Source organism: Actinoplanes sp. NPDC020271 (assembly GCF_044388125.1).
Lineage (GTDB): Bacteria > Actinomycetota > Actinomycetes > Mycobacteriales > Micromonosporaceae > Actinoplanes.
In genome coordinates this window covers 1-56,526 of record NZ_JBIRWQ010000033.1, presented here as the reverse complement: position 1 = coordinate 56,526, position 56,526 = coordinate 1, and the positions used below count along the sequence as shown (strand labels likewise).

At 70.8% G+C, this 56,526-nt stretch carries 53 protein-coding genes (1 of these 53 only partly in view); 19 read left to right on the top strand and 34 right to left on the bottom strand.

Features of this window, described 5'->3' with window-relative positions:
• Positions 1-270 carry the end of a ribonucleotide-diphosphate reductase subunit beta gene (locus tag ACH442_RS42090; RefSeq protein WP_396343752.1) on the top strand. 726 nt of this gene lie to the left of the window's left edge, so 270 of the gene's 996 nt are visible here — the last part of the coding sequence; the start codon falls outside the window, past its left edge; the stop codon is at positions 268-270.
• 291 nt (positions 271-561) lie between these two features.
• Here ACH442_RS42090 and ACH442_RS42085 read toward each other — a convergent pair whose 3' ends face one another.
• The 3 genes from ACH442_RS42085 to deoC form a co-directional block, all read right to left on the bottom strand.
• Positions 562-1,338, bottom strand: a complete 777-nt coding sequence (locus ACH442_RS42085; protein WP_396343751.1) for a peptidase — start codon at positions 1,336-1,338, stop codon at positions 562-564.
• A complete protein-coding gene (locus tag ACH442_RS42080) occupies positions 1,338-2,633 on the bottom strand; it encodes a VWA domain-containing protein (RefSeq protein ID WP_396343750.1) in 1,296 nt (431 codons plus the stop codon). Before ACH442_RS42080 ends, ACH442_RS42085 begins: the two co-directional genes overlap by 1 nt.
• 287 nt (positions 2,634-2,920) lie before the next feature.
• Positions 2,921-3,616 (bottom strand): deoxyribose-phosphate aldolase, encoded by a 696-nt coding sequence (deoC, locus tag ACH442_RS42075; RefSeq protein ID WP_396343749.1) that lies wholly within the window; start codon positions 3,614-3,616, stop codon positions 2,921-2,923.
• 70 nt (positions 3,617-3,686) lie between these two features.
• On the opposite strand from deoC, the gene ACH442_RS42070 reads away from it, so the two are divergent.
• Positions 3,687-4,406 (top strand): GntR family transcriptional regulator, encoded by a 720-nt coding sequence (locus tag ACH442_RS42070; protein WP_396343748.1) that lies wholly within the window; start codon positions 3,687-3,689, stop codon positions 4,404-4,406.
• 282 nt (positions 4,407-4,688) lie between these two features.
• Here the strand turns inward: ACH442_RS42070 and ACH442_RS42065 are convergent, their stop codons facing one another.
• Positions 4,689-5,054 (bottom strand): DoxX family protein, encoded by a 366-nt coding sequence (locus tag ACH442_RS42065; RefSeq protein ID WP_396343747.1) that lies wholly within the window; start codon positions 5,052-5,054, stop codon positions 4,689-4,691.
• A gap of 100 nt (positions 5,055-5,154) precedes the next feature.
• On the opposite strand from ACH442_RS42065, the gene ACH442_RS42060 reads away from it, so the two are divergent.
• Positions 5,155-5,526, top strand: coding sequence for a winged helix-turn-helix transcriptional regulator (locus tag ACH442_RS42060; RefSeq protein WP_396343746.1), 372 nt, complete (start codon positions 5,155-5,157; stop codon positions 5,524-5,526).
• Here the strand turns inward: ACH442_RS42060 and ACH442_RS42055 are convergent.
• Together ACH442_RS42055 and ACH442_RS42050 are read right to left on the bottom strand one after the other, a co-directional pair.
• The gene (locus tag ACH442_RS42055) at positions 5,511-7,406 is read right to left on the bottom strand and encodes a sensor histidine kinase (protein WP_396343745.1); all 1,896 of its coding nucleotides are present in this window, start codon (positions 7,404-7,406) and stop codon (positions 5,511-5,513) included. The genes ACH442_RS42060 and ACH442_RS42055 overlap by 16 nt on opposite strands.
• Complete coding sequence (locus tag ACH442_RS42050; protein WP_396343744.1) at positions 7,399-8,085, bottom strand: response regulator transcription factor; 687 nt, start codon at positions 8,083-8,085, stop codon at positions 7,399-7,401. The genes ACH442_RS42055 and ACH442_RS42050 overlap by 8 nt, the downstream gene beginning before the upstream one ends.
• Positions 8,086-8,187: 102 nt before the next feature.
• On the opposite strand from ACH442_RS42050, the gene ACH442_RS42045 reads away from it, so the two are divergent.
• The 6 genes from ACH442_RS42045 to ACH442_RS42020 all read left to right on the top strand — a co-directional run bounded on the left by ACH442_RS42045 (position 8,188) and on the right by ACH442_RS42020 (position 15,375).
• Entirely contained in the window at positions 8,188-8,736 is a 549-nt protein-coding gene (locus ACH442_RS42045) for a hypothetical protein (protein WP_396343743.1), read from the top strand.
• Positions 8,726-9,760, top strand: coding sequence for a hypothetical protein (locus tag ACH442_RS42040; protein WP_396343742.1), 1,035 nt, complete (start codon positions 8,726-8,728; stop codon positions 9,758-9,760). The genes ACH442_RS42045 and ACH442_RS42040 overlap by 11 nt, the downstream gene beginning before the upstream one ends.
• A gap of 80 nt (positions 9,761-9,840) precedes the next feature.
• Positions 9,841-10,512 (top strand): ABC transporter ATP-binding protein, encoded by a 672-nt coding sequence (locus tag ACH442_RS42035; RefSeq protein ID WP_396343741.1) that lies wholly within the window; start codon positions 9,841-9,843, stop codon positions 10,510-10,512.
• The gene (locus ACH442_RS42030; RefSeq protein WP_396343740.1) at positions 10,499-11,674 is read left to right on the top strand and encodes an ABC transporter permease; all 1,176 of its coding nucleotides are present in this window, start codon (positions 10,499-10,501) and stop codon (positions 11,672-11,674) included. The genes ACH442_RS42035 and ACH442_RS42030 overlap by 14 nt, the downstream gene beginning before the upstream one ends.
• A 316-nt stretch (positions 11,675-11,990) precedes the next feature.
• The gene (locus ACH442_RS42025) at positions 11,991-12,404 is read left to right on the top strand and encodes a MarR family winged helix-turn-helix transcriptional regulator (protein WP_396343739.1); all 414 of its coding nucleotides are present in this window, start codon (positions 11,991-11,993) and stop codon (positions 12,402-12,404) included.
• Between the two features lie 118 nt (positions 12,405-12,522).
• A complete protein-coding gene (locus ACH442_RS42020) occupies positions 12,523-15,375 on the top strand; it encodes a BTAD domain-containing putative transcriptional regulator (protein ID WP_396343738.1) in 2,853 nt (950 codons plus the stop codon).
• Positions 15,376-15,576: 201 nt separating this feature from the next.
• On the opposite strand, the gene ACH442_RS42015 is transcribed toward ACH442_RS42020, so the two are convergent.
• The 3 genes from ACH442_RS42015 to ACH442_RS42005 form a co-directional block, all read right to left on the bottom strand.
• The gene (locus tag ACH442_RS42015) at positions 15,577-16,191 is read right to left on the bottom strand and encodes a hypothetical protein (protein ID WP_396343737.1); all 615 of its coding nucleotides are present in this window, start codon (positions 16,189-16,191) and stop codon (positions 15,577-15,579) included.
• 185 nt (positions 16,192-16,376) lie between these two features.
• On the bottom strand, positions 16,377-18,152 hold the full coding sequence (locus ACH442_RS42010; protein WP_396343736.1) for a sensor histidine kinase: 1,776 nt from the start codon (positions 18,150-18,152) through the stop codon (positions 16,377-16,379).
• Complete coding sequence (locus ACH442_RS42005; protein ID WP_396343735.1) at positions 18,139-18,855, bottom strand: response regulator transcription factor; 717 nt, start codon at positions 18,853-18,855, stop codon at positions 18,139-18,141. The genes ACH442_RS42010 and ACH442_RS42005 overlap by 14 nt, the downstream gene beginning before the upstream one ends.
• A gap of 184 nt (positions 18,856-19,039) precedes the next feature.
• On the opposite strand from ACH442_RS42005, the gene ACH442_RS42000 reads away from it, so the two are divergent.
• Genes ACH442_RS42000 through ACH442_RS41990 form a run of 3 tightly spaced genes read left to right on the top strand, consistent with a single transcriptional unit; the run spans position 19,040 to position 22,154 of the window.
• A complete protein-coding gene (locus ACH442_RS42000) occupies positions 19,040-20,287 on the top strand; it encodes a hypothetical protein (protein WP_396343734.1) in 1,248 nt (415 codons plus the stop codon).
• Positions 20,284-20,973 (top strand): ABC transporter ATP-binding protein, encoded by a 690-nt coding sequence (locus ACH442_RS41995; RefSeq protein WP_396343733.1) that lies wholly within the window; start codon positions 20,284-20,286, stop codon positions 20,971-20,973. Before ACH442_RS42000 ends, ACH442_RS41995 begins: the two co-directional genes overlap by 4 nt.
• Positions 20,970-22,154, top strand: a complete 1,185-nt coding sequence (locus tag ACH442_RS41990; protein ID WP_396343732.1) for an ABC transporter permease — start codon at positions 20,970-20,972, stop codon at positions 22,152-22,154. Before ACH442_RS41995 ends, ACH442_RS41990 begins: the two co-directional genes overlap by 4 nt.
• A 139-nt stretch (positions 22,155-22,293) precedes the next feature.
• On the opposite strand, the gene ACH442_RS41985 is transcribed toward ACH442_RS41990, so the two are convergent.
• From ACH442_RS41985 to ACH442_RS41970, 4 genes are all read right to left on the bottom strand, one after another.
• Positions 22,294-22,668, bottom strand: coding sequence for a putative quinol monooxygenase (locus ACH442_RS41985; protein WP_396343731.1), 375 nt, complete (start codon positions 22,666-22,668; stop codon positions 22,294-22,296).
• Complete coding sequence (locus ACH442_RS41980) at positions 22,665-23,420, bottom strand: MBL fold metallo-hydrolase (RefSeq protein WP_396343730.1); 756 nt, start codon at positions 23,418-23,420, stop codon at positions 22,665-22,667. Before ACH442_RS41980 ends, ACH442_RS41985 begins: the two co-directional genes overlap by 4 nt.
• A 29-nt stretch (positions 23,421-23,449) precedes the next feature.
• Positions 23,450-24,238 (bottom strand): alpha/beta fold hydrolase, encoded by a 789-nt coding sequence (locus ACH442_RS41975; RefSeq protein ID WP_396343729.1) that lies wholly within the window; start codon positions 24,236-24,238, stop codon positions 23,450-23,452.
• A 356-nt stretch (positions 24,239-24,594) separates the two neighbouring features.
• A complete protein-coding gene (locus tag ACH442_RS41970) occupies positions 24,595-25,488 on the bottom strand; it encodes a cyclase family protein (protein WP_396343728.1) in 894 nt (297 codons plus the stop codon).
• Positions 25,489-25,612: 124 nt separating this feature from the next.
• On the opposite strand from ACH442_RS41970, the gene ACH442_RS41965 reads away from it, so the two are divergent.
• A complete protein-coding gene (locus ACH442_RS41965) occupies positions 25,613-27,601 on the top strand; it encodes an ATP-binding protein (RefSeq protein ID WP_396343727.1) in 1,989 nt (662 codons plus the stop codon).
• Positions 27,602-27,824: 223 nt separating this feature from the next.
• Here the strand turns inward: ACH442_RS41965 and ACH442_RS41960 are convergent, their stop codons facing one another.
• A complete protein-coding gene (locus ACH442_RS41960) occupies positions 27,825-28,133 on the bottom strand; it encodes an ArsR/SmtB family transcription factor (protein WP_396343726.1) in 309 nt (102 codons plus the stop codon).
• A 206-nt stretch (positions 28,134-28,339) separates the two neighbouring features.
• Here ACH442_RS41960 and ACH442_RS41955 point away from each other — a divergent pair, with 206 nt between their 5' ends.
• Complete coding sequence (locus ACH442_RS41955; RefSeq protein WP_396343725.1) at positions 28,340-29,473, top strand: MFS transporter; 1,134 nt, start codon at positions 28,340-28,342, stop codon at positions 29,471-29,473.
• Between the two features lie 127 nt (positions 29,474-29,600).
• On the opposite strand, the gene ACH442_RS41950 is transcribed toward ACH442_RS41955, so the two are convergent.
• The 8 genes from ACH442_RS41950 to ACH442_RS41915 are packed head-to-tail and all read right to left on the bottom strand — an operon-like array spanning position 29,601 to position 39,783.
• Positions 29,601-30,908, bottom strand: a complete 1,308-nt coding sequence (locus ACH442_RS41950; protein WP_396343724.1) for a hypothetical protein — start codon at positions 30,906-30,908, stop codon at positions 29,601-29,603.
• Position 30,909: 1 nt separating this feature from the next.
• On the bottom strand, positions 30,910-32,469 hold the full coding sequence (locus tag ACH442_RS41945) for an RICIN domain-containing protein (protein ID WP_396343723.1): 1,560 nt from the start codon (positions 32,467-32,469) through the stop codon (positions 30,910-30,912).
• Between the two features lie 26 nt (positions 32,470-32,495).
• Complete coding sequence (locus ACH442_RS41940; RefSeq protein ID WP_396343722.1) at positions 32,496-33,128, bottom strand: hypothetical protein; 633 nt, start codon at positions 33,126-33,128, stop codon at positions 32,496-32,498.
• Positions 33,125-33,691: a hypothetical protein gene (locus ACH442_RS41935; protein ID WP_396343721.1), complete on the bottom strand. Its 567-nt coding sequence runs from the start codon at positions 33,689-33,691 to the stop codon at positions 33,125-33,127. The genes ACH442_RS41940 and ACH442_RS41935 overlap by 4 nt, the downstream gene beginning before the upstream one ends.
• Positions 33,691-34,812, bottom strand: coding sequence for a WXG100 family type VII secretion target (locus ACH442_RS41930; RefSeq protein ID WP_396343720.1), 1,122 nt, complete (start codon positions 34,810-34,812; stop codon positions 33,691-33,693). The genes ACH442_RS41935 and ACH442_RS41930 overlap by 1 nt, the downstream gene beginning before the upstream one ends.
• Entirely contained in the window at positions 34,809-35,087 is a 279-nt protein-coding gene (locus tag ACH442_RS41925) for a hypothetical protein (protein ID WP_396343719.1), read from the bottom strand. The genes ACH442_RS41930 and ACH442_RS41925 overlap by 4 nt, the downstream gene beginning before the upstream one ends.
• Complete coding sequence (locus ACH442_RS41920; RefSeq protein WP_396343718.1) at positions 35,087-39,466, bottom strand: FtsK/SpoIIIE domain-containing protein; 4,380 nt, start codon at positions 39,464-39,466, stop codon at positions 35,087-35,089. Before ACH442_RS41920 ends, ACH442_RS41925 begins: the two co-directional genes overlap by 1 nt.
• A gap of 20 nt (positions 39,467-39,486) precedes the next feature.
• The gene (locus ACH442_RS41915) at positions 39,487-39,783 is read right to left on the bottom strand and encodes a WXG100 family type VII secretion target (protein ID WP_396343717.1); all 297 of its coding nucleotides are present in this window, start codon (positions 39,781-39,783) and stop codon (positions 39,487-39,489) included.
• Positions 39,784-39,952: 169 nt separating this feature from the next.
• Here ACH442_RS41915 and ACH442_RS41910 point away from each other — a divergent pair, with 169 nt between their 5' ends.
• Positions 39,953-40,687: a hypothetical protein gene (locus ACH442_RS41910; protein WP_396343716.1), complete on the top strand. Its 735-nt coding sequence runs from the start codon at positions 39,953-39,955 to the stop codon at positions 40,685-40,687.
• A gap of 59 nt (positions 40,688-40,746) precedes the next feature.
• A complete protein-coding gene (locus ACH442_RS41905) occupies positions 40,747-41,247 on the top strand; it encodes a response regulator transcription factor (RefSeq protein ID WP_396343715.1) in 501 nt (166 codons plus the stop codon).
• Here the strand turns inward: ACH442_RS41905 and ACH442_RS41900 are convergent.
• The 7 genes from ACH442_RS41900 to ACH442_RS41870 all read right to left on the bottom strand — a co-directional run bounded on the left by ACH442_RS41900 (position 41,244) and on the right by ACH442_RS41870 (position 50,415).
• Positions 41,244-42,473 carry a BTAD domain-containing putative transcriptional regulator gene (locus tag ACH442_RS41900; RefSeq protein WP_396343714.1) on the bottom strand — a complete coding sequence of 410 codons (1,230 nt, stop codon included), beginning with the start codon at positions 42,471-42,473 and terminating at the stop codon, positions 41,244-41,246. The genes ACH442_RS41905 and ACH442_RS41900 overlap by 4 nt on opposite strands.
• 292 nt (positions 42,474-42,765) lie before the next feature.
• A complete protein-coding gene (locus tag ACH442_RS41895) occupies positions 42,766-43,587 on the bottom strand; it encodes an alpha/beta fold hydrolase (protein WP_396343713.1) in 822 nt (273 codons plus the stop codon).
• A gap of 30 nt (positions 43,588-43,617) precedes the next feature.
• Positions 43,618-44,301 (bottom strand): type 1 glutamine amidotransferase domain-containing protein, encoded by a 684-nt coding sequence (locus tag ACH442_RS41890; RefSeq protein ID WP_396343712.1) that lies wholly within the window; start codon positions 44,299-44,301, stop codon positions 43,618-43,620.
• Positions 44,302-44,388: 87 nt separating this feature from the next.
• Positions 44,389-45,486 (bottom strand): cobalamin-independent methionine synthase II family protein, encoded by a 1,098-nt coding sequence (locus ACH442_RS41885; RefSeq protein WP_396343711.1) that lies wholly within the window; start codon positions 45,484-45,486, stop codon positions 44,389-44,391.
• A gap of 200 nt (positions 45,487-45,686) precedes the next feature.
• On the bottom strand, positions 45,687-46,406 hold the full coding sequence (locus ACH442_RS41880) for a GNAT family N-acetyltransferase (RefSeq protein WP_396343710.1): 720 nt from the start codon (positions 46,404-46,406) through the stop codon (positions 45,687-45,689).
• Positions 46,407-46,672: 266 nt separating this feature from the next.
• Complete coding sequence (locus tag ACH442_RS41875) at positions 46,673-49,462, bottom strand: BTAD domain-containing putative transcriptional regulator (protein WP_396343709.1); 2,790 nt, start codon at positions 49,460-49,462, stop codon at positions 46,673-46,675.
• A 134-nt stretch (positions 49,463-49,596) separates the two neighbouring features.
• Positions 49,597-50,415: an alpha/beta fold hydrolase gene (locus ACH442_RS41870; RefSeq protein ID WP_396343708.1), complete on the bottom strand. Its 819-nt coding sequence runs from the start codon at positions 50,413-50,415 to the stop codon at positions 49,597-49,599.
• Positions 50,416-50,590: 175 nt separating this feature from the next.
• Between ACH442_RS41870 and ACH442_RS41865 the strand changes: the two genes are divergently transcribed.
• Complete coding sequence (locus ACH442_RS41865) at positions 50,591-51,184, top strand: TetR/AcrR family transcriptional regulator (protein ID WP_396343707.1); 594 nt, start codon at positions 50,591-50,593, stop codon at positions 51,182-51,184.
• A 311-nt stretch (positions 51,185-51,495) separates the two neighbouring features.
• On the opposite strand, the gene ACH442_RS41860 is transcribed toward ACH442_RS41865, so the two are convergent.
• Complete coding sequence (locus ACH442_RS41860; protein ID WP_396343706.1) at positions 51,496-52,467, bottom strand: alpha/beta hydrolase; 972 nt, start codon at positions 52,465-52,467, stop codon at positions 51,496-51,498.
• Positions 52,464-52,955 (bottom strand): nuclear transport factor 2 family protein, encoded by a 492-nt coding sequence (locus tag ACH442_RS41855; protein ID WP_396343705.1) that lies wholly within the window; start codon positions 52,953-52,955, stop codon positions 52,464-52,466. Before ACH442_RS41855 ends, ACH442_RS41860 begins: the two co-directional genes overlap by 4 nt.
• A 101-nt stretch (positions 52,956-53,056) precedes the next feature.
• Here ACH442_RS41855 and ACH442_RS41850 point away from each other — a divergent pair, with 101 nt between their 5' ends.
• The gene (locus ACH442_RS41850) at positions 53,057-53,920 is read left to right on the top strand and encodes a helix-turn-helix transcriptional regulator (protein WP_396343704.1); all 864 of its coding nucleotides are present in this window, start codon (positions 53,057-53,059) and stop codon (positions 53,918-53,920) included.
• A gap of 415 nt (positions 53,921-54,335) precedes the next feature.
• Here ACH442_RS41850 and ACH442_RS41845 read toward each other — a convergent pair whose 3' ends face one another.
• Entirely contained in the window at positions 54,336-54,851 is a 516-nt protein-coding gene (locus ACH442_RS41845) for a GNAT family N-acetyltransferase (RefSeq protein WP_396343703.1), read from the bottom strand.
• Positions 54,852-55,085: 234 nt separating this feature from the next.
• On the opposite strand from ACH442_RS41845, the gene ACH442_RS41840 reads away from it, so the two are divergent.
• Positions 55,086-55,526: a contact-dependent growth inhibition system immunity protein gene (locus tag ACH442_RS41840; RefSeq protein WP_396343702.1), complete on the top strand. Its 441-nt coding sequence runs from the start codon at positions 55,086-55,088 to the stop codon at positions 55,524-55,526.
• Positions 55,527-55,892: 366 nt separating this feature from the next.
• Here the strand turns inward: ACH442_RS41840 and ACH442_RS41835 are convergent, their stop codons facing one another.
• Positions 55,893-56,153, bottom strand: a complete 261-nt coding sequence (locus tag ACH442_RS41835; RefSeq protein WP_396343701.1) for a hypothetical protein — start codon at positions 56,151-56,153, stop codon at positions 55,893-55,895.
• Positions 56,150-56,419: a DUF4157 domain-containing protein gene (locus ACH442_RS41830; protein WP_396343700.1), complete on the bottom strand. Its 270-nt coding sequence runs from the start codon at positions 56,417-56,419 to the stop codon at positions 56,150-56,152. Before ACH442_RS41830 ends, ACH442_RS41835 begins: the two co-directional genes overlap by 4 nt.
• Positions 56,420-56,526 lie beyond the last annotated feature (107 nt).

Genomic DNA, 56,526 nt, shown 5'->3' with positions numbered 1-56,526 from the left:
GAAGCCGTCGAGTGTGAGGTCCAGTTCGCCGAGGATCTGCTCGCCCAGGGCGTCTCCGGGATGTCCCTCGGTGACATGCGCGAGTACCTGCAGCACGTCGCGGACCGGCGGTTGCAGGTCCTCGGGATCGCCCCGATGTACGGCAGCAAGAACCCGTTCGCGTTCATGGAACTGCAGGACGTGCAGGAGCTGTCGAACTTCTTCGAGCGCCGCGTCTCCGCCTACCAGGTCGGCGTCACCGGCACCGTCACCTTCGACGACGACTTCTGACCGGCCCCGCAACCCCGCGACGTCCGCGCGGGGTTGCGGCCGCGACGCGCGGTTCCGGCTGCGCGCTGTCTCCGCAGCGACCCGCCCACTTCGCGCGGGATCCGGCGGGCGGCCCTGCCGCGGGCGTGGCCCGTGGGCGGGTTTGTTGCTCTGACCGTGCCCACCCACGGAGACCGCCCTTGCGGGCTGAGCGTTCTGGGCGCCCCGCGCCCTGCTCAGCCCGGAAGGGTCCCCGCGGGAGCGACGGTCTGTACCCCGGCGGAGACAGGCAATGAATCCCTTGAAGTCGAGCTAAGCCCGGCGGCGGCGCCGGGTGAGGGAGAAGCCGAACAGGCCGGTCAGGGCGGCCAGGATGCCGCCGCCGGCGGTCCAGAACCAGCGGCCGGAGAAGTCCGGCAGCCAGTCCGCACTGAAGGTGCTTTTGTCGGTTTCCGCGGAGGGGGAAACCTTCGGGGCCGGGGTGGTCAGCACCGTGCCGGGCTGGTTGTCAGGAACCAGCGGCTTGGCGAGTTCGCCCTGGTCAGCATCGAGGTCACCCTTCGGGGTGGCGAGCGACAGGCTGACCTTGAGCGGCAGACCGAGGTCACCCTCCGGCAGTTTCGTGCTGGAGAGCCGGACGTAGTACGTGCCCGGCAACGGATCGCCGTCCTGCGGCTCGGCCCACGAGCGGACCTGACGCAGCCGGCAACCGAGCGTGACCTGTGCGGCGTCCTTGGCGGCGACCGGGCTCTGCTCGCCGGCCACGCACGCCTGCCGCCGGCGCAGCCCGTCGAAGACCTCGACGATCCACGACTCGTCGCCGGAGCGGCCCTTGTCGGGCAGGGCGACCGTGGCGGTGAGGTCCGGGCGCTGGCCCGCCTCCGCGTTGAACTGCCAGTACAGGTAGTCGCCGGTGACCGCGCCGACCTGCACCGGCTGGTTCGCGGTGATCGACACCGCGGTCAGGAACGACGTGCCGGCGGTGTTGACCGCGGGCGCCGGGGACGGGTCGTCGGCGAACGCCGGAGCCGGGACGGCCGCGACGCCGAAGATCACGGCGCCGACGGCGGCGAGCTGCTTGATCCGCATCAGTTCTCCCTCCAGGTGGCCACCCAGTAACGGGTGATCCAACCGGCGAGCACGCCGGCGATCAGCCCGGCGATCGCCAGGACCAGCAGGAACAGGAAGCCGCGGCCGAGGCCTGGCGCGTCCGGGGCGTGCGAGGCGTCGACCAGGTCGATGCTGAGCTCGACCGGCATGCCCTTGTCGGTGACCACCTTGGACGCGAACGAGTTGCTGACGATCAGGCAGACCTCGGTCGTCGTGGCCTCCTCGTCGGTGTCCGTGTCGGCGTCGGCCGCCTCGGCCGAGGCCTTGGCGTCGGCTTTCTGCTCGTCGGCCGACCAGCGCAGACCGGAGGAGAGCACGTCGGTCCGGCCGCTGCCGGCGTCGAGGCCGCGGACCAGCTCACGGCCGTCCGGGGTGGAGGCTTTCAGCAGTACGCCGTAGTCGGGCTGGACCGCCCGGTCGAGCGCGACGCTCACCGAGGCCCGCAGCTCCTGGTCCGGTTGCACGGCGACCCGGTAGTAGCGGTGCTCGCTGATCTTCTCCCGGTCGGTGTAGACGCCCGGGGCCAGCAGCGGCGCGTTCGCGCAGTCGGCGGTGCCGGTGACGGTGGCCGGCTGTACCGGCGGCGGGGTCGCGGCCCGGTCGACGAGCTGCTGGACCCGGTCGGTCAGCTGCTCCTCGCTGTTGGCCGCGGCGAACGTGCCGCCGGTCGCGGTGGAGATGCAGACCAGCTGTTTGCGGGTCTTCTCGTCGGGGGTCAGGCCGAGCGTGTCGATGACCAGGTGGGTGCCCTGGGCGGCCAGGTCCCGGGCGACCTCGCACGGGTCCGGCGGTGTGCAGGTGTCCTCGCCGTCGGTGATCAGGACGATGCGCCGGGTGGCTCCGGTGTCGCCGAGGTCGGCGGCGGCCTCCTTCAGCGCCAGGCCGATCGGGGTGTATCCGGTCGGCTTGAGCGTGGCGATCGCATTCTTGGCCTGGACCTGGTTGACCTGGCCGATCGGGATGATCTGCTGGGTGTCCTGGCAGGCGACCTTCTTGTCCTTGCCGCCGTAGGTCGCGCCGAGCACACGGATGCCGAGCTGGGTGCTCCCCGGCAGCGCGTCGACGACCTTGCCGAACGCCCGCTTGGCCACCGCGATCCGGGTCTCGCCGTCGATGTCGGCGGCAGCCATCGAGCCGCTGACGTCGAGGACCAGTTCGACCCTGGGTGGTTCGGAGGCTCCGGGCTCGCGGGCGTTCGCCGGGGCGGCGCCGAGGAGGGTGGCAGCGCCGATCAATCCAGTCGCTACCACTATGGACAGACGTTTGTGGATCACGCGCCAAGATCATAAACATAGGCGTACGCCATGATTGCGGGCGGGGTTCCCGGCCCGCCCGTCTCTTGTGGAAACGTGGCGTGCCGGGTCGCTATGCGGCTCGAGCGGATTCGGCGCCCGGGACGCGTACCCCTTCCGGCTGGGGCGACGGTGGCGCACCCGTCAGCCGGCGAGCCCGGTGGTGGCGTCCTTCCCGCCACCGGGACAGAGCTTTGGTGGCCTTCCGCCGGCGTTCCTCCGGCCTGTGCCGGTCCGATTCCTGCCCGGCGGCGGTTGCCGGGTGGCGGTCAGGCGCGGCGGGCATAGGTCGTCACCTGGCGGCGGGCCAGGTCCTCCAGGATCTCGGCGGTCGCCGACGAGCCGAAGCGGGTCACGCCGACCGAGGCCATCGCCAGCAGCGTGTCCAGGCTGCGGATCCCGCCGGACGCCTTGACCTGCACCTTCGGCGAGACGGCGGAACGCATCAGGGCCAGGTCGTCCAGCGTCGCCCCGGTCGGCGCGAAGCCGGTCGAGGTCTTCACGAACGCCGCGCCAGCCCGCTCGGCCGCCCAGCACGCGGCGAGCTTCTCCTCGTCGGTGAGGTAGGCCGTCTCCAGGATGACCTTGACGTGCGCCTCCCCGGCGACCCGGACGATCTCCTTGATCTCGGTCTCCACCGCGGCGATGTCACCCGACCGCAGCCAGCCGATGTTGATCACCATGTCGATCTCGGTGGCGCCGCGGGCCACCGCCTGCTCGGTCTCGGCGACCTTCACCTCGGTGCTGGTGTCGCCGTGCGGGAAGCCGATCACGGTGCCGACCTGGACGCCGGTGCCGCGCAACAGCTCGACCGCGAGCGGCACGTCGGACGGGCGCACACAGACGGACGCCACCTGGTACTTGGCGGCGACGGCACAACCCTGACGAACGTCCTCGCTGGTGAACTGGGGCTGGAGGATGGAGTGGTCGATCATGCGGGCGATCTGCTGCACCGTGAAATCCATGGCTTCACAAGCTACCTGTCTAGACAACCGCCTGTCTAGACAGGTTGTGCCTCTCGGTAGGGTGTCCCTCATGTCCGCCGGACCAGACTTCGCGCCGCGCTACTTCCGTATCGAGCAGGAGCTCCGAGCGCGGATCGCCAACGCGCGGCCCCACGACCCGCTGCCCTCCGAGCCGGAGCTGGCCCGCGAGTTCGGGGTCAGCCGGATGACCGCCCGGGCGGCGGTGACGCAGCTGGTCAACGACGGTTTGGCGTACCGGGCGCCCGGCCGCGGCACGTTCGTCGCGGTGCCCACCGGCCCGCGCCGCGCCGACAACCTGATCCGCCTCAGCGAGGAGATCCGCAAGCAGGGCAAGAAGCCGTCGTCCCGGGTGGTCAGCGCCGAACTGCGCCCGGCCACCGTGATCGAGGCGACCCGGCTGCGGCAGCGGGCCGGTGACGTGGTCGCGATCTACCGTGTGCGACAGGCCGACGGTGACCCCTTCGCCTTCGAGCACGCCTGCTACCCCGGGGTGCTGAACGCGCTGCTCGACTTCGACCTCTCCGGCTCGGTGCACGAGGCGCTGGTCGCGCTCGGCCGCATCCCGACCCGGGGCACCTCGACGATCACCGCCCAGCCGGCGAACGAGGAGGACGCCAAGGAACTGGGCGTCCCGGCCGGCACCGCGCTGCTCGTCGAGGAACGGCTCATCCTGGACCAGGAGGGGCGTCCGCTGGAGCTGAGCGAGTCGCGCTACACCGGAACGAAGTACCGCCTCGACGTCGCTTTTGGTGTGGAGCCGCATCAGTAAGGCCGGTAGCCGCAGGCGCGTGCCGTACCAGTTCCACCTCTGAGCTGCCCTGAGCAGGCCCGCCGTGCGCGTCGCTCGCCGCTGTCCGTCAACGGCCCTCTCGCTCAGACGAAGAAATCGGCATGCCTCAACTGTTTGCTGCCGGCATCCGCGCCGATCGCGGTCGACCGTGTCGCCGCGGAGTCCGGGTTCGGGACGGCGGCCTCCCTCCGGCATCACCTGACCGAGACGTCGGGGGTGGCGCCGAGCGCCTACCGGCAGGCATTCCGGGGGAGGACCGTGTCATAGCCAGGTGGTGGCGAGCCAGGCGCTGATCGCGGCGGCGACGAGCAGGGCGAGGTTGAGGCCGATCACCTTCGTCTCGCCGCGGGAGACGTGCGTGACGATGCCGCCGATCTGGACCAGGACCAGACCGATCGCGGCGGCGAGAGCGAGAGCGGGGGCGATGCCGGTGAGCGGCGGCAGGATCAGGCCGAGGGCGCCGAGCACCTCCAGCGCACCGATCACCCGGACCAGCGGCATCGGGATCCGGTCGACCCAGCCCATCATCGGCCGCAGCTGATCCTGGCTCCGGACCACCTTGATCCCGCCGCTGTAAAGGTAGAAAAGGGCGAGCAAGCCGCCCAGGATCCAGTACGCGATCTCCATGCTGACCCCAATGGTTACTTGTCGTAAGTGACCACATCATGCGTCAGTATCGGAGGGCTTACAAAAGGCACACGCGTGTGCCTGAGGCACAGGGGGAGAAGTGTCGGAGTACGAGCACACCTGCATGATCCGGGGCGACGGCGGCAAGACGCTGCGGGCGATCCTCGACCAGATCTGCAACAAGTGGACACTGCTGATCGTGGCGACGCTCGACCAGGGCACGCTGCGATTCGGCGACCTGGTCCAGCAGATCCCCGGCATCTCCCAGCGGATGCTGACCCTGACCCTGCGCAACCTGGAACGCGACGGGCTGGTCTCCCGCACGGTGTTCGCCGAGGTCCCGCCGCGGGTGGAGTACACGCTGACCGCCGTCGGCAAGAGTCTCATCCCGCCCGCACTGGCCCTCGCCGGCTGGGCGATCGAGCACGTTCCGCACATCGAGGCGAGCCGGGAGGCCTACCAGTCGCGCTGATCCAGCGGCAGCTCGATGGTGAACCTGGCGCCGCGCCCGGGCGGGCTGGTCACGGAAACCGTGCCGCCGTGCGCCTCGGCCAGCTTGCGGACGATTGACAGGCCCAGACCGCTGCCACCGGTCTGCCGGCTGCGCGACTTGTCGGCGCGCCAGAACCGCTCGAACACCAGGGACTGCTGCTCGGCCGGGATGCCCGGGCCGGTGTCGCTGACCTCGATGCGAAGCTTCTCCGGAGTGGTACGCGCCGAAACGTTGATCTTCCCGCCGGTCGGCGTGTGCCGGATGGCGTTGGTGATCAGATTGCCGATCGCCTGCCGCAACCGGATCGGATCCGCGGTGATCAGCGCGGGCGATGCCGAGGTCGTCATCGAGACGCCCGCCCGGTCCGCCGCGGCCGCGAACGCGTCCGCGACCGCCGGCAGCAGGTCGGCGACCTCCACGAGCTGCGGATGCAGCCGCAACTCGCCGGCGTCAGCGGCGGACAGGTCCTGCAGGTCGTCGATCACGTGCTGGAGCAGCAGAGCCTCCTCCAGCAGCGACGCCATCAACTCCCGGTCGAGCGGGACGACACCGTCGGCGGCGGCCTCCAGCCAGCCGCGGATGTTCGTCACCGGAGTGCGCATCTCGTGCGCGATGTCACCGACCATCGCGTGCCGCAACTGTTCGACGTGCCGCCGCCGCTCGGCCATGTCGTTGAACGCCGTCGCCAGGCGCGCGACCTCGTCACGCCCGGTCACCTTCACCGCGGCGGCCGCGTCGCCGTCACGCATCCGGCCAGCCGCCGCCGTCAGCGCCCGCAGCGGACGGACCAGACGCACACCGACCAGGGCGGTCACGCCGACCGCGGCCAGCAGCACCAGCCCGGTCACGGCGACGATCCGGATCTGATTCGGTCCGGACAGGTCGAGAGTGGACGCGGGAACCTCGCCGGGAGTGGTCACGAAGAGCAGCGCGGCCGGCGCGACCCAGCTCGCCAGTTGCTCACGGCGGCCGGCGGCAAGACAGTCCGCGACCGGCCGGTTGTGGCGCTGCCCGGTGCGGGCCGACTGCGGATCGGCCCAGGTCCACGTGTCACCCAAGCCGACCTTGACGGCCGGGATGTCCTGCCGGGTCAGGCAGGCGTTGACCAACCTGTCGAGCTGGGCGAGTGCCCGCTTCTCGGTGGCGGTCGGAGCGGCCAGCGCGGCGCGGCCCTCCTCGCAGGTCACGGAGTCGGCGCTCAGATCACTGCCCGGAGTGTCGATCCGGAGGCGGCCGGTAGCCTCCTCGACGATCTCCGCGTTGTGCGGGAAGACCCGTGGTTGATCCGGCCCGGCCGGAGCGCTCGGGGGGTCGCGCAGGCAGCTCTGCACGCGGGTGGCGATGGCGCGCTGCTCCGAACGCTCCGCGGCGGGCAGCCGGAACGGGCCGATCACCCGCGGGTCGATGTGATCATCCGAACCGGTCGTGTCCGTGTTGAGCGGGTCGACGGTGACCGAGGCCTGATCGGGGAGTGCGCCGGCGGCCTCGGGCTGGGGCTCGGCGTTGCCGGTCCCGGGCTGGTTGCCGGTCCCGGTGCCGGCCTCGGTCCGGGCTGAGTCGGCGATCAGCTCGCGGGCCTGGCCGGTCAGCACGATGCGGTGACCGGTCTGCTGGGCCAGCTCCGCGATCACCGGGGTGACCTCGGACCAGCCGCGATGGGTCGCCGCATAGCCGAGCAGCGTGTCGTAGATCTTGGCGTCGTCGGAGAGCGCCTGACCCTGTTCCTGCTGGATGGCGCGGGTGGTGGTGCGGACCGCCAGCCAGGCGGTCGCGCCGATCGACAGCAGCGAGACCACCGCGGACAGGACGAGCAGCCGGCGCAACAAGCTGCCGCGCCGTCTGAGCCGTCGGTCAGCCATCGGCCAGCTTGTAGCCGACACCGTAGACGGTGAGCAGCCGCGCCGGGCGGCGCGGATCCGGCTCGATCTTGCGGCGCAGGTTCATCACGTGGACGTCGACGGTGCGGGCGGTGACATACGAGTCGAACCCGTGCAGGTGCCGCAGCAGCATCTCGCGCGTGAAGACCCGGCCCGGTTCCGCCGCCATCGTCCGCAACAGGTGGAACTCGCCCGGCGTGCAGATCACCGGGCGTCCATCGGCGCGCACCTCGCGACGTACCGGATCGACCTGCAGATTGCCGACCCGCAACACCGGATCCGTCGCCGGGGCCGCCGGCCGATTGCGTCGCAGCAGAGTGCGGACCCGGGCCGCCAGCTCGCGCGGACTGTACGGCTTCGTCATGTAGTCGTCGGCGCCCAGATCCAGCCCCAGCAGCAGATCGTCCTCGCCGGTGCGCGCGGTCAACATCAGCACCGGCAACTCCGAGTCACGGCGCAGGATCCGGCACACGTCCAAGCCGTCGACGCGGGGCATCATCACGTCCAGGACGACCAGGTCCGGCGGGTTGTGCCGGATCTCCTCCAACGCGGCCCGGCCGTCACCGACCACCACGACGGCGTGACCCTCGTGCTCCAAGTAGCGCTGCACGAGTTCGGCCTGCTTCGGGTCGTCCTCGGCGACCAGCACGTATGCGCACACGGCGGCGAGTCTAGGCCGGACCCGTACGGCGCAACGGGTCGAGAACGGGACCACTACCGGACCACAACAGGTTTCTGACAAGTCGCGCCCAGAGTGCCTCCCATGCCGAAGATCCTCTATCTGACCGCGTTGCTGTTACTGGGTGCCTGCAGTGCTCCGGCTCCCGCTGCCGATGCCGGCAACGGCGGTGTCGCCACACTGGAAAGCGCCGCGCCCACCGCCGCCACCGCGTCGACGCCGTCGGACTCCCGCCCGCAGCTGCGACTCGACACCAGCGACGAAGAGGCGCACCGGTTCTGGACCGCCTACGACGACTGCCTGGTCGCCAACGGGGTCAAGACCAACGTGGTCGATCAGCCCGGACCGGCCGGGCCGGGCCGTCGGCTCGACCAGAGCGGAGAACCCGAGTCCGCCTACCTCGCCTGCGCCGGGAAACTGCCGCGGCAGCCACCGGAACTGGACGAGGACATCAACCCGAACTTCGCCGCGCAGTGGAACGACCACGTGAAATGCCTGCGTGCGCACGGTCTCAAGGTGCACGTGACCAAGCCCGGCGAGTGGACCTACGACTCGGCGGACACCGTGATCCCGCCCAACGACGATCAGATCGAGCACGACTGCCTGCTCGAAGCGTTCGGTCATGGCTCCTGAGTCGCTGCTGCGTGCGGCGGGTGCGGTCGCCGCTGTCACGTTGGTCGCGGCGGGCGCGACGCTCGCGGTGCGCGGTCACCGCCCGGCGCCGCCGGCTCCGCAGGCCGATCCGACCATGACCACGATTGAGGTACGGACAATGGATCTCACCGACGAGCGCACCGTGAACGGGACACTCGGCTTCGGCCCCGCCCGCGTCGTCAAGAGCACCGGCACCGGCGTGATCACCCAACTTCCCGGAGTCGGCCGGAAGACCAGCCGTGGCAAGGAGTTGTACCGGGTCGACGACCAGCCGGTAGTCGTCCTCTACGGCGACACGCCCCTCTTCCGGCCACTGGACAAAGCCGGACTGACCGGGCGCGACGTGCTGGAGGTGCGGCAGAACCTGACCGCGCTCGGATATCCCGCGCGGTCGTTGCACCCCGAGGTCTCGGACACCGGACTGCTCGCCGCACTCGAACAATGGCGGAAGGATCATGATCTGTCCGGCCCGGGCCTGACCCCGGGCGCGGCCGTGGTGCTGCCCGGGCCGAGCCGGGTCAGCCAGGTGACCGCGCAGGTCGGCGACCCGGCAGAAGGGCCGCTGCTGTCGGTCACCGCCACCGAGGCTGCCGTCACCGTGTCGATGAGTCCCGCCGACGCCGCCTCCGTCCACACCGGAACCAAGGTCGCCGTGATCGCGCCCTCCGGCACCTCCGCGCCTGCCAAGATCACGGCGGTCGGCCGGGCGGCCACCACCGGCGACAGCGGCGAGCCCGCCAAGGTCGACGTGACCATCACCCCCGACAAACCGATTTCCGCGTACGACGCGGCCGCCGTCCAGGTGCGCATCACCACGCTCGCCCGCAAAGGTGTGCTGGCCGTCCCGGTCGGTGCACTGGTCGCGCTGGCCGAAGGCGGGTACGCCCTGCAGCGCCCCGACGGAACGTTGGTCGCCGTGAAAACCGGAGTCTTCGCCGGTGGAATGGTGCAGGTCAGCGGCCCCGGAGTCACCGATGGTCTGACCGTGGTGAGCACCCCGTGACCTCGCCGTTCGCGCGGCCCGGCAGTGGTGAGCAGGCCGTGGCCTCGTCGGTTGTGCGGTCCGATCGTGGTGAGCAACCCGTGACCGCGCCGGTCCTCTCGATCCGGAACGTCTCCCGGGTCTACGGCGGCGGAGTGACCGCGCTCGACGGGGTCTCGCTCGAACTGGCCCGTGGCGAGCTGGTCGCGATCGTCGGGCCGTCCGGCTCCGGAAAGTCCACGCTGCTGCACATCATGGGCACGCTCGACCTGCCGACCAGCGGAACCGTGACGATCGAAGGCCGGGACGTCACCGCCCTCTCCGACCGTCGCCTCGCCGAACTGCGGGGCCGCCGGATCGGGTTCGTCTTCCAGCAGTTCCACCTGATCGACGGGGTCAGCGCCGTGGAGAACGTCGCGACCGGCCTCCTGCACGCCGGAGTGCCTCCCCGGCGGCGTCGGGCGTTCGCCGAGGAGGCGCTCGACCGGGTCGGGCTCAGCCACCGCCGCTCGCACCGGCCGGGGCAGCTCTCCGGTGGCGAGAAGCAGCGCGTGGCGATCGCCCGGGCGGTGGTCAACGCACCGGCGCTGGTACTGGCCGACGAGCCGACCGGCGCGCTGGACTCGGCGAACGGCGAGGCCGTCCTGGGTCTGCTGCACCGCCTCAACGCCGAGGGCGCGACAATCGCCGTGATCACCCACGACCGCGAGATCGCAGCGCGGTTGCCCCGCCGCATCACCATTCGCGACGGGCGGATCGATGCTGCCCAGTGACGTGTTCCGGCTCGGAGTGGTCGGTCTGCGGACCCGGAAACTGCGGGCCGCACTCTCCGCCCTCGGCATCGCGATCGGCATCGCCACCATGCTCGTGGTGACCGGGATCCCCGCGTCGAGCCGGCAGGCCGTGGCGGACCGGCTCGCCGCGCTCGGCACGAACCTGCTGCGCGTCCAGCCGCAGAGCGCCGGTGACCAGCCGGCGCCGCTGCCGGCCGAGTCGGTGGCGATGGCCGCACGGATCGGACCGGTGACCGGCGTCAGCGCGGTGGCCAACGTCCACGCGGTGGTGCGCCGGTCGGACCTGATCGACCCGTACGACGGATCCGGCCTGACCGTGCTCGCCACCCGCACCGACCTGCTCGCCGCGGTGAACGGCACGATCCGGTCCGGGCAGTTCCTCACCACGGCGACCTCCCGCTTCCCGGCGGTGGTGCTCGGCTCCGAGGCGGCGGCCCGGCTCGGACTGCGCGAGATCCGCCCGGACCGCCCCGCCGCACAGGTCAGCATCGGCAACCGCTGGTTCACCGTGACCGGCATCCTGGCACCGGTCCCGCTCGCCCCGGACCTGGACCAGTCGGCGCTGGTCGGCTGGGACGTGGCCGGAAGCCTGCTGGGCTTCGACGGGCACCCGACCGTCATCTACGTCCGATGCCGGGAGGCGGCCATCGAAAAGGTCCGGGCGGTGCTGCCGGCCACGGTCAGCCCGCAACTGCCCGGCCTGGTCCGGGTGTCCCGCCCGTCCGACGCGCTGGCCGCGAAACGCGCCACGGACAGCGCCTTCGGTGCCCTGCTGCTCGGCCTGGCCGGTGTATCACTGCTGGTCGGCGGTGTGGGCGTAGCCAACACGATGGTTATCTCGGTACTCGAACGCCGTCGCGAGATCGGCCTCCGCCGCGCGCTCGGTGCTCCTCGTGGTCACATCCGCCTCCAGTTCCTGGCCGAATCGGTACTGCTCTCCGCGCTCGGCGGTGCGGCCGGCACCGCGATCGGCGTGGCCGCCACCCTCGGATACGCCACCTGGCAACGCTGGCCACCGGTCATCCCGCCGATGACCGTCGCCGCCGGCCTCGGTGGCGCCCTGCTGGTCGGCGTGATCGCCGGCGTCTACCCGGCGATGCGCGCGGCCCGGCTCACCCCGACCTCGGCCCTGGCCGCCTGATCCCGGGGAGGGCCGTGGGTCCCGCCCGCCCCTCCCCGCGATCAGCGTCATCGCACGAGTCGACCTGATCATCAGGCCGCCGGCCGCGACAGCGGCGACCGTCAGCGTGACCGCCCCGGCATACGTGGCGCTCCGGAGCTGACAGCGCGCCGCACCCGCCGAGCGTCGGATCGCCGGACGAGGGCCAACGGGCGATCTTCGCCCCGCCTGACATTCCCAGATCCTGGTACGAGATCTCCAGGTCGGCGGAGCCGGACCCGTTCAGAATATCTTGATTCAGGTTCCTTATATACGTACCTTGCGATAGCCTCCGGAGATGAGCGCCTCTCTGCAGCAGGTCGGTCTTGCCGTCAAACGCCTCCAGTGGCAGCACCACCGCGAGGCAAACCGGCGCTTGGCCCCGCTCGGTCTGTCCCTGGTGCAGTGGGACACCCTGCGCCACCTGCATGCCAACCCCGGCGCCTCGCTGCACCGGCTGGCCGAGTTGACCTTCCAGACCGACCAGTCCATGGGTGAGCTCGCCCGGCGCATGGTCGACCGCGGTCTCATCCAGCGGGTCGAGGGACCCGGCCGCAAGGTTCAGCACCAGCTCACCACGGCCGGCGACGACCTGCGGGAAGCCGGTGGCGAGGCGGTCGACAGCGTGCTGGCCGACACCCTCGGACGCCTCGGCGCCGACGAACGCGAAACCCTCCACCACCTGCTGCTCAAAGCGGCCGCGTCACGCTGAATCGTGCGGCGTGGCCGCAAACGGCACATCACGGCCGCCAGCCGGTCGCGATCGCGGCGATGACCTGCGGCCGGCGCGCACCACACGTTTGAACTTTCACCGGAATGGGGGGGCGGGCATGTCAGCAGGCGTGTCGTTCGGCGTTCTCGGGCCGGTCGAAGCCTGGGCGGAGGGCCGCCGTCTGCTACTCGGGCCGCCGCAGCAACGCATCGTCCTCGCCGCGATCCTGCTGAACGAGGGCGCCGTCACGTCGACCGGTGAGCTGGTCGAGGCGCTGTGGGCGCAGGAGCCTCCGGCCGGGGCGGTCAAGACGATTCGCACCTACGTCTCCCGGCTGCGCGCCGTGCTGACTCCCGCCGGCGCGATCGTCGAATCGCTGGCCGGCGGCTACCGCCTACGGGTGGGTCCGGAGAACTTCGACCTGGCCCGATTCCGCGCCTTGACCGCTGCGTCACTCGCGCTGACCACCGCCGAGGACCGGGCGACGCGGATCCGGCAGGCCCTGGACGTCTTCCGCGGCGAGCCACTGGCCGGGCTGCACGGGGTGTGGGCCGAGTCCCATCGCGCTCAGCTCTCCTACCGCCAGGCCGAAGCCTACGAGTTGCTGTACGCCGCGGAGCTCGAAGCCGGCCACCACGTCCGAGCGATCGCCGAGTTTCCCGTCCTGATCCAGCGGTTGCCGTTCCGGGAACGACTGCGTGAACTGCAGATCCTCGCCCTGTACCAGGCCGGTCTGCGGGCTGAGGCCTTCGCCGCCTACCGCGATGTGCGGGACTTCCTCCGGGACGAGCTGGGTGTCGAACCCAGGTCCGCGCTGCGGGACCTGCACGGCCGCATGCTGCGAGGTGACCCCACCCTCGATCCGTCGCGTCAGGCATCGGACCCGCCGACCGCTCCGGCCGGGCAGCCCATGGCCGACGATCCCGAGCCCCTCGAGGATGCGCCCGGCCCGGAAGCCGGCGTGCCGCGGCCGGCGCAGTTGCCCGCCGCTCCGGCCGAGTTCACCGGCCGGGACAACGAACTGCGCCGTGCCGACGAGTTCCTGGCCACCGCGAGGCCCGGCCCGTCGATCGTGGTGATCGCGGGACTGGGTGGCGTCGGCAAGACCTCGCTGGCGTTGCACTGGGCGCACCGGCTGGCTCCGCGCTACGGCGACGGGCAGCTCTACGTGGATCTGCGTGGGTACGGGCCGCAGCGCGATCCGCTGTCGGCGGCGGATGTGCTCGACGGTTTCCTGCAGGCCCTCGGGCTCGCACCGGAACACGCGCCGGAGGGGCTCGCGGCCCGCGCGGGGATGTTCCGCAGCCTGACGAGCACCCGGCGAATGCTGATCCTGTTGGACAACGCGGTCGCGGCCGACCAGGTGCTGGATCTGCTGCCCGGCACCGGCGACTCACTGGTGATCGTGACGAGCCGTGGCACACTGCCGGACCTGCTGATCCGGACCGGCGCGTCCCTGCTGACGCTGCTGCCCCCGGCGTACGAGGACGCGCTCGCTCTGTTCGCCTCCCGCGCCGGCCGCGACCGGGTGCGGGCCGAACCCCGCGCGGCACGCGACATCGTCGAGCTCAGCGGCCGTCATCCGCTGGCGCTGGCCGTCGTCGCCGCCCGGGTCGCCGCCCGGGCGCACCTGCCGCTCTCCGCGACCGCCGCCGAGGTCAGCGCCGCCCACGGGACGCTGGACGCCTTCCGGATGCCGGAGGCGACCGTGGACGTGAGCGCCGTGCTCTCCTGGTCCTACCGGACGCTGGCCGACGGCACGGCACACATGTTCCGGCTGCTCTGCCTGCACCCCGGCCCCGATCTGAACGCCGAGGTCGCCGCGAGCATGCTGGCTCAGCCGGTGACTCGGGCGCGTGGGTTGCTGGCCGAGTTGGTCGCGTCCGCACTCCTGATGGAACACCAGCCGGGGCGGTGGACCGTCCATGACCTCGTCCGGGCGTACGGGAATGATCTGGCCCTGGCCCTTGATCCTCCGGACGAACGCCGGGCGGCCCTGCACCGCATGTTCGACTACTACGTGTACGCCGGCCGCGACGCGGTCGCCGAGCTCGGCAAGAACCGGCTGCCCATCGAGCCGGACCGGCCGATGCCCGGGGTGGTGGGCCGTGCCGCTGAGGCGGGCGCGTGGTTCGGCAGTGAGCACCCCGCCATGCTGGCCGCGCTGGAGCTGGCCGCCCGCGAAGGTTTCCACCGTCACGCCTGGCAGCTGTCCTGGGTGGTGCGGGCTTATCTCAGCCGCCAAGGGCTGTGGCATCAACTGCGGACGTCCCAGAAGACCGGGTACGCCGCCGCGGTGCAGGCCGGCAACCCGGCGGCCGAGGCCCGGGCACTCTGGGGCCTGGCGGAGACCGATGCCCTCATGGGCCGGTACCCGGAAGCGCTCACCCGGCTCCGCGACGCCCGGCAGATCTTCGCGCGGATCGGCGACACCACGTCGGCCGAGATGACCATGATCTGGATGACCGGGGTGTACGACCAGCAGGGCGACTGGAACGCGATCCTGGAGGTGACCGGGCCACTGCTCGCGACGTATCCGCCCGGACGTGACGTCACGCTGCGGGCCCGTCTGCTGATCGCCGCGAGTTGGGCTGAAGCACACCTGGGCCGGTACGCCGAGGCGATCACCGACGCCCGTGAGGTGATCGCCTCGGCCGCCGACCTGAACCCGTACTGGGTGGCCGACACCTGGGACACTCTCGGCCTCGCCTGGGCCGGCCTCGGCGAGATCGGCCGAGCCGTCGACAGCTACCACCAGGCCGTCGACATCTACCGCCGGCACGACGCGCCGGTCAGCGCGGCCGAGTCCCTGCGCCGCCTCGGGGACGCGCACACCCGGGCCGGCCGCGCCGTCGACGCCGAGGAGTCCTACCGGCAGGCGCTGGCCCTCATCGCCGAGGTGGACGGGCCGCGCGCGGCCCTGCTCGCCGCGTCTCTCCGCCACATCCTCTCGCCGGTCCCCGAGTATTGATCGGGCTCCGGTCGGGCGAGCCGTCCGGGTTGCTGCGGCGGGACGTGACCGGGCCGCACATCCCGGAGGCGGACCGCGTGCCGGGTCGCCGCGTCATCGACGCTCTCTCACCAACCGCCGCGCCCGAACCCACCTGACCGGTGGATTGTGGGGCCGGGCACGAAGTGCGGCCCCACAATCATGCCAACGTCGAGTACCGAATCACTTGAGCGTCGAGTAATAGCCGGCGAAACCTTCCTGTTCACAGTCCTGCATCCAATGAGCCTTGCCACCGGTGGGCATTTCGTCGATCGAGGACAACTCGCCGTCCTTGAGGACAGCCTTTATGTCGTGATCCTTCAGGCACTTGACGAATGCCTCCATGTGGTCGGCGTACGCCGGGTCGAGCCGCCGGGCACGGTCGCGCGCGAACTCGGGTTGCTTCGACGCGCAGTTCTTCTTGAGGTCGGCTCGCACCTTGTCGGACAACGGGCCCCAGACGTCCGAGATGTCGGCGGGATCGATCGTGGTCCCGCCTTTCATGACCGCTGCCTTGGGGAGGCCGTTCGTGAGCAGACAGTCGGCGAAGACATCCGACACGCGTTTGATCTCCTCCTCGGAGGTGTCGAGCCGGATGAGGGGACGCTCCGTTGCGACTGTCTCAGCCGAGGCGGCGGCGGACGGCTTCTGGATGCTGGCGACACCCGCGGTGCCCTGGACGCCGGGCGAGGAGTCGGTCTTGGCAGCGCCACTACAGCCGGCGGCGAGAGTCAGGGTGGCGGCGGCGGTGACAACCGCTGCCGCGCTACGCGAACGGGAGAAGTCGATGATGGACATGCCGGGATTCTCACCGGGCAATGTCAGCGAACTGTCGGGATCCCGAGGCCGGCTTCTTCGATGATTTCGTGGCCGTGGCCGGTCTCGCGATCTCCTGATCGAGTCACTTGCCGGGCGTCATGCGGCGCTCGTCGGTCCAGGCCCACCGGCGGCGAACGACGCGACCGCTCCATCCGGCGACCGGGTCACTTCGGGGCTTGGCGGGCTCGGGGCAGGGTGATGGTGAAGGTGCTGCCGACGCCGAGTCGACTCGTCGCGGTTATGCGGCCGTCGTGGGCCTCGACGAGTTTGCGGGCGATCGCCAGGCCCAGGCCGCTGCCGCCGGTGGCTCGGCTGCGGGACGAGTCGGCGCGCCAGAAGCGATCGAAGACTCGTTGCAGGTCGGCGGGTGCGATGCCGGTTCCGGTGTCAGCGACCTCGATGGTGAACTGTTCGGGGATCGCGGCGGTCCGCAGGGTGACCACACCGCCTTTGTCGGTGTGCCGGATGGCGTTGGAGACCAGATTGCCGACGATCTGGCGCAGCCGGACAGGGTCCACCGACAGCTGCGGGTCGACGGTGAAATCGGTCGAGAGGCTGACGTGCTGAGACTCGGCGATCCCGCGATGCGCGTCGGCGACCTGCGTCAGGACGTCATTGAGGTACACGTACTCGGGGTGGAGCCGCAGGTCTCCGGTGTCCGCGGCGGCCAGGTCGCGCAGGTCGTCCACCACGCGCTGCAACAGCGACGTCTCCTCTAACAGCACCTCCAGCAGTTGGGCGTCGGTCGGTGTCATACCGTCCTGGGCGGCCTCGATGGAGCCGCGGATGTTGGTCAGTGGCGTGCGAAGCTCGTGAGCCAGGTCGCTCACCAGCGCTTTACGCTGCGCCTCCAGGGTCTCGCGCCGGTCGAACAGGTCGTTGAGGGCCATCGCCAGGTAACCGATCTCGTCGCGGGCGCCGACCGGGACCCGGCTCTGCTGCTCGACCGGACGGCGGACGGACGCGGTGAGCCGCCGCAGCGGCCGGACCAGACGGGTGCCGACCAGGAGGGTGACCGCGACCGCGATCAACAGCACGAGTCCGGTGCTGCCGGCGATCCGGAGCACGTTCGAACGGGTCAGGCTGATCGAGGTGGCCGGGGTGTCGGCCTCGGCGTCGGTGATGAAAAGCAGGGCGGACGGCGCTACGTAGGGGGTCAGCTGCACTTGGCGAGCGGATTGCAGGCATCGCTGGATTTTTTCCAGGCTGACGCCGTGCGGCAAAGGCTCACCGCCGGTCCCCACGGTGAAAAGCGGATCGATACTGAACGTTTTCAGCACCTTCATGCTCAGGCAACTGCTCATCAGGCCGCGCAGTGCCTGCAACGCCTTCGCCTCGGTCGGCGTCGGTACCTCCAACGCCTTGGGGCCGCAATTCGACCCCGCGGGTTCCGGGGTCACGACGGGACGGCCGCTGGGTGAGCGGGTCAACCGCACATTGACGTTGCCCTTCATGCACTCGAGAACCTGGCGCGCGTACTCGTCGAGTTTCTCGCGCTCGCGGGTAGGGAGCAGGTACGGCCCGACCGCGCGGGCATCGATGGTCGCCTTGCCGGCATCCTTGCCGTCGGGGTTGACCCGGAGCGGGTCGACGATGGCTGACGGCTGGGTGGCTCGCAGGTTCGGCCCGGCGGACGAGTCGGCGATCGGCTGGCGGTCCCGGGTCAGCAGGGTGACCCGATGACCGCTACGGCGGCTCAGGTCCGCGAGGGTGGGGGAGACGTCGTCCCAGCTGGAGTGGGTGGCGGCGAAACCGATCAGCGTGTCGTAGATCAGCGTGTCGTCGGCGAGTGAGCGGCCTTGTTGCTGCGCGATGGCCCGGGTTGTCATCTTGGCCGTGAACCACGCGGTCGCCGCGATCGCAGCGATCGCGATCAGGATCGACGTCGCCAGCAGCCGAATGATCAGACTGCGATGCCACGGCAGGTCAGGGGAGCGCATCGGCGTCTTTCGGCGCGATGGACGGGTCGGTGAGTTTGTACCCGAGGCCGTACACGGACAGCAGCCGGACCGGGTGCCGCGGGTCGTTCTCGATCTTGCGCCGCAGATTCAGCACGTGGGTGTCGACCGCCCGGTGGGTGGAGTCCCGGTCCAGGCCCTGGGCGTGTTCGAGTATCTGGCGGCGGGTGAAGATCCGATCGGGCTGCCCGGCCAGCATGGCCAGGATCGCGAATTCGGTCGGCGTACACGAAATCTCTCGCTCACCGATGATGACGGCCCGCCGGGACATGTCCATCGTCAGGTCACCGACGTGCAGGAAGTTGTCGTCGACCCGGACCCGATCCACTCGTCGCAGCAGGGTACGCACCCGAGCCACCAACTCCCTCGGGCTGTACGGCTTCGTCACGTAGTCGTCGGCGCCCAGGTCCAGCCCGAGCAGCAGGTCGTCCTCTCCGGAACGGGCGGTGAGCATCAGGACCAGCACCGACGACTCCTTACGCAGGATCCGGCACACGTTGAGGCCGTCGAGGCCCGGCATCATCACGTCAAGAATGATCAGATCCGGTCGCGCCCGGCGGGCTTCGGCGAGCGCCTCACGCCCGTCGTGTACGACGAGAAGCCGATGGCCGGCTGCCCGCAAGTAGCGGCTCACCAGGTCGGCCTGACGGCGATTGTCCTCGGCGACGAGAATGTCAGCGCACACCCGGCGGACTATAAGCGGCCACCGGCCACGGTCGCTAAATGTGCGGTTTTTCCTTGACAGTTTCCCGACAATCGCCCGGCAGCCTGCCGGCATGCGAATGATCCCTCGATCCGTGCCCGCCGGATCGGCCATTCCGGCGGCACCCCGGCCGGGTCGATCCCGCAGTCGGCGCCGTCTTGTCGTCATGGTCAGCGTCGTCGTGGCCCTGTCCCTCCTGGCTCTGGGCCTCGGCTTCGCCCGATGGGTCGGCCGAGCCGACGCCGCCGGCCCGGAAGCGGAAGTCGTCACCCCGACGGCGACCGCGACGGTCACCAAGGATGACATCTCCACCACGCGCAGCTTCCCCGGAACTCTTGGCTACGGCGCGACCCGCGTCATCAGCGGCAGCGGGAACGGAGTGATCACGTGGCTGCCGGCCGCCGGGACGACGATCACTCGCGGACAGCGGGTGTACGCGGTGAACGACCAATCCGTCCCGCTGTTCTACGGCGAGATCCCCCTGTTCCGGGATCTGGACACCAAGGGCACCGTAGGGCGCGACGTGCGGATGGTGTTCGACAACCTGCGAGCCCTGGGCTACGCGGTCGGTAGACAACCGGCGCCAGGAACGGTCGTCACCGAGTCCGTCCCGCCCGGCGCCGGCTCGGCCGGGGCGCCGTCCTCGTCCACCGCCACCGCGGATGGGCCTGCGTCCGGCGCCACGACCGATGCGCCCGCGAGCGCTCCCTCGCCGGCTGCCACGACGGATCAGGGGGCGAGCACCACCCGGACGAATCCGCCGGCCAGGGTCGTCAGGACGACGGTCCACGACGGTGAAGCCGTCCTGACCGCGACTCTGATCAAGGCCGTCGAAGCCTGGCAGCGACACCTCGAGCTCCCGGCGAGCGGCAAACTCACGATCGGCTCGGTCCTGGTGCTCCCGGCCGCGGTCCGCGTCAGTGCGCTCTCGGCGCAGGTCGGCGGACCCGCCACGGGCGAGCTGCTGTCGACCACGTCGACCAGCAAAGTGATCACCGTGCTGGCCGGCCAGAGCGAAGCCGCCACCATCGACAACGGCGATCACGCCACGGTGGCCCTCTCCGACGGCACCACCACGCCGGCCAGAGTGACCTCGGTAGGCACGGCGTTACAAACCGAGGACGGCGGTGACCCGTCGAACCCGAAACTCGCCATCACCCTCGTCCTGGACCAGCCGTCGAAGCTCAAGCAGGTCGACTCGGCCGAACTGCAGGTCTCCTTCGCGGCGCAGACCCACAAACAGGTCCTGACCGCCCCGATCAGCGCGCTGCTCGCGCTGCAAGAGGGCGGGTACGCTCTGCAGACCCCCGCCGGCGCCCTGATCGCCGTCAAGACCGGCATCTTCGCCGACGGTCGGGTCGAGGTCAGCGGGACCGGCGTCAACGAGGGCATGACCGTGGTGACGACGTCGTGAGCACGGTGCTGTCGGTGTGCCGGGCAAGCATGCGGTATGCCCCGGAGGTCACCGCTCTCGACGAGGTGTCCCTCCGGATCGAACAGGGCGAGATGCTGGCCATCGTCGGCCCGTCCGGTTCCGGCAAGTCGACGCTGCTGAACATCATGGGCACGCTCGACCGGCCCACCTCCGGCACGATTGAGATCCTCGGCCAGGACGTCACCCGGCTCTCTGACCGCGACCTGTCCGACCTCCGCGGCCGCCGGCTCGGCTTCATCTTCCAGCAGTTCCACCTCACCGCCGGGCTGAGCGCCGCCGAGAACGTGGCCACCGGCCTGCTCTACGCCGGCATACCGCGGCGCAACCGGCGCGCGATGGCCGAGGAAGCCCTCGACCGGGTCGGACTCGGCCATCGCATCACCCACCGGCCGCACGAGCTGTCCGGCGGGGAACGGCAGCGGGTCGCCATCGCCCGGGCCCTGGTGAACGGTCCGATCCTGGTGCTGGCGGACGAGCCGACCGGCGCCCTCGACACGGCCAACGGCCAGGCCGTACTGAATCTGCTGACCGAATTGAATGCGGAAGGCACGACCATCGCGCTCATCACCCACGACCGGGACATCGCCGCCCGGGCGCCACGACAGGTCCACATGCGCGACGGACGCCTCATCGCGGACGTACGCTCGCCGGACAGTGCCGCATGAGCCGGCTCGGCCCTCGTGATCTGCTCGGTGTCGGCCTGATCGGCATCCGTACTCGCAAGATGCGAGCACTGCTGTCGGCGCTGGGAATCTCCATCGGGATCGCGACGATGGTCGTGGTGACCGGCATCCCGGCATCCAGCCAGGCGGACCTGCTGCGGACCCTGTCGGCGTTGGGCACCAACACCTTGCAGGCCGAACCCGTCGATCGCGACCCGCCGGTGACCCTGCCGGAGGACGCACCCGCCATGGTGGCGCGGATCGGACCGGTCCTCACCGCCAGCGCCGTGGCCAACACCCACTCCGTGATCCGCCGCAACGACCGCACCGATGCCCAGGACGGGCTCGGGCTGACCGTCCTGGCCGGCAAGAGCAATCTGCTGACCACCCTCAACGGCACCGTCCGTGCCGGTCGTTTCCTCGACGCCACCAGCGAAAAACTGCCGATGGTGGTGCTCGGCTCGGTGGCCGCGACCCGGCTCGGCTTCAGCGACCTGCCCGCCGGCACGACCAAGCCGCAGGTGATGATCGGCGACCAGTGGTTCACCGTCATCGGCATCCTGCACAGCTTCACACTGAACCCCGACATCGACCGCGCGGTGCTGATCGGCTGGAACGCCGCCCGGACGCTGTTGCGTTTCGACGGCCGTCCCACGGTGATCTACCTGCAGGCCAGGGAGGACTACATCGAGGCCGTCCGGGCCGTGCTGCCCGCCACCATCAACCCGCAGCACCCGTCCGACGTCCGGGTCACCGCCCCGTCCGACGCGCTGGCCGCCAAGCGGGCCACCCAGACCAGCTTCTCGGCGCTGTTCCTCGGCCTGGCCGCGGTGGCCCTGCTGGTCGGCGGCATCGGTGTCGCCAACACCATGGTGATCTCGGTGCTGGAAAGGCGCGCCGAGATCGGGCTGCGCCGCGCACTGGGTGCCCACCGCGGTCAGATCCGAGCCCAGTTCCTCACCGAGGCGGTCGTGCTGTCCGCGCTGGGCGGCATCGGCGGAACCATGCTCGGCATCACCGCGACCACCGGATACGCCTGGTCGCAGAACTGGCCGGTGGTCATCCCCGCCGGAGCGACGCTGGCCGGCCTCGGCGGGGCAGCGCTGATCGGGGCGGTCGCCGGCGCCTACCCGGCGATGCGAGCCGCCCGCCTCATGCCCACCGAAGCACTCAGCGGCACCTGACCGGCGATCGCCGGGCCGGATCCTCTTGTCCGGCCCGGCAATCGTTTCCATGTCGAGTGATGAGCCGTTCCTGATCTGATCTCGCAGTTCACGGTGGGGCATGGTGGGGTGGCTGACCGACGGGTGGTCGCCGAGGGTGTCAGGCGCCCGCCGGGTCGCCGACCTCCAGCTCCACGAGTTGGACGAGGGCCCGGGGCTCAGTCATGCTGTGCCGCTCGACCTCGGGGAAGAAACGCGCCACGTGCGGCAGAGTCAGATGCGTACGGAAAGCCTCGGTGTCCGCGTAGATCTCGTAGAGGTAGAACGCGCCCGGATCCGCGGCGTCGTGGAACGACCGGAACTCCAGGCAGCCGGGTTCGGCTCGGACCGAAGCCATGAGGGTGCTGATGGCGGCGGCGAGTTGTGTCTCGTGGCCGGGACGGGCTCGAAGCGTCGCGAGTACCGGCCGCTCGCCCGGTGGCAGATGTTCCGGCACCGTCGGCATGAGGTCGTGGCCGGCTGCGGGCGCGCTCACGGGATCGTCACCGGCGTGCCGGGGAGCACGATCCGAGTGGCCACCGTCGGCGCCAGACGGGCCAGCGCCTCGGTGTAGTGCCGGGGGTCGCGGTCCCCCCGGGTGATGATCTGGTCGCCGAGCCGTCCGCTGTGGAACGCGTAGTGGTGCGGCAACGCGACGGTGGGGTTGAGCACCGCGGTCAGCGCGGCGGCCTGTTCGGCGTCCATGACGACCTGTTGCATGTTGGCCACGCGAATACACAGACCGTTGACCGGCAGGATCGCCAGATCGATCTTGCCGAAACGGTTCGGGATCTCATCGAGCTCGGGGACCCGAAGCGAGTCCCCACCGAAGAACACCGCGCGACCCCCCGCCTGGATGACGAAGGTGACCTCGTGGACGCCGTGCTGTCCGGGCGTGGCGGTCACCGTGAGGTCGCCCACCGTGGCCGACTCCCACGCTTCGATCGTGTGCAGGCTTGTGAAACCCTTGCCCTCGGCGAGGGCGGTGACGGTGCCCGGGCCGAACAGCGGGGTGCTCAGGTCGAAGCCGCCGGCGACGAGCGCGTCGAGATCACAGTGGTCGTAATGCTCGTGGCTGACGACGAGCGCGTCGATGCGGCCGAGCGAGGCGACCTCACCGGCGATGGGTTCGCCCTGGTGATAGGCGGCGGACTGGGTGAACCAGGGGTCGGTGAGGATACGCAGGTCGCCGATCTCGATGAGCTGGCAGGCGTGCGCGATGCGGGTGACGGTCAGGGGCGTGGTCATGATCAGGTCCTCTGTACGGGGTGAAGGGGTCAGTTGCCGAGGTCGGTGAGGGCGCCGAGAAGTTCCTCGGGCGTCTCGACCTGGGGCATGTGACCGCTGCGGGGCAGCACGGTGTAGGCCGACATGGGGATGGCGTCCGCGTATGCCCTGCCGTATTCCGGGCTGACGATGCCGTCGCTCTCGCCCCAGATGACGTGAACGGGCAGCTCCAGGGCGGCCAGACGCTTGATGAGGGTGGGATCGGACATGGTCGGGCCGCTGTAGGAGGCGAGCGCGGCCAGGTCAGGACCCGGTCCGCTCGCGCCGCCCGCCGGCGGGCGCGGCGCCTTGGCCGGATCGTGGAACGACAACTTCGCCAGCTCGCTCGGTGCCAGGCCGCGGACGTCGGTGGTCGGGTGGCCGTCGACCTCGATACCGATGCCGTTGACGATCACCGCGCCGGAGACCCGCGGGCTGTCCAGCAGCGCCATCTCCGCGGCGACCCAGCCGCCGAAACTGTTGCCGATGACCGTGACGTCATCGAGGTCCAACTCGTCGAGCATGGCCACATAGGCGGTCGCCAGATCACGTGTGGTCGACAGGCCCGCGGGTCGCTCCGTGCCGCCGAAGCCCGGATGAGTGGGGACGATCACGCGGGAATGCGTCCGCTCGGCGAGCAGCGCGGCGAAGCCGCGCATGGTGGCGACTCCACCGCCACCATGAAGCAGCAGGAACGGACGGGTCCGGTCGTATTGGTCGGCGGTCACCCGCAGGTCGCCGACCGGGACAGTGGTGCTGCGGGCGGGCCGGAGACTGCCGGCCGGGACGGTGTTCTTCATGCCACGTCCTTCGTTGGGTGGTGTTTCCGGGCTCTGGCTCGGAGTGGGAAGCGGGGCCTCCGCCGCGCTGATGTAAGGAACCTTATATCAGGTTCCTTACATCAGCAAGGGCGTGAGCCAAGTGCTTCGCCGCAGCCGGGTCACCAACCGGGAACGGCGCCGGCGGCCGATCAGGTATCAGGCGCGGCCGAGGAGCGGGAGCGCACCACCGACGCCGGCCGCGATCCCGGTGCGGCGCCGGTCACCGGCCGCCTCGTGTTGCGCGGGCCTTCCGCTCTCCGCGCGTACTGTCCACCCGCGCGGCCGCCCGCATCACCGGTGCGTCGCCGGCCGAGGCGGCCGAGGGCCGGTCCGGGTCAGAAGACGGCGATCGGATTCACCGGGATCCCGGTGGTCCCGGCGATCCGGGGTACGGCGATCACCAGCTGGAACGTCCACCGGCCCAGACTCGCGCAGGTCGCGGCCAGTTCCTCCGGGTCGCAGCCGTCGATCAGCGGAATGGCCAGCCGGCCGAGCGCGAACTGGTGCAGCGCGCCCGGAACCTCGCCGGGCAGCGGCGGATGGGCGTCACCGATGTCCCCGGCGTAGACGGCGATCCCACGCTCGTGCATCCAGCGGACCGCGTCCAGGGTCATGCCGGGTAGCGGCTCCGCCCCGTCGAGGTGGTCGGCCAGGTGCCACCCGCCCCGTACCACCAACGCGTCGCCCGGCAGCACCCGCACGTCTGCGCGGTCCGCCGCCGCGTCCAGGTCGGCGCCGGTCACCGGGAAGGCCGGGGCGAGCCGCCCACCGGGAACCAGGTCGAGCAGCACGCCCCGGGTGACGATGCCGTCGGCGTAGGCGGCGGCGCTGCCATGCCGTACGCCGAGCGGACCCGAGCCGTCAGCCGCGGCGATGCCCGGATAGGTGCGGCCGCCGGCCACCCAGTGACTCATCGCGTCGAGATGGGTCACCTGCGGATGATGCGGGTTGACCAGCATCAATTCAGCCATCGCGGGGCTGTCGGCTCCGGTGTGGAGCATGATGGTCTGGACGCCGGTCGACCCGGTGACCGGTGCGGCCGGCCCCGCGGTCAGCGGCGTCGACCCGGTCACTCGGGCGAGCGAAACGGACCGGCCGGTGCGGGCCTCGGCCGCGCCCCGGGCCCGGGCCTCGTCGGTGACGAGATTGACGGCTCCCCGCTCATCGGTGTCACCCCATCGCCCCCAGTTGGTCGGGAAGTTGTCGGTGATCTCTGTCGACGTCGGCATCAGCATCCACTTTCGGTCGGATCGAGCCGGCATCGTCATCCGGCGCGGGGTCCGCCGCCAGCCCATCCAGTGCCCAGCCGGTGCCCAACCTCCGGACGGCCACCGCTCGGTTAGGGTCGCAGGCGTGCCGTCACTGGGGGAGAGACTGCGGGAGTCACGCCGGCGCGCCTTCGTCGGGCGGGAGGCCGAGATCGCCCTGTTCCGCGAGGTGCTGGGCAGCGCCGGTGTGCTCTTCCTGCACGGGCCCGGCGGCACCGGGAAAAGCACGTTGCTGGACGCCTTCGCGCAAGTGGCGGTCGACGCGGGCCGCACACCGACCCGCGTCGACGCGCGCCACCTCCCAGTCGGTCCGGAGCCGCTGCCGGTGCCGGCCGACGACGAGACACCGGTCATGCTGATCGACACGTACGAGCGGCTGGAGCCGATCGACGACTGGGTGCGGGACGAATACCTGCCGTCGCTGCCTCGCGACAGCGTGGTCGTGATCGCCGGGCGGCACGCTCCGGGGCCGCGGTGGTGGGCCGATCCGGCATGGCGCGATCTGATGCGGGTACGTCCGCTGGGCAATCTGCCGGTCGACGCCGGCCGCGCGCATCTGGTCGCCCAGCGCGTACCGGAGCCGATGCACGACCGGTTGCTGGCCATCAGCCGCGGTCATCCGCTCACCCTGGCGATGCTGATCGACGCGGTGCGCCGCGGCGCCGCTCCCCGTACGCTCGGCGACCTGCCCGAGGTCGTCGGGGCACTGCTGGCGCAGATCGTCGACGAGGCGCCCAGCCTGCGGCACCGGGCCGCGCTGGAGGCCTGCGCGCATGTGCCGGTGACCACCGAGGACCTGCTGAGCACGCTGCTCGACGACGACGCCGGTGACTTGTTCGGCTGGCTTCGCACGCTGCCGTTCGTGGTCGAGAGCCGGCACGGTCTCTTCCCGCACGACGTGGTCCGCGACGCGATCGACACCGACCTCCGCTGGCGCGCCCCGCAGCGGTACGCCGATCTCTACCGCCGGAAGCTGTTGGCGTTCCTCGGGCAGGTCCGGGCGGCGCCGAGCGAGCGCGAGTCCTTGAATCTGCTGGTGGACACCATCCTGCTGAACGGCGTCCGGTCCGGCGTCTCGACGCTACGGGCGCTGCCGCCCGCGCTCGGCGCGTACGCCGACGAACTGCGCGACGACGACCGGTCCGACGTCGTGGCCATGACCGCCACCTGGCAGGGCGAGCGACAGGCCGAGCTGGTCGCCCACTGGCTGGACCGGCGGCCGGAGTCGTTCCGCGGATTCCGTACGGTGTCCGGGCGGTTGCGCGGCTACACCGCCTGCTTGAGCCCGACCGCCGACGACCTGGGCGCGGACCCGGTGGTGGACGCGATGTGGCGGTATGCCGAACGGCACGGGCCGCTGCGGCCGGGCGAGCGGATGCACGCCTGGCGCTTCTTCCTCGACCGTGAGCACGGGCAGCAGCCGTCCCCGTCGATGACGCTCTTCCTGGCCTCGCAGATGCTCGGCATCATCCGGCTGCCCGGGGCGGTGGCGTGGAGCCTGGTCGGCGCGTTCGACGAGGCGGAGTGGTGGCGGGCCGGCATGGAGTTCCTCGACTTCTGGGCGGTGGACCAGGACGGCCCCGGCGGTGGATCGCCGATCCGGATGTTCGCCCACGACTGGCGCCGGGCCGGCCCGGCGGCCTGGGCGGAGCGCCTGCACGCCCGGCAGATGGGTAAGCCGGTCGCGCCGTCCGCGCAGGACCTCGAGATCCCGGTGCTCACCCGGCCGGAGTTCGCCGACGCCGTCCGGTCGGCCCTTCGGCATCTGCACGAGCCGGACCGGCTGCGAGCCAATCCGCTGCTGCGGGCACGGCTGGTGCGGGACCGGGAAGAGACCGGGCGGACCGCGGCCGAGACGCTGCGGCAGGTGCTCGTGGCCGGGGCCGGCCGGCTGCCGCCCGACCTGAGCGAACTGGTGACGCTCACCTTCCTGCGACCGGCCACCACCCAGGAGCGCGTGGCGCAGACCCTGCACCTGTCCTTCAACACCTACCGGCGGCACCGCGACAAGGCGGTCGCGCTCCTCGCCGACGGGTTGTGGGACCGCGAGATCGACGTGCCGGCTACGGCGTAGACCGCCAGGTCGGCCGCCACGGCACGCATCGTCCGCACGACCCGTTCGTGTCGCGGTAACGGCCTCGCGGTTCGTGCACGCCGGGTGACCTCGGCGGCGATCCGGTCGCAGCGGATATGCGACGGTACGCGTATGCCCAGGCGCCGCCGCACGAGGGGAGAATCCGGGCTCGCGCTCGGAACCACCTCGCCTCGGTAGATCGGCGGAACCGCGAGTGGTGCGCTCAGCGCGACTTGGCGATCGCGTCCAGCAGGCCTGGGAAACGCGCCTCGATGTCGTCGCGGCGAAGCGAGACGCCGCGGCGGTTGCCGTAGCTGGCGTCGTAGGTGAGGCCGGCCTGGCGCAGGACCCGGAAGTGGAACGTGCTCGTCGACTTGGAGATGGGCAGCCCGAAGCTGGTGCAGGTGCGCTCGGTGTCGGCGGGTTCCTCCATCAGGTCCAGCACCACCTGGCGGCGATGGGGGTCGGCGAGAGCCGAGAGCACCTTGTCCAGCTCGATCTCGTCGCGGGTGGGGAGCTTCTCCTCGGCCAACGTCGTCTCCTTCACCGGGTCGGGCGAGCCTGCCCGCGAGAAAAGTTAGCAGGTACGTCTTGCGTCGTACCTGCCGTTCGGGTATCTCTAGGTACGCATTCCATCGTACCTTCTCGGAAAGGTGTTCCATGTCCACGGAGGCAACGCTTCCCCCAGCGACAGAAAGTCCCCGTCCACGGCCCGCCGACCGGCTTCCGTGGGCAGGCTTGCTCGTCCTGTTCGCGGCCGGCTTCCTCACCATCATCAACGAGACGATCCCCGCGGGCCTGCTGCCGCAGATCGCGGACACGTTGCACGTCTCCGAGTCGGTCGCCGGTCAGACCGTGAGCATCTACGCCCTGGCCACCGCACTGTCGGCCGTCCCCCTCAGCGCCGTGCTGGCCACCTGGGGCCGGCGAACCGTCCTGGTCGCGGCCCTGGCCGCCTTCGTGCTGGCGAACGCCGTGATCGCCGCGAGCAGCAGCTTCACCGTCATCATCACCGCGCGACTCGTGGCCGGGATCGGTGCCGGCCTCATCTGGTCCAACCTGGCCGTGTATGCAGCCCGGCTGGTGGCGCCGGCGGTCCAGGGCCGCGCGATGTCGATCGCCAACGCGGGCACTCCGATCGCGCTGTCCATCGGCCTGCCGGCGGGCACCCTGCTCGGCAACGCCACGGGCTGGCACGCGACGTTCGCGGTCGTCGCCGTCGCCGGCGGCGTCCTGATCCTGGCGGCGTTCGCCGCCCTGCCCAACCTGCCCGGATACGCCGCCGGTGACGGCCGGGTGCGCCTCGCCGGCATGCTCCGCGTCCGAGGTGTCGTCACGATCCTCGCGGTGATGAGCGGGTTCTTCCTGGCGCACAACGTCCTCTACACCTATGTCGCGCCGCTCGCTTCGCGTGCCGGGCTCGAAGGCCAGACCCAATGGGTGCTGATGACCTTCGGGTTCGCGGCCCTGCTGAGCATCCTGATCACCGGCACCCTGATCGACCGCCGGCACCGTCACCTCACGGTGACGAGCCTGGTCCTGGTCGGCGGCGGAGCACTGCTGATCACTCTCGTGCCGCTCAGCCCCGCCCTGCTCTACGTGGCGGCGGCCGCCTGGGGACTCGGCTTCGGAGGCGGCGCGACACTGTTCCTGACCGCAGGCATCCGAACCGCGGGAGATGCCATCGCCCCGACGATGGTGACCTTGGTCAACCTCGCCATCGCCGCCGGCGGCGCAATCGGCGGAATCCTGCTGGACGATGTCGGCACCATGGCGATCCCGTGGGCCGCACTGATTCTGATGGTGCCGACGGCGCTCGCCGCCATCCTGGCGCGCAAGCACGCCTTCCCGCACTGGACCGCAGCCGACTGAGGACTCGTCATACGGCCGTGACCGGGTGATCCGGGTGGCGGACCTTGGATGCGGTCGCGCATCCGGTCTTCGGCGGGCTCGCGGGTTGTGCCGGCACCGATCGCCGCGTCCTGCTCGGCGGGAGGGGTCAGTTCGTCCAGAACGGGTCGTGGCTGTCGCCGGTCATCCGGGCTCGCGCGGCCAGCGCCCGCCGGTGAGCCCGGTGACGGCTGAGCGCCCCGATCGGGCCCGGCAGCAGGAAGGCCAGCACGACCAGCGCGGCGAGCACGACGCCGGCCCAGATCAGGGTCGTGCCCAGCGTCCGGAGCCCGCTGGGCGGGGTCGTCCACCGCGGGTCCGCGGCCACCACGGCCGAGACCGCCGCCGCCGGACTGACGACACCGTCGACCGCGGTGGACCGGACCTGCCGGGCGGCGTCGGCGGCGGGCAGCCCGGGGTCGGCCGAGCGGACCAGGGCGACGACGCCGGCCACGAACGCCGCGGCGTACTCCACGCCGCCATCGCCCTGGCCATCGGCTCCCGGCGCCACCGGCCCGGAGTCGCCAGACTTCGGGCCGCCGGCGTCCAGCCCGATGCTGAGCAGACCGTCCACCGGCTCGAGGGGCACGGTCGAGGGCACGACGACGACCACGTCGTGAGCGATGGCGTCGTGGATCGCGGTGACCACCGCCGGGTCATCCGCGTCGACCTCCCCGCCGATGAGCAGGACCTGGACACCCGAGGTGACGGCGACTGCGATGGCCGTCACGGCGGTGCTCGTCAGGATGTCGTCGCCACCGGTCCGCAGCGGCATGATCCGGGCCTGCGGCGCGATGCCGGCGTGATCCCGGTCGCCGGCGACGATCCGGGCGAGGGTGGTGGCGGTGCCCTCGCAGCTGACGTCACCGCGTCCGGTGCCGGCGGCGATGTCGGCGCCGGGGGTGACCCGGCCGGCCAGTCCGGGAGCCGACCCGTCCACGCCGGAGCCGAGGATCGCGACCGTCACCCCCGTGCCGTCGGCCCGTGACCAGGCCTCGCTCAGCGGCGGTCGCAGCTTCGTGCGGTCTGCCGGGATGGCGGCTCCGGCCGGGGCCCGGTCGCAGTCGGAGACGGCGGTCTCCTCCGGTACCTTGCCGAACCGCAGTTCCGCACCGGCGGCGTCCCACGGCATGACCAGGATCCAGCCCTCGTGCAGCCGGCTCGCGTCGGTGAGCCGTTCGCCGTCCCATTGGGTGCGGCCGGCGTTGAGGCGCAGGATCTCCCCGGCCCGGTTGCCGTCGCCGAGGAATCGCTCCGCGACCTCGGTCAGGTTCTCGGGCCGGCCCTGGTAGGCGCCGTTGACCGTGTAGGACACCTCGTTGCTGCTCGCAGCCGCGGCGGGCGCCGCGGTCAGGGTCATCACCGCGGCCACCAGCCCGGCGGCTGTCGCCCCGCGGGCCGTCGTCAGGTTCGCCATCTCAGGACTCCGGGTTCTTGGTGAGCGCCCACTCGTGGTCGTCGCCGGTCATGCAGGAGACGAGCGTGAGCCGGATGCCGGGGCCGCCGGTCCCGGCACCGGGCACGTCGACACACATGCCGGTTGCCGTGTTACGCAGCCAGTAGTACTGCCGGCCGTCGGCGACGAGCCGCTTCTCCAGGCGGAACAGCTGGTTGTCGTGGTCGAGGCAGTCGGTCTCGCTGAGCACGCTGCTCGACGGGTAGGTTGTGGCGCCGGGCGGGTCGAGGCACAGCTCGTCGTCGGCATCGCGGATCCAGTAGAGCTCGGCATCGGTCTTGGAGTCGGTCCCGCGGGCCTCGAACGTCCACTGCTGTCCCGGGTCACCGGCCTTACCGCAGACGGACTGGCTCACCCCGCCGCCCTTGACCAAGGCGTCCTTCTCAGACCGGTCGACGCAGTCGCGGGTGGTGAGGTTCTGGATGAAGTACGGGCCGTAGGGGCCGCCCGAGCCGCCGTCCGCGCCGTTGACCGCGGGCTGCTCGACGTTCTGCGCCGGGGCGGCCGAGCCGGGCGGGATCGGCTTCAGTGTCGCGACCGGGGCGGTGGCCGCACCGTGCAGGCGGGTGTCCTTGGCGTACTCGGGCTCTGCCTTGGTCACGGCGGCGAGCAGCGTGGCGGTGGTGGCGCTGGTCCCGTGGGTGAAGGCGGTGAGCGCCGCCCCGTAGCCGCCGGCGTCCTTCACCAGCTTGCACATCGTCGCGCCGAGCGCCGGGATCGCCACGGCCGGGTCCCACGGCGTCTTCTGCGCGGCGCCGCTGACGGTCGTCGTCCACACCTGTGGCAGGAAGTAGGCGATGCCCTGCTCTCCGGCCGGTCCCAGCCGGTCGGCGCGGAACCCGGAGGTCGCCATGATCTGCGCCGCGATCCGGGTCGGCGGCACGTCCGCGCAGATCGAGCCCGCGGCGACGACCGCGGCCACGTCGTGGTCCGGGACGGCGACGGCCGCACCAGCCGCCGGGCCGGCCGGTGCCGGGTCGCTCCTGGCCAATGCCGGTTGCGTAACGTACCAGGCGGTGTAGCTCTCGACGGTCTTGACGTAGTCGCCGGCGTCCTCCGGGATCCGGCCGGCGGCGGCGACCCGATCCATGCCGACCCGGTAGGCGGCGACCGCGAGACGCCACGGGTCCTCACCGGACTTCAGCGCGCGGGCCGCCCCGATCTGCCGGCAGGTGTAGTGCGCGAGCGCGGTGATCGCGGCCGCCCGGTCGGCGGGGTCGGCGTCCGATCCCGGCCGGTTCTGCTGCCACTGCTCGGCCGTCAGGGCGGCGATTCCGGTACGGCCGTCGGAGCGCAGGTCGCCGACCGGCTGGTCACCGAAGTGCGAGGCCGCCATGACCTGACCGGCGAGGCGGGCGGGGGTCAGCGCGGGGCAGGACGACGACGCGGTCACGACGATCTCCACGTCGGCCGCGGAGAGCCGTTCGCCTCTGTGGGATTCCGGCGCCCCGGCCGCCTGCCGGGTTACGAATCCTCCGGCGGCGAGCGCGGCGGCGAGCGTAAGAAGGGCACCCGATGTCACGAGGCGGCTCAATCTCGACTGTCCTCTCATCCGGCGAGCAGCTCGTCCTCGGTCGGGACGTCGACCCGATCGGACCAGCGCAGGGTGCTGACGACCATGTCGAACAGCAGGACGATCGCCTGCACCGGCTCGGCCTCGGCGTCACCGTCGGTGAGCACGGTGAACGTCAGCAGGCCCCAGACGCCGGGCGCGTCGGGGGCCGCGATGTAGTAGCTGACCCGTACGGCGGGAAATTTGCGTTTGATCTTGTCGGCGTCGACGATCCGGCTGATCCGGATCGCCGGGCAGCCGCCGATGTCCAGCGCCGACCCGTCGGCTCCGGCGTCGGCGAGCAGCCCGTCGAGCACCTGCCGCGGGTCCGGGATCGCACCGTCGTCCTCGACGATCGACAGCACCAGCGTGCCGGGCAGGCGCATGCCGTGCATCTCGGTGGTCGGCAGGACCACGGCCCGGGCCCCCTGCCGCTCGGCCTCGTCGGTGGCCTGGGTCAGCTCGGCGTGCAGCATCCGCCGCCACGGACCGGCCTTGTCGCGCGGCAGCGTGTCCGGCAGCGCCTGGCGGACGATGCCGTCGATGATTCGTTTGCGTAGCCGGGCCAGGCCGGGCGTGGTCGGGATGTACGCCCAGCCGTCGGGCAGGATCACCTCAAAGTCGATCATGTGAGGTCCGTTCCGTCGTCGATCAGCTGCAACCCCGGCGACTGGTCGGCGATCATGGTCATCAGCGCGTCCACCCCGTCGCCGATCACCGCGAGTTCGCCGAGGGTGCTGACGCGCGTGGTGAACAGGACGTCGATGTCGCCGGCGGGACGGTCGAGTCGCAGCGCCGCGTCGACCCGGCCGTGGATCGTGCCGTCCTCGGAGCGGGCCAGCGCGAGCACCCGGATTCCGTCGCCGTGCCGCGTGCTGATGTACTCGACGACCGGTTCGCGCACGTCGTCGTCGAAACCTTCCGCGCCGACCGCGCCCAGCAGGTAGGCGGAGTCACCGCGGAGCGCCTCACGGAACTCGACCAGCGTGACGATCGGCAGCCAGCGGGGAGTGTCGCCGAGGAAGCCTGCGCCCCACATCAGGTGGCAGGCCGGGGGCAGGTCACCGGAACGCTCGATCAGATCGGCCGCCGCCTTCGCACCGATCAAGTCCTCCCACCGGTCCCGGGCTTCACCGGCGGCGTTCGGCGCCCAGTCCCAGAACCAGGACAGGGCCGGGGTCTGCTCGGCCATCAGTTGGTGACCACCGGGTTGTTCCGCGTCTGCAGGCCGCCGTAGATCAGTCCGACACCGGTGCTGAACAGGCCGTCCAGCAACTCGATCGCCCGGGGGAGGCCGTTCAGGCCCTTCGGTAGGGGCGGCGGGCGCCGCCCGGACGGGCGGCCGACGGGGACCGGCCTGCCTCGGGGGGACAGCCCGGCCGGCATCGACGGCCCGGCCGGGCTGCCGACCCCGACCGGCTTACCGCCGCCGGGAGGCGGTTTGATCCCGATCGGCGGCACCTTCTTGCCGAGCAGCTTCCGGTAGTCGTCGAGCGACTTGCCGGCGTTGCCGAGTCGCGCGGCCAGACCACCGATGCCGAGGCCCACCGCGTCGAGGGCGACGCTGAGCGCGCTGCCCTCGCCGCCGGCGAGCAGGGCGATGTCGGAGATCAGCAGGACGGCCCCGACGACGAAGGCGGCCATCGCGAGGCCGTTCACGCCGGGTATCAGGAATGCGAGGGCGGTCAGGACCAGGGCGACGACCGCGAAGATGTCACTGATCTTCTTCAGGACGGCCATGATCTTGTCCTTGAGCGAGTCGGTCAGCCCGTCGTCGTAGTTCTTGCAGTTGACCGCGTCACCGAAGCGTTTACCGGCCACGTCCAGGGCGTCCAGAGCGGCTTCGAGCCGGTTCTTGGCCGCGGTGACCCGGCTTTGCGCCTCGTCCTGCGCGCGCTCCTTGTCGGCCGCCTTCTGCTGCTCCTCCGGCGACACCGTGCCGTCGGGGCCCTTCTGCGGATCGGGCATCGCGGCGGCGCTCTTGACCGCCGCGGTGCCGTCGTCCTGCTCGTTCTCGGCGGCGGTGACCTCGTCGATGGCGTGCTGCAGGTCCGGCTGGTACCGGTCGATCTCGGTGGCGACGTCGTGATAGCGCACCGCCGCCTTGCTCAAGCTGTCGTGGATGGACGTCGCGTCCTTCTTCAGCGGCTCGACCCACTCGCCGACCAGGGCGTCGCTGCCGGCGTCGATGATCTTGCGTAGCTTCGCCACGGTGTCGTCGATGGTGTCCGAGATGTGCTGGTAGCGCTTCTGCACCGTGTCGATCTCGGCAGGGTCGGCACGCTTGAGCGTCTTGATCCGGCCGTCGCTCACTTCTGCTCCATGCTGTCGGTCAGTTGCTTCTCCGCCTCGGTCCAGGCCTCGTCGAGTTCCTTGACCTTGTCGCGGAACTTCTTCATCGCGTCGACCATCTTGTTGCGGTGCACCGTCCAGTTGTCCGCGAAGTCGCCCATCGACAGGTTCGCGTTCTTCTGACCCCACTGCCCCTTCTCGTCGTTCTGGAAGTCGAGCGCACCCTCGAACTGGCCGACCAGCTCGTTCAGGTCGCTCACCAGCCCTTGCAGGTCCTTGACCACGAGGTCGGCCATCACGTCACCGCTTTCGCTGTCGGTTCCGGCAGAGGAATCTGGACGGTCTGCAACGTGCCGTCGCCCAGGTGGACCCGGGCCACGCCGGGCACGACCCGTTCGGCCAGGCCGGCCCGCGACAGCCGTACGCCGATCAGGTCGCCGGCGCTCATGGTGGGCGGGGAGAGCAGGGCGCCGCGCCGGTTCTTCTTCACCTCGACCTGCCAGCCGGAGAAGCCGGCGGCGACCGCGGAGACCTCCCCGGCGAGGAGCACGGCCCGGTTCGTGCCGGACGCCTGCCGGATCAGCTGGCGCAGCCAGTCCCGGGCAGCGCAGTCGCGCCACCCCTCGGCGTCGTCGACGAGCAGGGCGACGGAACCCTCGCCGGGGTCCACGAGCGCGGCGAGAGTCTCGGCGTCCGGGTTGTCGTCGGTGATGATTCCCCGTACGCCGGGTCGGCCGGCCAGCTCGCGCAACGGTGAGCGCAGCGGGGCGCCGATGACCAGCTCGGTCCCGCCGCGCAGCAGCGACTCGGCCATGACGGCGAGTGCGGTGCTGCGCCCTGATCGCGAAGGGCCGGCGATCAGGAACGTGGGCTGGTCGGCGGCGAAGTCCATGCCGACCGGCTCGAGCTCGTCGCCGCCGACGCCGATCAGCGCCCAGCCGGGGCGGGGCTCGGTGACGGCTTCCCACGCCTGCTCGTACGTGAGCTGCGCGGGCATCGCGGCGATCTTGCCGGGACGCAACGCCCGGGCGACGTGCGCCTCGCGGTCGGTGAACCGGGCCGCGAGCGCGTGCATCGCAGCGACCTGCGCCGGGCCGGACGCGTCGGCGGCAACCAGCGCGACCTGCACCTCGATCGCGCTGACCGCGCGGTAGCCGCGGCCGGGCGGCAGGTTCTCCGGGATCCTGCGCGGGTTCAGCCCGGCCATGGTCGCGTCGGTCCGGTCCGCCAGCCGTAGCACGAGCTTCTCCTCGCACAGCGAGCTGATCCGGCCGCTGAGCAGCGTGTGGTCCCCGGCAATGACGAGGTGGACGCCGGCGCTGGCGCCCTCACGCAGCAGGGTGTGGACGATCTCGGTGAGCGCGCCGCCGTCGCGCTCACCGAGCGTGCCGACGAAGCCCTCCCATCGGTCGAGCAGCAGCAGGATGTGCGGCAGGCGATCGGTGGCCGGGGCGGCGGCCCGCTGCTCGCTGAGGTCGGCGAACCCGCCCTCGCCGAGCAGCCGCTGCCGGCGCTGCACCTCCTGGTGCAGGCGGGTGAGCAGACGAGTGGCCCGTTCGGTGTCCGAGCGCTGCACGACCGCGCCGCAATGCGGGAAACGGCTGATCGGCAGCAGTGCGCCGTTGCCGCAGTCGAGCCCGAACAGGTGCAGGTCGGCCACGCTCGCCGCGGCGGCCGCCGCGGTCGCGATCGTGCGCAGCGCTTGCGACCGGCCGGAGCGGGGCGCGCCGGCAATGTGCAGGTGGCCGAACATGGCCAGGTCGATCGTCATCGGCTCCTGCCGCTGGCTGCGGGGCAGGTCCTGCACGGCCCAGGCGAAGGAGGGCTCGCCCGGGCCGGGCTCGTCCGGCAGCTCGGCGACCGTCACCGCGGGCAGCGCGGGCAGCCACGGCCGGCGCTGCGCGGCTACTCCGAGCACGTCGTTGGCCTGCCGGATCGCCGCGACCAGCACCGACAGGTCGGTGGCCTCGTCCGCTTCGGCCGCCGCGCGGGGCGGCCGGGGTCGCGGCCGGCCCTGGTCGACCCAGGTCACCGGGCGCACGAATGGCGCAGGCGGAGCGTGACCGGCGGTGCTGCGCGGGCGGCGGCCACCGACCCGGCCGGTCTGGAACGGGATGAGCGAGCTGTGGCCGAGCCGGGCGTACGCGCGGCCCGGATGCGTGGCCGAGATGCTCGCTGCCTCCCGGGCGTCGATGACGTCGGTGCTCTCGCCCGCGTCGGTCACCCGCAGGGCGACGCGCAGGTTGGTGTTCGCCCGGATCTCGGCCGACACCACCCCCGACGGGCGCTGGGTGGCCAGGATCAGGTGGATGCCCAGCGAACGGCCGCGCTGGGCGATGTTGACCAGGCCGGTGACGAAGTCGGGCAACTCGCGGGCCATCGACGCGAACTCGTCGATGACGATGAGCAGGCGCGGGATCGGCTCGGGCACCGGTCGCCGGGTGGCGTAGTCGAGGTAGTCCTCCAGATCCTTGGCGCCGACCGCGGCGAGCAGGTGCTCGCGGTGGGTCAGCTCCGCGCCCAGCGAGGTGAGGGCCCGTTCGACCAGGTGGGTGTCGAGGTCGGTGACCATGCCGACGGTGTGCGGCAGGTCGACGCAGTCCTTGAAGGCCGCGCCGCCCTTGTAGTCGACGAGCACGAAGTTCATCGCGTCGGGGCGGTTCGCGACGGCCAGGGACGCGACCAGTGTCTGGAGGAACTCGGACTTGCCGGAACCGGTGGTACCGGCGACCAGGCCGTGCGGTCCGTGCGCGACGAGGTCGAGGGCGAACGGTCCGTCCATGGTGTAGCCGACGATCGCCCGGGTGCCGCGCGGGGAACTGGCCCAGCGGGCGGTGATCGCGGCCGGCGCCGGGTCCTCCAGGTTCAGCACTTCGAGCAGGCGGGCCGACGCCGGGAGCGCGGCCTCGCCGTGACTGTCGCTCACGTCGCGCAGCGGGGCCAGCCGGCGGCCGGTGACCGTGAACCAGTCGTCGATCACCCGGTCGACGCGTACGTCGTCGATCTGTTCCGCCCGTTGCCGGCGCACGGTCGTGGGCAGTCCCTCGCCGCCGGTCACCACCGTCGTGCACTCCTCCGGCAGGGTGCGTTCGTCGGTGTCGACGCAGATGAAGTAGACGCCGACGGCCGGGCCGGCGAGCAGCAGCGAGACCACGCCGGGCAGGGCGCGCAGCCGCCGGGCGCCGTCGAGCACGACCACCACGTCCGGATCGGTGAAGACCGCCCGGACTCCGGCGTCGGCGCGGGCCTGCTGACGCGCGGTGATCAGCTCGATCAGCTCGGCGATGCGGTGCGCGGTCGTTTCGGCGTCCGTGCCGAGCAGGCTCAGCGACTGCTGCCCGAGCGACGGCCGGGTGTGCGGCAACCAGGCCGCCCATGCCCACAGCGGGGCGGCGGCCGGGTCGGTGAGCACGTACATCTGCACGTCGCGAGGGCTCTGGACGACCGCCAGCTGGCCCAGCATCCAGCGGGCGACGTGCCGTGGCCAGTCGTCACGACCGGCGACGCCGACGACACCTGCCTTCGGCAGGGAGATTGCCACGGGTACGTCGTGCAGCCGTCGCGGTTCGGCGCGGCGCTCGGTCACGCCGGCCGTCTCGACCGTGATCTTGCTGGGCAGGTTCGCGGTGCCCGCCCGGACGACCAGGTGGTCGGGGTCGGTGCGGCGGCGTTCCCACAGCCGGGCCCGTGGGCCGGTGGCGACCACCAGCAGCTCAGCCGGGTCAGGTGCGTCAACGCGCCGGTCCAGGCGTTCGAGGACGAGCGCCTCGGCGATCTCGGTCTCCACCGCATCGACGCGCCGCCGGTAACCGGCCAGTTGGTCGCGATAGCTGCGACCGCCTTGGCTGCGGCTGGTGTACCAGTTGGCGACGACCATCATCGGGGTCATCGCCGCGAACATCAGATAGAGCGGGTTGCGCAGCACGAACGCCATCACGCCGCCGAACGCGGCCGGCATGGCGGCGGCCAGCCACGGCAGCGCGTTGGCGGACGGGGCTTTCGGCTCGTCCGGCATCCGGAACTTCTCGGTCCGGGCCGGTGGGAGCAGCCGCGGCGGGCGGTTGTAGTCGAGGTACTCCCGTTCCGGCGACGGTTCGACGACCGCGTCCGCAAGCAGCACCGGGTACGCCTCGAGAACCGTCGCGCCGGCGCCGAGCTGCGCGCCCTCGCTCCAGACGACCTCGCCGCCGGTCAGCTCCTGTTGGTCGAGCCGCAGCCGCCCGTCGACGCCGCGCAGGTGCACGGTGGCGTCGAAGGTGACCCGGACGACGGCGGCCACCGGTGCGACGTCGCCGGTCAGGCGCACCCGGCACTCCGGCGCAGCGCCGATACGGTGCTCGCCCGGTGGCAGCGCCCAGATCCGTCCGGCGCCGGCCCCGGTGACAGCACGCACCGTCACCAGGCCGCCGGTGGTGGAGTACGGCGCCGGGCCGGGCCCGCCGAACCACAGCACCGAGCCGTCACGCAGCCCGGTCGCCGACAGCGGAAGGTCCAGGTCGAGCGGCCGGTCGTCGTGGTGGACACCGCCGCTGTCCAGGGAGTACCCGTGCGCGGCGGCTGACGGATCGAGATCATGGAGCATGTTCTTGACGAGGTCCCGCAACGGTGTCGCGGGGTCGGCGTCCACGATCACGTCGGCCGACCACGCCTGGGGCGACGCCAGGGTGATCAGCATGCGCACGGAAGGCCCCCGGACTACTTGCTCAGCGAGCTGGCGAGCTCGGAGTCCATGTCACGCATCGCCTCGACGGCCTTGTCGAGCCACTCGGAGAGCTGGGTGAGCGTTTCCATGACCTGGCCGGCGGCCGTGTTGAACTCCGAGTGAACCTCGTCGAACTTGCCGGACGCCTGGTCGGTGACGAAGCCGGCCGAGGTCAGGTTGTCCACGATCGTCTTGCACTCGGTGAGCCTGCTGTCGATCTCATCCTTGTTGGAACTCATGCGCTTGGCGCTGTCCTCCATGTCGGAGTACGTGATGCTCAGGTTCGCCATCAGGCTGTCCCTTCGTCAGATGATCAACCGTCGACCACGCTAGGAACGGTGCCTCCCGGGGTCCAGAGCAGTGCGCCCGGGCGTGGGCCCGTGGGCCCAGGGCCCGCATTGACACGCCAGGTCCGCACCGCTGACGATTCCTGTCGCCCATGCCATCGAGGAGTCAGCAATGAACGTGGGGCACGCCACCCCGCCGGGCAGACGGCGGTCCGGCGCCTGGATCGTGGACCACGCGATCCGGGCTCTCGCCACCGGCCGCGCCGTCCAGGGCAAGCCGTTCCCACAGGTAGGGGTCGTGGTCCTGGGCTCCGGCGCGGTGTCGCTACGGCTGATCGCCCCGGCGGGCTCCCCGCCACCGGGCTGGGAGCTCGAGCACGACGGCCGCACCTGGCGGGTTCCGCTCGACCGGCTGGAGACCGCGGCGGCCGACCCGCTGCCGCGTCCGCCCCTGCCGCTGTTGGTCTCGCTCGGCGACCACGACGACGGTCGCGTGCTGCTCAACCTCGCCGCAGCCGACGGCATCATCAGCCTCGACGGTGACAGCGTGCTGGCGCCGCGCCTGGCCGCGCAGTGGTCCCGGCAGCTGACTCGCAGCCCGTGGGCCGGCCCGGGACAGGTGATCCGCGTCGGGTTCGCCGCCGACCCGGGCTTCGCCGGTCCGAGCGTCGAGCGGCTGGCCCAGGCCTCGCCGCTACTGACCCGTCCGGAAGGCGGGACGGCGCTGTTCGCCGGGCCTGCGGATCCCTACGACCTGCGCCGAGCCGGCGAGCTGGTCGCCGCTCCGGTGCGGCGCTGGGCGGTAGTGGCGAGCGGCGTGGACGACGCGGTGTGGCGCCTGCGGGTCGACATCAGCGGCTCGGTCGACACCGGACTCCTGACCGGTCCGGTACGTCCGGCCTGGTAGTGAGCCGTGTGAAGCCGATCTGAAGGCAACCTGCCCCGGCCCGCCCGACACTGGCCGTCATGACCGTTCCTGCCGAACCCGGCGGTCGGCTGCGTATCGCGATCGCCAGCCCGGAAATTCTCGCCCACATCCGTCAGCAGTTCACCGACAAGGGGTGGGACGTACGGATCGACGGCCTCCCCACGGTCGAGGTGCTGGTCACCCCGGGCGACGGCGCGGCTCCGGCGGCGAACGCGCTCGCCGGCGCCCTGAACGGCCTGGCCGGCCGGCAGACCCGGCACCAGAACCCGGCCACGGCCCGTTACCAGCTGGCGCTGGTGCCACGCGATACCAGGCGCACCCGCGAGAACGACCCGCCGCGCGCGGGCGGCGGGGCGCTGTCGCCGCGGGAGGCCGAGGTGATGGACGCGGTCAGCCGCGGCCTACCCAACCCGGACATCGCCATCCTGCTGAAGGTACGGCCGAAGACGGTGAAGAACCACGTCAATCGCATCTTCGCCAAGCTCGGCGCCCGCAGCCGGGTCGAGGCCGTGCTGATCTGGCAGCGTAGGCGGGCTTAGGGGCCGGTGTCGGCCAGAGCAGGCACTTCGGCGCCGGGACCGATACCCGGCTCAGCGCGACCGCCCAGGGCAGGGCGGATGGGATCGGTACCCGGCTCCTCACAGCGGACCAGCCCGAACCGGGCCCGCGCTTCTTGGAAGGGGTCACCGGCATCCTGGCTGATCCGCAGGGCCTCGGCGAACGCCTCGCCGGCGGCCGCACGCTGCGCGAGGCTGAGCCGGACCTGACCGACAGTGGTGAGCAAAGCGGCTTCGAGGAGGCGACGGCCTGAGGCGCGGGCGTGCTCGAGGCCGGTCAGCGCGAACCGGATCGCCTCGGTCCCGTTCCCGGCCGCGATGTCGAACTCGGCCCGGCTCTGCATGACGGCCGCCAACTCCTCGTCGGTTCGGGTGAAGGGCTCCGGCCACTGCGCGGCGTACCTCCGCGGCCGGTCGCCGTCATCGGACGCCGTCGGCGCGGCCAGGTCCCGAGCGAATACATTCCGGTCCTCGGTCAGCAGGTCGGTGTAGACCGTCTCGACGATCGGCGACGGGCTGATCCCCAGGTCGGCGGCGAGACGGTGGCGCAGATTCCCGTACAGTCCCAGTGCTTCGCCGGTGCGGCCACCACGATGCAGCGCTCTCATCGTGACCGCGTACAGGCGCTCGTCGAACGGATGGGCCGGGATTTCCGCGAGGAGCCGGCCGGTCATGGTGGGCAGCCGCGCGGGTGCGACCAGTTCGGCGAGCTCGGTGAGCAACTGGACTCGCAGATCGTCGAGCCGGCGCCGGGTCTGCGCGACGAACGGGCCGGGTACGCCAGGAAACAGGGTGCCGCTCGTCCAGTCGCGGAGAGCTTCCTCGTACGGTGTGACGGCGCCCCCGGTGTCACGGGCCGCCCGAGCCCGTTCCGCCCGGTCTTCGGCCAGAGTGACGTCGAAGTGTTCGGGGGAGATCCGCAGGCTGTACCCGGCCCCATCACCGACCAGCAGATCCTGTGCTGGGCCGAGAGCACGGCGCAGACCGGAGATGTACGTGTGCAGGCTTCCGGCCGCGGTCTTCGGCGCCGCCTCCCCCCAGACCCGGTCGATCAGTTCGGCGCGCGACACCGTCGTCCCGGCGCACAGTGCCAGCACCGCGAACACGGCGCGCTGCTTGGGTGGGCCGAGCTCGATCTCCTCGCCGTCGACGAAGGCACGCAGCGGTCCCAGCCCCTCCACCCGCAGCCGGGTCTGCTGTCGTGGCATCGCGGGTCCCCCTACTGTCGGTCCGGAGGCTGGTCAGGTAACCAAATCGCCGGTGTCGCTCGTCGGGCAAGACGTTGACGTCCGTCGGGTGTTGCCGGCCACGTCTCTCACCGCGCGGCCCGGGAGCGCAGCGGCCCGGCGGCGGGGGGTGGCCGCCATGACCGAGTGCCCCCGTCTCGGCCGGACGACCGGCACCGGGGTCGGCCATGTTTTTGTGGAGCGCTTCCGGATTTCTCCCGGCAACGCCACGAGGGCCACCGGTGGATCCGGCGGCCCTCGTCATGGGAGAACGTCAGCTGTTCAGGAAGTCGATCAGGGCCTGGTTGAACTCGGCGGGGTGGCTGGCGTTGATGCCGTGCGGCCCGTCCTTGATCACGACCAGCTTGGCGCCGGGCACCGTTTCCGCCGTCCGCGCGCCGCTGACCTCGAACGGCACGATGGCGTCGCTGTCGCCGTGGATGACCAGTACCGGCACGTCGATCTTGGCCAGGTCGGGGCGGAAGTCGGTGTAGCTGAACGCCCCGATGGCGTCCAGGGTGCCCTTGGCCGACGCCACGTGGGCCAGCTCCTGGGCGTAGCGGACCTGGGCGTCACTGACCTTCGACGTACCGCCGGCGGTGAAGAAGTTGGCGGCGAACCCGTCGACGAACGCGATCCGGTCGGCGATCACGCCGTCCTGGAAGCTCTTGATCGTGGCGTCGTCGAGACCACCGCCGGGGTTGTCGTCGGTCTTGTACAGATACGGCGGGACGGCGGCGGCGAACACCGCGCGGGCGATCCGGGCGCTGCCGTAGGCGCCGAGGTAACGAGCGACCTCACCGCCGCCCATGGAGAAGCCGACGAGCGTGACGCCGGTCAGGTCCAGCTTGGTCAGCAGCGCGTCCAGGTCGGCGGCGAACGTGTCGTAGTCGTAGCCGTCCCACGGCTGGCTGCTCTGGCCGAAACCACGACGGTCGTACGTGATGACGCGTTTGCCGGCCTCGACCAGGGGCGCGATCTGCGCCTCCCAGCTGCGGGCGGACAGCGGCCAGCCGTGGATCAGCACGACCGGGTCGCCGGACCCGAAGTCCTCGTAGTGGATCTCGACGCCGTGGGCAGCGGTGAGGAAAGGCATGACGGTCTCCCTGTTGTATCGATGTGAAAGTCAGGCGGTGGCGAGCACGGTGAGCAGCACGTCGGCGGCCTCGGCCGACGAGGCGGGGTTCTGGCCGGTGATCAGCAGCCCGTCGCGGACCACGTAGGAGCCCCAGTCGGGACCCTTGGAGTAGACACCGCCGTTGGCCTTGAGCATGTCCTCGACCAGGAAGGGCACCACGTCGGTGAGGCCGACGCCGTCCTCCTCGGTGTTGGCGAACCCGGTCACCGGGCGGCCCTGCACCAGTGGCGAGCCGTCCTCGCCGGTGACGTGGCGCAGCACGCCCGGGGCGTGGCAGACCAGCGCGACCGGCTTACCGGAGCGCAGCGTGGTCTCGATGATGTTCTTCGAGTCGGCGTCCTCGGCGAGGTCCCACAGCGGGCCGTGCCCGCCCGGGTAGAACACGGCGTCGTAGTCGGCCGGGTCGACCGTGCTGAGCACGACCGTGTTGTCCAGCGCGGCCGACGCCTCGGCGTCCGCCTCGAAGCGGCGGGTGTCGTCGGTCTGGGAGCCGGGCTCGTTGCTCTTGGGGTCCAGCGGCGGGCGCCCGCCCTTCGGCGAGGCGAGGGTGATCGTGGCGCCGGCCTGCTTGAGCCGGTAATACGGCGCCGCGAGCTCCTCCAGCCAGAAGCCGGTCTTGCGGCCCGTGGTCCCCAGCTCGTCGTGCGAGGTAAGAACGACCAGAACGTTCATGTCAGGGCCTTCCGTTTCCTGCGGCCCGTGTCGGCCACATCCAGAACTCTAGACGACTGGTCTACTAGATAGCAAGGATGACCCGGGTCACCCCCAGACCAGCCCGGCGGTCTGCACCACCAGGTCGAGCTTGCGACGCTGGTCGTCCCAGGTCAGCGGGTTTCCGTGAACCTCGGAGGCGAAACCGCACTGCGGGCTGAGCGCCAGGGCGTCCAGCGGACGGTGCCGGGCCGCCCCCTCGATGCGACGGGCCAGCTCGTCCGGCTTCTCCAACTCGCCCGTCTTCGTGGTGACCAGGCCGAGAACGACGGTGGTTCCGTCCGGCACGAAGCGGATCGGGGCCAGGCCGCCGGCCCGGTCGGTGTCGTACTCCAGCAACCAGTGGTCGACCGGGATCTGCCCGAAGACGTCCTCGGCGATCCCGTCGTAGGTCCCCTCGTTGAACCACTGCCCGCGATAGTTGCCCCGGCAGATGTGCATGCCGACGGTGACGCCGCTTTCGCGCAGGCCGGCGACGATGCGGCGGTCCGCGTCGATGCAGCGTTGCAGCAGGTCCCGCGGGTCGAGCCCCTCGGCCTCGAAGACGGGGATCAGCTTCTCGTTGACGAAGCTCGTGTAGCAGGGCGCGTCGATCTGGACGTGCCGGACGCCGTCACGGACCAGCGCCTCGGCCTCGGTCCGCACCACCTCGGCGAGGTCGTCGATGAGGTCGGCGCGGGTGGGATAGGCCTGGTCGCTCACGCCCGCCTGCCAGTTGGCGACGACGAAGTTCGTCACCTCGGGCAGAGTGATCTTGAACGGCCCCGGCGCGTACCGGGAAAGGTAGCCGGCCTCCCGGTCGGTGAACCGTTCCCGATGCGACAGCTTGCCGCCGATCAGGTTGAGGATTGCGTCGTCGGACTGCCGCTGCTCCGCGGAGTTCCAGTCGAGGACCGGCGCCTGGCCGACGAAACCGTCGGTGTGGTCGGTGAGCTGGCTCATGAAGTCGTTACGGCGGTACTCCCCGTCGGTGCAGGGCCCGATGCCGCTGTCGCGCTGCACCTGAAGGATCGTCGTGATCGCGGTGTCCTCGGCCGCGTGCAGCGCGGCGGTGCCGATCCGGCCGGCCGCGTGATCGGCACGGGCCCGCAGCAGCGCGGGTGGCCGCAGGAAGCTGCCGACGTGTGTCGCCCGGGGTACGGACATGATGGTCTCCTCGTCATGGCGTTTCGGGGTGATCGGTTTCGTCGGGCACGGCGAGGCCCTGCGTCTCGGCGCGCCACAAGATCGCGCATGGTTCCTCAGTGCCCCGGTCCACACGCCGGCGGTACGTGCTGAACGGCAGGTCGAGCCGCTCGGCCGCCGCCTTCTGGGTGCGCGTACGGATCTGCGGCTGCAACCGCGGGTTACTCGCCGGAGCTGAAGAAGTGCCGCCGGTACCTGGGGTTCATCTGGTCCACGGACAGCAGCACGTAGAAGGTGGCCACCCCGGCCTCCGTGTCGTACGAGGGCTCGCCGCAGACCCACGATCCGAGGCGCAGATAGCCGCGCAGCAGCGGCGGGACGGCGCCTGGCACGATTTCCGGGCCGGACGTCCGCAGCACCGGGTGGCGCGGCTCGACCCGGAACTCGGCCGGGGCGAGGTGCCTGTCACGGACTGCTGCCCAGATACCGGCGGCAAGGTCCGGCTTGACCCACGCGCATCCGCCGAGCCAGCTCCGGCCGGCCAGCTTCAGATACTGCGCGATGCCGGCCCACATCAGCCCGACGACCGCCCCGTTGCGGTGCTCGAGGTGGACCGCCGCGCGGCCGGTCTCCACCAGGCCGGCGTCGAGGTCGCGCAGTGGGCGCAGGTCGAAGGTGCGCTGGCCGTACCGGCCGCCGACCGCAGCCGCACAGTCCGCCGTCATCATCCGGTACGTGCCGACGACCGTGTCGCTCGCGTCGTGCCGCACGACGATGTGGTCGCAGTGCTCGTCGTAGGCGTCCACGTCGATCATGGTGCCGAACTCCTCGGCGAACACCTGCCGCCGCAGTCGCTGTGCCTGGACGACACCGCGCTCGTCGGCGACGATCACCGTGTAACCGCCCGCCTCGATGCGCAGGCCGGCCTGTACTTGCGTCACTGGTTCCCCTGTTGTCGGTGGACCCGGTGACTCAACCAAACCGGGGGAATCGCCGGTCGGGCGAACGGTTGACATCCGTCGGGTGCCCGGCGACACAGCCGATCCTCGGCCGATGACTGGCGTCAGGACTGGTTCTGCCGGCGCTGCTCGATGTAGTTTCCGCGCAGGGGTCAGAGACCGCGGGACTGCAGGTCATCGGGTGATGCGCCGCCCTCGACGACACCGTGATCACGCGAGCGCTGCCGGCTGTGTGTGAGCGCAGGCGGTCAGCGTCCCGGCCTCGGACCGAGCGCCAGGATACTTTCGATCTCGGCGGTGAGGCGGGTCGCCTGGGTTCCCGGGGTGCTGTCGATCAGGGCCAGGGCTTCCCGGTACGTCTTCTCGGCCTCCGGACCACGACCGGCGTCCCGGAGCGCGTCGCCCAGGTGGCGCAGGGACTGGGCGGCCCAGACCGGAGCTTTGCGTTCCAGGTAGATGTCCACCGCACGGTGATAGCTGGCCGTGGCCTCGTCGATGTCGCCGAGCCCAGCCTGGGCGCGACCGATCGTGTCCCAGGTGTCCGCCACCCGGAACGGGTGCAGGTCGGCTGCCATCCCGACGACCTCGCGGGCGTCGGTGATGGCCTCGGCGAACCGGCCCAGTTGGGTGTTCGCCCAGCTCACGCCGATCAGGATCCGGGCTCGCGCGGTCGGGTCGCTCCCCGGCGGGTGGAGGGCGAGCAGGGCGCGGAACTGGTCCAGCGCCTCCTGCCACCGGCCCTGCAGATCGAGCACGCCGGCGATGAAGATACTGGTGCGTTCCATGCCGTCGGCGTCGCCGATCTCCTCGAACAGAGCCCGGGCGTGCCGCAGGTGCTCGTGCGCCTCCTCGTAGGAGCCCATGTTCGACACGGCGAAGGCAGCCCCCCACCGGGCCTGCGCCTCGGCCGCCGGGTCCCCGTTGCGGATCGCCGCGGCCAGCCCGGTGGCCTGGGACGTCTGCATGTGATGCCACAGGCCCTGGCGGTTGAGGTAGTCGCGCACCACCCAGGCCAGCTGCCAGGCGTACCGGTCGAACCCCTCCCGGACGGCGAGGTCCAGCGCCGACAGCAGACCGAGGTGTTCGTCCATGAACCAGTCGGCCGGCGTGGCGTCGACGCCGACCACGCCGGGCAGCGGCCCCTCCGCGTCGGCGGGCTCCTTCCGCTTGAACAGCCGCGAGTCGGACTCCCGCCCGGCGTGCAGGTAGTAGTCGAGCAGGCGGTGCACCGTCGCCCGTCGCCGGTCCGGCGGGTCCAGTTGCAGGGCGAGTTCCTGGCCGTACGCCCGAAGTAGGTCATGGATCTTCCATCGGCCCGGTGCGTGTTCCGTAACCAGGGCCGCGGCGACCAGCTCGCCGAGCAGCCCGCGCGTCGTGGCCGGCGGCAACGCCAGCATGCTGGCGGCCGCGTCGGCATTGAGGTCCGGGCCCGGGTGCAGGCACAGCCGGCGGAACGCCGCCGCGGGCTCCGGCCCGATCGCGTGGTACGACCACGAGAAGACCGTTCGCGGGTCGAAGGCCTCGTCCGGCAGGTGGAACCCGGACAGGGTGCCGTGCGCGGTTCTCAGATCGTCCGCGATCGCGCCGAGCGGCAGGTGGGCGGCGGCAGCCGCGCGGGCGGCGACGACGGCCAGCGCGAGAGGCAGGCGGCCGCAGAGCTCGACGATCTCGCGGGCCGCGGCCGGCTCGGTGCGCACCCGGTCGGTGCCGACACGTGCGGTGAACAGGGCGAGCGCCTCGTCCGGTCCGGGCGGTTGCAGCGCGATCAGCGGCGCCGCGGTCCGGATGAGCAGCGCCGGCAGCGTACCCCGGCTGGTGACGACGACCAGCGAGCCGCCCGAGCCGGGCAGCAGGTCCAGCACTTGGTCGGCGGTGGCCGCGTTGTCCAGCAGGATCAGCATCCGGCGGTCCGCGACCAGGCTGCGGAACGTCGCGGCGCGTGCCTCGACACCGGCCGGTACGTCCGCGGGCGGCACGCCGAGCGCCTGCAGGAAGGCGCCGAGAACCTCGCCCGGGGAGAGCGGGTCGCCGCCCGGGCCGTAGCCGCGCAGGTCCGTGTAGAGCCGGCCGTCGGGATACCGGTCGGCCAGCCGGTGCGCCCAGTACAACGCCGTCGAGGTCTTGCCCACCCCGCCCATGCCGCTGAACACCACGACCGCCAGCCCCGGCCCGGCCGCGTCGACCACCTCTTCGGCCCGCCGCAGCTCGGCCTCGCGCCCGCTGAACAGGGCGGGTGCCGCCGGAAGCTGCGAGGGCCGCGACAACGAGACCGGGCCGGTGGTGTCGAGAGGAACGGGCAGGAGACGGGAATCGTCCCGAAGGATCCGGCGATGCAACTCCTGCAGCGAGGCCGTCGGCTCGACGCCGAGCTCCTCGACGAGCAGCTGCCGCACCTCGCGATAGGCGGACAGGGCGTCGGCACGCAGCCCGGCCCGGTGCAGCGCGATGATCTGCAGTTCGTGGAGCCGTTCCCGGAAGGGGAACTGGCTGATGACGGCCGGGATCTCGGCGATGACCCCGGCGTGGGCGCCGACCTCGATCTCGGCGGCGAACAGTGTCTCGTACGTCGCTGCGCGCAGGGCGGCGAGCCGGGTCCGCTGCAGGTGCGCCCACGGCCCTTCCAGGCCGGCGAGCGGTTCGCCGCGGAACAGTGCCAGCGCCTCCCGCGCCCGGCTCGCCCGCTCCGGCGCCGGGACGGCCTCGAGGGCGGCGGTCAACGAGCGGAAACGGGCCAGGTCGTAGCGTCCCGGGCCGGGCCGCAGAAGGTAGCCGCGGGCCACCGACTCGATGGTGTCGCCGGCGGATTCCAGCACCGCGCGCAGCCGGGACACGTACGTGCGAATGGTCTTGACCGCCCCGGCCGGTGGCTCCTCCGCCCACACGGCCTCGACCAACTCGCCGGTCGACGTCACCGCGCCCTCGTTGAGCAGAAGCACCGCGAGAACCATGCGCTGTTGCGGTGGACCGAGGTGCAACCGGTGTCCGCCGGCCCAGGCCTCGACCGGCCCCAGTACGCCGAAAGACACCTCCGCTGCCACGGGCCGAAGTATGCCACCGGCCCGCAGGAACCACGTTCCGGCTGGTGCAGGCCACAGCACCGCCTTCAGCCAGTGGCCGACTTCTCGAAGGGCCGGGGCTGCCAGGCGATCCGGCAGCCCCGCGGTGGTACGGATCAGCGGGCGGTCTCGCGGGCCGCCTTCTCGATGAAGGACGCCGTGGCGGCCGGGTGGGAGACGAACACCAGATGCGAGGCGCCGTTGATCACCGTGGTCGTGGCGTGCGCCCGCGCGGCCATGAACCGTTGGGCAGCCGGCGGGATGATCTTGTCGGAGCCGCTGATCAGGTCGTACGTGGGAATGGTGTGCCAGGCCGGGTCGGCCGCGGCCGGCTCGTTGAGCGCGGCCTGGGTGACCGGCCGCTGTGCGATGGCGTAGAGGGCGGCGTCCTTGGCCGGCACGTCGGCGGCGAACCGCTTGTGGAACACCGACGGGTCGATGGACAGGTCGGTCTGCCCGCCGGGCAGCGGCACCGCCTTCAGCGACTCGCTGACGGTGCTGCCGGGGAACTTCCCGGTCAGGTCGGCGGCGGTCTCACCGGTCTCCGGGAGGTAGCCGGCGAGGTAGACCAGGGCGGTGACGTCGGTGTCACCGGTGGCGGCCTCGGAGATCACGTTGCCGCCGTAGGAGTGCCCGACCAGCACGATCGGCCCGTCGATGCTGTCCAGCAGCGCCCGGACCTGGGCCGCGTCGGAGGCGACTCCGCGCAGCGGGTTGGCTGCGGCGACCACGGGGTAGCCGTCGGCGGCCAGCCGCTGGCTGACGGCGTTGAATCCGCTGCTGTCCGCGAACGCGCCGTGAACCAGCACGATGGTCGGCTTCTTCGCCGAGTGGCCGCCGGGGTGCGCGTCGGCCGCGGTGACGGCGAAGACGCTGAGAGCGGTGGCCGCGACGACGGCCGCAGCGGTGAGGGCGGTCTTTCTTCCAGCCAACATCTTTGGTCCCTATGCTGTTGCACGGCCGGGCCCAGAGTGCCGGACCCGGTGGCGTTGCCGCCACGAGCACTGAAACACCTGGTGGTTGGCGTCCGGCGCACGATTCCTTGACGATCGTCGGGTGTCGCCCACCACGGTCTAGACGACCGGTCTAATCGGCTAGTAGTCTGGCCTCATGTCAACCAGAAATCTCAACCGCGATACGCGTACGGAGTTGTTGCTGGCCGCCGAGCGGTCCTTCGCGCACAAGGGTTACGCCGCGGTCGGGATCAACGAGGTGCTGTCCAGCGTCGGTGTGCCGAAAGGGTCCTTCTACCACTACTTCAGCTCGAAGGACGCTTTCGGCGAGGCCGTGATCGCGCGCTACTTCGAGCAGTACCTGGCCGAGATGGACGAGATCCTCGACGCCCCCGGCCAGGACTGGGCCGCGAAGATCCTGGCCTACTTCGCGTCGTGGCGGGCGTCGCAGAGCTTCGGCGACTGCGAGGGCAAGTGCCTGGCCGTCAAGCTCGGCGCCGAGGTCGCGGACATGTCCGAGCCCATGCGCCTGGCCCTGAAGACCGGCACCGCGAAGATCGTCGACCGTCTCGAGCGCGCGATCCTCGGCGCCGCCACCGACGGCTCCTCGCCGTTCACCGGCGACGCCCGGGCGACCGCCGACGCGCTCTATCAGCTGTGGCTGGGAGCCAGCGTCATGTCCAAGGTCCAGCGAAGCCTGGCCCCGCTGGACACCGCGACCACGGTGACCCGCCGGCTGCTCGGCATCTGACGGGCCGTCACTCCGGGTCGGAGCGGTTCAGGATCCGGACCCCGGCGGCGTAGCGCAGGAGATCGGCGTCGCTGACGGTGGCAGCGCCAGGATCAGCACTCCGCACTCGTTGCCGACGTGGCCGAGCACGCGGCCGCCGGCGGGCGGCGATCACGCTTACCGCGGGCTTCGCGGCCGGGCCGCTGCTCTCCGGCGCGTCCGGCCTGGGACTTCTGACCGTGGCGGCCACGCTGTTCGCCTGGCCGCCGCTGCGCCGGCCTGCGCACTGAGGACTTGTTCCCTGGATGAGACCTGCCTCTCCGCGCTGGAGGTCAAAGGAGCCGGAGGGTGTCCCGCACGCTGTCCCACAGCATGTCGCCCCGCTCCCAGGGCGCCGCGTGGCTTCCCGTGCACCGGTGACCGGTGACGACCCGTGACACGCCCGCCCGATGCAGATGCGCCTCCATCCGCTCCCGCTGATTCATCGGTACGAGCTGGTCCTCGCTGCTCTGGTCAAGCACGACGAGTCCGGGAGCCCGCTCGCCCACCACGGCCGGGCCGAACCGGGTGGGGCTGGCCGCCGGCCATCGGGCCGGGTCGGTGCCGAAGGCGTGGCCCAGCAACATCCGGTACTCCTCGCGCAGGTGCTCGTGCGACGGACCGAGCCCGTCGACCAGGGCTGGTAGGTCGTACAGGCCGTTGAGCCCGAGCAGCGCGGCCGGACGCGGCGCTTCCGGAACCGCGTCCAGCCCGTGGTCCCGGGGCGATTGCAGGACCGCCTGGAATGCGATGCACGCACCACAACTGTGTCCGGAAAGGACATACGAATGGTCGGCGAGACCGTAGGAGCGAAGGAGATCGAGCCCGTGCAGAACGTCACCGACGTGAGCCGGGTGAACTGCTCCGCGAGCCGGCTCCGGATCCGGCAGCACGGGATGGGTCGGAAATGGCGAAAGGGTGTAGTTCAGTGACGCCACGGCGCGAATCGGACCGGCGCTCTCCGTCGGGGAGAAGGCGTGGGCGACCGCGGGCTCGATCGATCGGGCGGTCAGATTCGGGTCACGCCACGCGCCACCGTGAACATGCACGTGGTAACGAACCGCATCCGAGCCGGAGCCCGGCAACGATACGACCGGCGTGCCGATCAACGCTGAAGTCTCCGGTGTCACCGGAAGGTAGATACTCAGATTCTGAAAACGGTTGGCCTGCGGGACATAGGAAATGTCGCGAGCCGCGATCACGGGAACCGGGTGGCCGAGCCGAGGACTGGTCACCTCGGCCGGCCGCCACTCAGGGTTGGTCATTCGCTGTCCTTGCCGGGCCAGGAGATGTCCCCGGTGAACGGGGAGAAGTCCAGCCACAGGTACTCGTAGGTGCGGTTGGTGAAGACCCAGCCGTTCTCGGTGCGGCGGAACGTGTCGGTCCACACCCCGTTGTTCCGGTAGTAGTTCTCACCCGGACCGCGCGCCGCTTCGTGACACATCGAACGGGTGGTGGCAGTGTCACCGTCGATGTCGACGGCGCCCGGCATGACGAACTGGATGAAATAGTCACGCTCTTCCCGGAGAGTGCGGTACAGCGCCACGATCTGCTCGACACCCTCGGCGCGTCGTTCGAAAGGCTGGCCGTCGGTGCCGCCGATGACCCAGCGGGCGTCCTCGGCCCAGACGGCGCGGAAAGCGTCGTAATCGCCGTGGACGGCGGCGTCGGCGAATCGGCGGATGGTGTCGCGGACGGCGGCCTCGTCGATCAGGCGGGCGACGGCTTCTTCGGTGCTCAGTGCGGTGGTCATGCGTTCATCATCGGGTGGTGGAAAGGGGCCTGCCAGAGAAGGATCGACGGTAGGAAAATCTTTACCACCCTGGTCTTCCGGCCGCGCGACACAATAAGCGCATGATCATGAACGAGGCGGGGCTCGGGGCGACGTTGCGTGCCTGGCGCGACCGGCTGACCCCGGCCGCGGTGGGGTTGCCCAGAGGTGGGACACGCCGGGCCAACGGGCTGCGGCGGGAGGAACTCGCCGCCCTGGCCGGGATCTCCGTCGACTACGTCGTCCGGCTGGAACAGGGGCGTGTCACCACCCCGTCCGCGCAGGTGGTGGCGGCGCTGGCCCGCGCGCTTCAACTCACCCACGCCGAACGCGATCACCTGTACCGGCTGGCCCACCTGGAACCCCCGGCCGACGGGCAGATCTCGCACCACATCCCGCCGGGCATGAACCGGGTGCTGGCCCGGCTCGGTGACGCCGCGGTCGGGGTGTTCGCCGCCGACTGGCAGCTGATCTGGTGGAACCGCCCCTGGGCGGCCCTGCTCGGCGACCCGTCGCCGACGCCGCCGGCGTTGCGCAACTTCGCGCGGGACACCTTCCCGGTCGACGATCACACCCCACGGCTGGCGCAGTGGCCGGTGACCTCGGACGCCGGTGACCTGGTGGAGTCGGCCGTCGTCGCGGACCTGCGCCGGGCCACCGGCCGTTTCCCCGGGGACCGCGGGCTGGCCCGCCTCATCAAGGACCTGACCGCGGGCAACGAACGGTTCGCACAGTTGTGGCGGGCCGGGGCGGTCGGTACCCACCGCGAAGACCACAAGATCGTCGCGCACCCGATGGTCGGCCCGATCGAGGTCGACTGCGACGTCATGCGCGACGGCGACGAGGACCTGAAGGTGGTGATCCTGACCGCGGCGCCGGGCACCGACGACGACACCAAGATGCGCCTCGCCCTCGTCGCCGGCGTGCCCGACCCCGCGTTCGACTGACCTGCGTCGCCCGGCGTCCGTGGCCCGAGCCAACCAGTACCCGTCGAGCCGATCCAGCCGGCCACCGGCGGAGCCAGCCGACTCCACCGCCACCTGCAACGTCACGGCGGTGTCCGCCACGGCGTGCCCGGCACCTTGCAGCGCTCCGACGTCTACATCCGTTCGACGGCGAGGACGTTCCCGGGACGGCAATCTCGGTAAGCCCCGTCGCTCATCCACCACAAGGATTGCCGAGAGCCAGACGGCGGAGCTGTGAAGGTCGGCTTCGAAGTGCTGGCAGGCATCACGAGGATGTATCCGACGCACTCACATCGGCACGACAAGACGTCAGCCCTGCACAGCCGGCCACGGGCTGTAGCGGCGGCCAGCCCGAGCTCGGACAGCGGCATGAGAGTCGAACGCGGCCGATGCGCAGTCAACGGCGTCCGTCCGAATGAACTGGGCGCTCGAACCAGGTAGAACTGATACGCCGACCGTGTTTGATCGCATAGTCGGTGAAGGTGCCCACAACGGTGAAATGCCGCGAGAGGTGGAGCGCCACGGACGCGTCATTGGGCAGTGCCACGGCAGCTACGACATGGTGAGCCTCGGTATCGGCCAGTTCCGCCAACAGCGTGTCGTAGAGCCTGCCGCCGAGTCCCCGGCCGATGGCCGCGGGAGCGAGGTAGATGCTGGTCTCCACCGTATGGCGAAAGGCCGGATGCGCCCGGTACGGGCTGCTGGTGGCATATCCGACCGGCCGCCCGTCATCGACAGCCACCATCAGCCGATGGGGCCCGGTAGTCGCGTACGTTGTCCACCAGGCTCGGCGGTCAGCGAGATCGACCTCGGCTTCGTCGAAGGTCGCATAACCAGCTCGGACGTGATGGTTGTAGATCTCCGTCAAGACCGGCAGATCGTCTTCGCGCCCCGCACGCACGTCAGTGACCATCCGGGCATTCTGCATGATCACGTATAACGCGCCACTTCAACTGCGTTGGGCCGTGTCTGACAGGGTCCACCTGCGCCGGCCCCGAGGGGAGGGTGTGCCGGGCATGGCTACTCGGGCACCGCCCCGGATCGCGGCAGATCCGGATGTTTGTTTGTTGGTCTGGTGATGTGACAATCCGCCAATGACGTCCTATCAGTTCCTTGGCCTCGCGTCGCCGAATGAGGGAGAGGTGCCATGACGGACGCCCGCGAACAATCGCTCGAGGAGATCGAGGGTGACGCCTGGGGTGATGCGCCGGCCGACGCCACCAGGCTCATTGCCACGGTCCACCAGTTGCGGCGCAAACCGATCGGCAAGCTGGACGTCGAGGATCTGAGGATCATGCTCGGCCAGCAAGTGGGCGTACCGGTGTTGGTACCTGAAGCACTCGTCGTTCTGGAGCATGATCCGCTCGCCGAGGGCGACTTTTACCCGGGGGATCTGCTGTCGGCCGTCGTGCGCCGGACCCCGGTGGAGTATTGGGTCGCTCATCCGGATGAGTTGCTGCGCCTGCATGCCGTGGTCGCTGGGATCGATCTGGACGAGATCGATGACAACAAGCTTGTTGCTGATCTCACCGCGTTCCGTGAAAATGCCGCGACGCAACGCCCATCGCCGTCGCAGGGTGTGCTCTGAGGTTGCTTGGAGACCCGCGGTCACCGGTGGGCAAGGGCGGTCAGCGTCGGGACCGAGTGGCCATGGGATCCGCCGCGCGGAGATCACGTTGCTCCGGATGCGATCCGACGACCGGATCGCCCCAGCCGCGACGCGGCTGGACACGGGTGGGCGTTATCGGGTGCGGCTGGTCACTGGGTGTCGAGTAGGATCACGGCTTGCGCCCTCGTAGCTCAGGGGATAGAGCAACGGTTCCTGATGCGCGGTGCAGGATTTAGCGCAGCCGTTTTAACTGCGAATATTCGGGCGCGGTTCATTATGACTTCGGATCTTCGGATCGACGAATGCTCGGTGGGTCTGGGCGTCGGCGCTGATCTCCGATTGCAGCTATTCTTCGACGGTCCAGGAGCGCCCTACCTCAACATATTCGGCGTCTGCCCGATCGACCACCAGGATGGTCTCGCCGGTGCGTTGAGTGCGTGGCGTGGGGTGATCGACCCCGAGCACGTGGACAAGGTTTCCGCTGGTGTCGTCCCGGAGACGCGGGATGCCGACGAGCTCACCGTCGCGGATCGACCCGACGACGATGAGGCCACCCCGAGCTGAGATGTCGAATACCTCATTGATATGGAACTGAATTGTCGTCATGACGTACTCCTGTAACGGTCCAAGGCGGGAATCTCGCTGTCGTACGCCTCGTCCTCGAGTTCAAGCAGTGGTCGTGTCAGGTGCTCACCGGCCTGCTGTTGCAGCACGTGGGTGTGCTCGTGGGCGATGGTAGCCGCCAGTGTCTCCGAGTCTGCGAAACTGGCAGGGCCGAGTCGGATCTGTGCTCCGTTGAGTTCCGCCGGTGTGTAGGCGCAGGCGTCCATGTAGTCGAGGTAGCGGATTTCTTCTGGATCGCTGATGACCACGACGTCGACGTTGTGTCAAGCCCCGGGTTTGGTGGAGAGTTGATTAGCTGGTTTCCAGCGGTGCGGTGATCGGCTGGGTCATCGCGTGTGATGCCTCGTGTTCGGCT

Coding starts and splice junctions, on each gene's coding strand:
- ACH442_RS41840 (WP_396343702.1), top strand. CDS start 55,086: ATGACGGACGCCCGCGAACAATCGCTCGAGGAGATCGAGGGTGACGCC.
- ACH442_RS41855 (WP_396343705.1), bottom strand. CDS start 52,955: ATGACCACCGCACTGAGCACCGAAGAAGCCGTCGCCCGCCTGATCGAC.
- ACH442_RS41885 (WP_396343711.1), bottom strand. CDS start 45,486: ATGTCCGTACCCCGGGCGACACACGTCGGCAGCTTCCTGCGGCCACCC.
- deoC (WP_396343749.1), bottom strand. CDS start 3,616: ATGGATTTCACGGTGCAGCAGATCGCCCGCATGATCGACCACTCCATC.
- ACH442_RS41900 (WP_396343714.1), bottom strand. CDS start 42,473: ATGCCACGACAGCAGACCCGGCTGCGGGTGGAGGGGCTGGGACCGCTG.
- ACH442_RS41940 (WP_396343722.1), bottom strand. CDS start 33,128: ATGATCGACTTTGAGGTGATCCTGCCCGACGGCTGGGCGTACATCCCG.
- ACH442_RS42040 (WP_396343742.1), top strand. CDS start 8,726: ATGGCTCCTGAGTCGCTGCTGCGTGCGGCGGGTGCGGTCGCCGCTGTC.
- ACH442_RS41915 (WP_396343717.1), bottom strand. CDS start 39,783: ATGGCGAACCTGAGCATCACGTACTCCGACATGGAGGACAGCGCCAAG.
- ACH442_RS41860 (WP_396343706.1), bottom strand. CDS start 52,467: ATGACCAACCCTGAGTGGCGGCCGGCCGAGGTGACCAGTCCTCGGCTC.
- ACH442_RS42000 (WP_396343734.1), top strand. CDS start 19,040: ATGGTCAGCGTCGTCGTGGCCCTGTCCCTCCTGGCTCTGGGCCTCGGC.
- ACH442_RS41865 (WP_396343707.1), top strand. CDS start 50,591: ATGTCAACCAGAAATCTCAACCGCGATACGCGTACGGAGTTGTTGCTG.
- ACH442_RS41990 (WP_396343732.1), top strand. CDS start 20,970: ATGAGCCGGCTCGGCCCTCGTGATCTGCTCGGTGTCGGCCTGATCGGC.
- ACH442_RS41925 (WP_396343719.1), bottom strand. CDS start 35,087: ATGGCCGACCTCGTGGTCAAGGACCTGCAAGGGCTGGTGAGCGACCTG.
- ACH442_RS41905 (WP_396343715.1), top strand. CDS start 40,747: ATGACCGTTCCTGCCGAACCCGGCGGTCGGCTGCGTATCGCGATCGCC.
- ACH442_RS41950 (WP_396343724.1), bottom strand. CDS start 30,908: ATGGCGAACCTGACGACGGCCCGCGGGGCGACAGCCGCCGGGCTGGTG.
- ACH442_RS42055 (WP_396343745.1), bottom strand. CDS start 7,406: ATGGCTGACCGACGGCTCAGACGGCGCGGCAGCTTGTTGCGCCGGCTG.
- ACH442_RS41935 (WP_396343721.1), bottom strand. CDS start 33,691: ATGGCCGAGCAGACCCCGGCCCTGTCCTGGTTCTGGGACTGGGCGCCG.
- ACH442_RS42045 (WP_396343743.1), top strand. CDS start 8,188: ATGCCGAAGATCCTCTATCTGACCGCGTTGCTGTTACTGGGTGCCTGC.
- ACH442_RS41910 (WP_396343716.1), top strand. CDS start 39,953: ATGAACGTGGGGCACGCCACCCCGCCGGGCAGACGGCGGTCCGGCGCC.
- ACH442_RS42030 (WP_396343740.1), top strand. CDS start 10,499: ATGCTGCCCAGTGACGTGTTCCGGCTCGGAGTGGTCGGTCTGCGGACC.
- ACH442_RS41970 (WP_396343728.1), bottom strand. CDS start 25,488: ATGCCGACGTCGACAGAGATCACCGACAACTTCCCGACCAACTGGGGG.
- ACH442_RS41895 (WP_396343713.1), bottom strand. CDS start 43,587: ATGCCTTTCCTCACCGCTGCCCACGGCGTCGAGATCCACTACGAGGAC.
- ACH442_RS42015 (WP_396343737.1), bottom strand. CDS start 16,191: ATGTCCATCATCGACTTCTCCCGTTCGCGTAGCGCGGCAGCGGTTGTC.
- ACH442_RS41850 (WP_396343704.1), top strand. CDS start 53,057: ATGATCATGAACGAGGCGGGGCTCGGGGCGACGTTGCGTGCCTGGCGC.
- ACH442_RS42010 (WP_396343736.1), bottom strand. CDS start 18,152: ATGCGCTCCCCTGACCTGCCGTGGCATCGCAGTCTGATCATTCGGCTG.
- ACH442_RS41975 (WP_396343729.1), bottom strand. CDS start 24,238: ATGAAGAACACCGTCCCGGCCGGCAGTCTCCGGCCCGCCCGCAGCACC.
- ACH442_RS42065 (WP_396343747.1), bottom strand. CDS start 5,054: ATGGAGATCGCGTACTGGATCCTGGGCGGCTTGCTCGCCCTTTTCTAC.
- ACH442_RS41980 (WP_396343730.1), bottom strand. CDS start 23,420: ATGACCACGCCCCTGACCGTCACCCGCATCGCGCACGCCTGCCAGCTC.
- ACH442_RS41920 (WP_396343718.1), bottom strand. CDS start 39,466: ATGCTGATCACCCTGGCGTCGCCCCAGGCGTGGTCGGCCGACGTGATC.
- ACH442_RS41870 (WP_396343708.1), bottom strand. CDS start 50,415: ATGTTGGCTGGAAGAAAGACCGCCCTCACCGCTGCGGCCGTCGTCGCG.
- ACH442_RS41845 (WP_396343703.1), bottom strand. CDS start 54,851: ATGGTCACTGACGTGCGTGCGGGGCGCGAAGACGATCTGCCGGTCTTG.
- ACH442_RS41835 (WP_396343701.1), bottom strand. CDS start 56,153: ATGACGACAATTCAGTTCCATATCAATGAGGTATTCGACATCTCAGCT.
- ACH442_RS42070 (WP_396343748.1), top strand. CDS start 3,687: ATGTCCGCCGGACCAGACTTCGCGCCGCGCTACTTCCGTATCGAGCAG.
- ACH442_RS42020 (WP_396343738.1), top strand. CDS start 12,523: ATGTCAGCAGGCGTGTCGTTCGGCGTTCTCGGGCCGGTCGAAGCCTGG.
- ACH442_RS41890 (WP_396343712.1), bottom strand. CDS start 44,301: ATGAACGTTCTGGTCGTTCTTACCTCGCACGACGAGCTGGGGACCACG.
- ACH442_RS42025 (WP_396343739.1), top strand. CDS start 11,991: ATGAGCGCCTCTCTGCAGCAGGTCGGTCTTGCCGTCAAACGCCTCCAG.
- ACH442_RS42085 (WP_396343751.1), bottom strand. CDS start 1,338: ATGCGGATCAAGCAGCTCGCCGCCGTCGGCGCCGTGATCTTCGGCGTC.